Raw genomic sequence first — 55,566 nt, 5'->3', positions numbered from 1 at the left:
ACGGCGACCTGCGCGTCGGCCGTGACCGGCTTCTCGACGCCGTGCAGGTCCATCGTGCCGGTGAGCGTGACGTCCTGGGTGCTGCCGTCGAGCGCCTTCGAGACGTCGACCGGCTCCGTCAGCGCGAACGTCGCCGTCGGGTACCGGTCGGTCTGCAGGGCCTTGCTCCGGAAGTACTCGTCGCGCGCGGCCTCGGGTGTGGAGATCGTCGCGACCTGCACCGTGACGGTCGCCTTCGTGAGCGAGCCGCCGTCGACCGTCGCCGTGCCCTGCACGTCCTTCGTCCGACCGACCACGTCCACATCATTCCCCTGCAGGACCTCGTGCACGCGGTACCCGGCGTACGAACTGCTCGTGCTCGTCCAGGTGCCGTCGGCCTGCTGGGCATCGAGCGTCGCACCGGAGCCGGACGGAGCGGCGCTCAGCGAGGGGGCGGCGGCGGCCTGGCCGTTGACGGTGTTCGCGTAGATGACCGGGCCGGCGATGACGGCTGCGGCGCCGATGACGACGACACCGGTGGCGATGCCGATGACGACCTTCGTACGTGTGCGGAGTCCCATGCCCTGACGACGAGACAGCCAGCCGGATCGTTCACCCGGACGTGCCGAAGGCGCCGCTCCCGTGGTCGGGAGCGGCGCCTTCTCGTGGTGGTGCCGGTGCGGCGGGTGTGCCGCGGGTCGTTACTTGATCTGCGCGGTGATCGTGGCGGTGCCGACGAGCATGCCGCGCTTGACGGCGTCGGTGCTGAAGGTCTTGTTCAGCAGGCCAGCAGCGTCCTCGGAGATGTGGACGGTGGTGCCGGTCAGGACCGCGTTGTCACCCTCGAGCTGCAGCGGCTTGAGCGAACCACCCCAGAGCTCGAACAGGTAGGCGTTCGACGCGGCGACCTCGCCGTTGACGAGGACGTCACCGTAGAGCTTGGACGAGCCCGGGTTCACGACGAAGTTCTCGAGCGTGACCGTGGTGTCGCCGGCCTTGAGGGTCAGACCCGAACCGTTGTGGTTCAGCAGGCCCTGCACGTAGGGGCGGTAGTTGCCGTCCGGGCTCCAGTAGGTGACCGAGCCGGCGGTGATCGGGAACGACACGGCGCCGTCCTCGAGCTTCGCGTCGCCCGAGACGCCCGGGGTCAGACCCAGCGAGGTCAGCGCGTCGGTGAAGCTGCTGTCGAGCGCGACGGAGGTGTCGCCGCCGAGGACGTCCGGCACGGATGCGACCGGGGCGGGGATCTTCGAGGCCTCGGACGAGGACGAGACCGTCTGCACGTTCGGGGTCGCGGCGTTCGCCGAGCTGATGCCGAACGCGGCACCACCGAGGACGAGGGCGCCGGTGGTGGCGAGGGTGATCGAGGTCTTGAGGGACTTGCGCATGAGATGCGTTCCTTTCGTCGTCGCGCTCGGCGCGGACAGTGTGTGTGCGCCGAACACACCCCGGAAAGGGGTGGAGAACCAGCTACCTGCGGCTGGTGAGCGCTCCGGGTGTTTCCCGGTTGATGCAGGTGATTCGGGACCCTCCGCCGAAGGGTTTGGACGAGTTCTGAGTCGTTATCTCTCCGTTACAAACCCGGGGGACGCAGCGCCCGTACGGGTCGCATGAGCACCGCGCCCGAGTCGCCCCCCGGGGGACACTCCTGCCCGGACAGCGGTGGAGGCGCTCCCGCGTAGCGTGCCCCCCATGAGCGACCAGCAGCACGAGAACAGCCCGACCGACGGTTCCACGGACGCCCCCGAGAGCGAGTTCCAGCGCACCGAGGACCTGCCCGACGGTTCGTCCACCGGCAACGCGACCGAGGACCCCCAGCAGGACAGCGACGTCGACTCGGGCGGCGAGCCCGAGTCGCCGGACAACGAGCAGGTCTGACGACCGACAGCCCGGGCCCTCGCGCTCGGGCCGCTCCGACGCGCACCTGACAAGCTCAGGGCATGCAGCACCGCTCCCCCGTCGTCATCGCCGGCTGCGGCGACCTCGGTACCGAGGCCGGCCTGCGCTTCGCAGCGCTCGGCCACCCGGTCACCGGGCTCCGCCGTCGCGCCGAGCGCATCCCCGCGCCGATCACCGGCCGCAGCGTCGACCTCCGACACGAGGTCCCGACGATCGCTCCGGAGACGGGCGTGGTCGTCGTCGCCTTCGCCGCCGGCTCCCGTGCCGTGGACGAGTACCGCGCGACCTACGTCGACGGCCTGCGCAACGTGCTCGACGGCATCGACGCGTCCGGCGCCTCACCCCGGCTGCTCGTCGTGTCCTCGACCGCGGTGTACGACGTCGACGACGGCAGCGAGGTGACCGAGGAGACCCCGGCGCGAGCGAGCACCCCGACCGCCGGCGTCCTGCTCGAGGCCGAGGCGCTGCTGCGGGAGCGGGCACCCGAGGCCGTGCTCGTCCGGCTCTCGGGCATCTACGGACCCGGCCGCGAGCGACTGATCGACCAGGTGCGGTCCGGGCAGGCCCGGCTGTCGTCCGGCACGTCGCCCCACACGAACCGCATCCACCGGGACGACGCCGCCGCGGCACTCGTCCACCTGGCGGGGGTGGACGACCCCGCACCGACGTACCTCGGTACCGACGACGAACCGGTCCGACTCGACGACGTCCTGACGTTCCTGGCGTGCGAACTCGGCGTCGAGCAGCTGCCGAGCGCCGAGCCCGAGGGGCGGCAGGCTGGCGGCGACAAGCGGCTCGCGAACGCCCTGCTGCGCTCGACCGGCTGGGAGCCGCGGTACCCGACGTTCCGCGAGGGCTACCGGGCCGTGTTCGCCGGCGAGGGCACCCGGCACCCGTAGGCGCCGCTGCGCGGACGACGGCCGGGAGGCACGTGGCGGCTCCGCCACACCCCTCCCGGCCGCCGCCGGTCACGTCAGTGCCGCTCAGTGCTCGTCGTAGTGGTCCTCGTGACGGGCGTGCCGGTGGCCGTCGTGCACGAAGTCGACGTGGTCGCCGTGCTCGACGGTCTCGTGCTCGCCGCCGTCCTGCTCGTGGTCGTGGTCGGCGACGTCGTGCTCGGCGACGCGGTGCTCCTCGGCCTCGGCGGCGGGGGTGGTGTTCGGGTCCGACATGGTTCCTCCTTCGTGAGATCGGTTCTCACAAGGAGCCTACGTCGCAGCTCCGGTCCTGTCCGGGCTCAGTGCCAGCGGTGGTCCTGGATCGTCATCCGCGGGCCGAACGTCGGCTTCCGGAAGCCCGAGCCCCCGATCAGTCGCACGATGCGCTCGCGGTGCCCGCGCCAGGGCTCGAGGAGCTCGAGCATCCCGTCGTCGTCGACGGGGCCGCCCGTCAGTGCCCACCCGACGAGGGCCGGCACGTGGTAGTCGCCCACGCTCGGCGAGTCCGGGTCCCCGTGCGCCCGCTGCGCCGTCTCGGCAGCGGTCCACTGCCCGATGCCCGGGACCGACTGCAGCCGCTGCGACACGACCGCGCCACCACGACCGAGCCCCAGCGTCCGCTCGAGCGCGGGCGCGACCTTGACCGCCCGCATCACCGTCGCCGAGCGACCGGGCTCGATGCCCGCCCTGTGCCACTCCCAGCTCGGGATCCGCGCCCACTGCTCGGGGGCCGGCGGGACGAACATCTCCGCGGGCGCCGGACCGGGTGCCGGCTCGCCGAAGCGCCGGAGCAGGTACCGCCACGCGCGCCAGGCCTGTCGCGAGGTCACCTTCTGCTCCATGATCGCCGGCACCAGCATCGCCACGACGGTGTTCGTCCGGAGCAGCCGTAACCCCGGCTGACGGTGTCGCGCCTCGGCCAGGAAGGCGTGCGCGCTGACGTCGAGGTCGGACCAGTCGTCCCCGCGCCCGAGCAGGTCCGGTGCGTGCTCGACCGCCCAGGCGGCACCGGCACCCCACGCGGAGACCGCGACGGCATCGCTGCCCGCACGGCGCACGAGCACCGAGGCAGTCCCCGCCGGCGTGCGCAGCGCGAGCCACGTGTCGGACCCGACCACCTGGAAGGCGGGGTCACCGGAACCGCGCTGCAGGGGCCGGAGGGTCGCGCGGACGTCCACCGCGCCTCCAGGCCGGTACACGGTGTCGACCCGGACGGCCGCAGCGGAGGTCTGGCCGGACCCGACGCCCCGGCCGGACCCACCCGGCCGCCGACCGGGCGCTCCGGACGGACCGGAGGCGACGGAGGACGGCAGGGACACACGGGGATGGTAATGCCACACCACCGTCAGACATGATGGGGAGGTCCCCGCAACCCGACGACGTTGGAGTCTCCGTGCGCATCGGCATCCTCACCTCCGGAGGCGACTGCCCCGGCCTCAACGCGGTCATCCGCGCCATCGTGCTCAAGGGCATCGCGATCCACGGCCACGAGTTCGTCGGGTTCCGCGACGGCTGGCGGGGCGTCGTCGACGGGGACATCGTGCCCCTCGGTCGCAAGGACATCCAGGGCATCGCCAAGCAGGGCGGCACGATCCTCGGAACCAGCCGCACGAACCCCTTCGAGGGGCCGAACGGCGGCGTCGAGAACATCACGAAGACCCTCGGACGGCACGGCATCGACGCCATCGTGGCGATCGGCGGCGAGGGCACCCTGGCCGCGGCGAAGCGCCTCACCGACGCCGGCCTGCGGATCGTCGGCGTCCCGAAGACCGTCGACAACGACCTCGGTGCCACCGACTACACGTTCGGCTTCGACACCGCCGTCGCCATCGCGACCGAGGCCATGGACCGCCTCCGCACCACGGGCGAGTCCCACTCGCGCTGCATGGTCGCCGAGGTCATGGGCCGGCACGTGGGCTGGATCGCGCTGCACTCCGGCATGGCAGCGGGCGCGCACGCGATCCTCATCCCCGAGCAGAAGACGAGCATGGAGCAGATCGCTGCGTGGGTGCGTGCCGCCTACGACCGGGGACGGGCGCCGCTCGTGGTCGTCGCCGAGGGCTTCGTGCCGGACCACGAGGACAACGCGCACACGGAGCGCGGCCTCGACGCGTTCGGGCGGCCGCGGCTGGGCGGGATCGGCGAGCGGCTCGCGCCGATGATCGAGGAGATGACGGGGATCGAGACCCGCGCCACGACGCTCGGGCACATCCAGCGCGGTGGGACCCCGACCGCGTACGACCGGGTGCTGTCGACACGGCTCGGGCTCGCGGCGATCGACTCCGTGGTCGAGGGGCGGTGGGGCCGGATGGTCGCGCTCCAGGGCACGGAGATCGTGCACGTGTCGTTCGAGGACGCCCTGGGCGAGCTCAAGACGGTCCCGCAGGCGCGGTACGACGAGGCCGCCATCATGTTCGGCTGAGCGGCGCGGCGCGGCGCGGCGTGCGCGCCGGGGCCGGGGCCGGGGACTGGCTGCCGGCGCGCCGCGTCGATCCGGGCGTACCTGGTCGGAACGGGCGTACCTGGTCGGTCGGGGCCACCAGGTACGCCCGGTTGCGCCAGGTACCGCACCCGTTCTGGGAACGAACGGGCATCGGGCCGGGAGGCACGGGGTAGCGTCCGGTCCATGACGCGCGCAGTCCTCGTCTCCCGTTCCACCCCACCCGCGATCACGCAGGTCGACCTCCCCGACCCCACCGAGGGCGAGGCGTGCGTCGACGTCACGTACTCGAGCGTGAACTACAAGGACGGGCTCGCCCTGGCGGGCAACCCCGGCGTCGCCCGGATCGACCCGCTGGTCCCGGGCATCGACGTCGTCGGCACCGTGTCGGCGCTCGGCCCCGGGGTCCACGACGTCGCGATCGGTGACCGCGTGGTGTGCAACGGCGCCGGCCTGGGCGAGACGCGGTACGGCGGGTGGGCGGAGCACGCCATCGTGCCCAGCGGGTCCCTCGTCGTGCTGCCGGACACGGTCGAGGACTCGTTCGCGGCGGCGATCGGCACCGCCGGCTTCACCGCGATGCTCTCCGTCCTCGCCCTCGAGCGGACAGTCTCCCCCGAGGACGGGCCGGTCCTCGTGACGGGGGCGTCCGGCGGCGTCGGCACGGTGGCGATCGCCCTGCTCGCCGCCCGCGGGTACCGCGTGACCGCCTCGACCGGGCGGCGGGCGAACGAGGCCTCGCTCCGTGCCCTCGGCGCGTCGGACGTGGTCGACCGCGCGGCGATCGCTGAGCTCGGCAAGCCGCTGCAGCGCGCGACCTGGGCCGGCGCCGTGGACAGCGTCGGCGGCGCCACGCTCGCGAACGTGCTCGCCGCGACGAAGTGGGGTGGCGCGGTGACGGCGTGCGGCCTGGCGCAGGACGCCGCGCTGCCGACGTCGGTGATGCCGTTCATCCTGCGCGCGGTGTCGTTGCTCGGCATCAACTCGGTCGAGGCGCCCCTGCCCCTGCGACAGCGGGCGTGGGAGCGGCTCGCGACCGACCTCGACCCGGCACTGCTCGCCGACGTCACCCGCACGGTCGACCTCGAGCACGCCGTGGCGATCGGCGCCGAGGTGGTCGCCGGACGGGTGCACGGCCGGACGGTGGTCGACCTGCGACGCTGATGCTTTTCCCTCTCAGGTGATTTCCCGAACGCTTGCCAACTGACACGCTAGGTTTGGCACACGGAACACCCGAACCTGTGAGGAGCAGCCATGCCGGTACCCAAGTCGTCGGTGGAGTCGTCCCCCCGGAAGCTCCTGCGGGACGTCGTGCTCGAGAAGATGCTCGCCGCGATCCAGGACGGCACGCTGCAGGCCGGTGAACGCCTCAACGACGACGAGCTCGTCGCGTGGCTCGGCGTCAGTCGGACCCCGATCCGCGAGGCCATCGCGAAGCTCGTCGACTTCGGGCTCGTCGAGATGGAGGCGAACCGGTACACGCGCGTCGCGTCCCCGACCCGCGAGCAGTACGACGACGCGTTCCAGCTGCTCTTCGGGTTCGCCGAGCTCGCCGCCCGCTGGGCCGTGCCGAAGCTCGACGACGCCGCCGTGAAGCAGCTCGGCAAGCTCCTCGACCAGGCCCGCAAGCACGCCGACGCCGAGGACCGCGCCCTGAACGACGACGTCGACGCGCTCATCGCGTTCCTCGTCGCGCACTCGGGCAACGAGCTGCTCGGCAAGACCGCCGAGGGCATCGTCAACCGCGCGAAGTTCGTCCGCATCGGGCAGCCGGAGTTCGTCTTCTGGGACGTCAAGCACGGGCTCGACTCGTTCCGTGCGGCGGCGAAGGCCTGCGACGGCGAGGCCGCCGGTGCCGTCATCCGCAGCATGTCCCGCGCGATGGCCGAGCACATGGCGGAGATCCGCGCCGCGAACGCGCACGCCGACGCCGACGCGACCGCCTGAGACGGGCTGGCCGGGGCACCCGACCGGGCAGACTGGCCGGGTGACCGACGTCCTGCTCAGAACCGAAGCCCTCCGCGTCACCCGCTCCGGGCGGGACCTGCTGCACGACGTGGCCCTGACCGTCCGCAGCGGCGAGCACTGGGCGCTGCTCGGTCCGAACGGCGCGGGCAAGTCGACCCTGCTCGCCGTCCTCGGTGCGAACGGGCACCCGACCGCGGGCACCGTCGAGCTGCTCGGGCGTCGGCTCGGCCGCGTCGACGTGCGGGAGCTCCGCGAGCACATCGGGCACGTCGACCCGCGGCACCGCATGCTGTCGCCGCTGACGGTCACCGAGACCGTCCTGACCGGGCTGACCGGCACGACGGACCTCATGATGCGGTGGGAGCCGACGCCGGACCAGCTCGAGACCGCCCGACGGCACGTCGCGGACGTCGGCCTCGCGGCACGGGCCGACGCCCGGTGGCCGGTGCTGTCGCAGGGCGAACGCGGGCGGACCCTCATCGCCCGGGCATTGATGAGCGAACCGCGCCTGCTGCTGCTCGACGAGCCGGCCACCGGACTCGACGTCGCCGCGCGCGAGCACCTGCTCGAGACGGTCGACGCCCTGCGCCAGCGCCAGCCGGACCTCGGCAGCGTGATGGTGACCCACCACCTCGAGGACCTGCCCGCGTCGACCTCGCACGCGATGCTGCTGCGCGACGGTGCCGTGGTGGCCCAGGGCCCGGCCGACGAGGTCGTCACGTCCGAGGCGGTGTCGCACGCCTTCGCCTTCCCGCTGGCCATCGAGCGGACCGCTGGCCGCTGGCACGCGCGCCGCGCGGAGTAGCCGCACCGCGCCTCCCGTCCGGAACCACCTCTGGTCGGGGAACCGTGCGCCGCGTCGTCCGGACGGCGGGGTGCGCAACCGTCCGTCCGGACGGTGTGACATGTGGTGTTCCAGCGCTTCACTGTTCATGTCGACGGAGAGACCGCCGACACGACCGAACGGAGCACATCGTGAACACCATCAAGAAGACCATCCTCGCCACGTCGGCCGGGCTCGCCCTCGTGGGTGGGGTCGTCCTCGCGCCGCTCACGGCGCACGGGGAACCGGACCGGTCGGAGACCGGTCGGCCGACCACCTCGCAGCAGCAGACCGGCAACCAGGGACAGGACCGGAAGGACCCTCGGACGCCGGACACGAAGGGTTCCGGCGGGAAGTCGGGCTCGACCGGGTCCGGCGCGCGGGGGTCGGGCGGGAACGACGGATCGACCACGCCCGCGGAGAAGAAGAAGCAGCCGCAGTCCGAGCAGCAGCGCCAGCAGCAGCCGGCGGGTGACCGCTTCACCTGCACGAAGGGCACGAAGCCGACACCGGTGTACGGCAAGGACGGACACATCACGCCGGAGAGCGCTCGGCAGCTCCTCGCGGCCGGGTGCAGCGCGAACGACGGATCGGAGCTGGAGGAGGCGGCGAACCCTGACCGTCACTCGGGGAAGAGCACCCCCGGATCTGGTAGCTCGAAGCCGAAGGCCCCGGTCGGGAAGCAGGGCGTCACCCAGCCCCCGACCAAGCTCCCGCGCGTCGCGGGGTGATCCGGCTCGGGGCCGCGGCGCCACGTCGCCGCGGCCCCGCCGTCCCCCCACCGCTGATCCCCGGACCGTCGAAAGGACCGATCCATGACCCTCGACCGTCGTGCAGCGCTCCGTTGCCTCGGACTCACGGTGGGTGCTGCCCTCGTGGCCGGTGCGTCGGCGTGCAGCACCACCTCCACGGACCCGCGTCCGTCACACCCGACGTCGCCCGCGCAGGGCCAGTCCCCGCCGAGCCCCACACCGAGCCCGTCCCCGGAGGCGAGCACCGCACCGGCCGGTCCGCCCACCGAGGACCTGCCGGTCGCCGTGCACGACGCCGTCATCGGCGCACTCCTGCCCGGGCCCGACGCTGTGGCGGCACACGCCGGGCTCCTCGAACACGACCTGGTGCTGTACGCGGCCCGCGACGGAGAACCGGTCGCCGTGCTCCCCGGGCGCAACTTCCTGCGGGGACCGACCGTCGTCGCCGCGGTGACCACGACCGGCGACTGGACGCTCGTCCTGACGCCCGCCCGGCAGATGCTGCCCTCGACGGCGGGTGCGTCGGGGGCACCCGCGCAGACGGCGGCGTGGGCGCGGACCGACGAGCTGCCCGCGATGCAGCCAGCCACCGCCTCGGTCACGGTCCGCGTGGCGGAGCAGTCGATGACGATCACGACAGCGCAGGGATCGCACCGGCACGAGGTCGGAGTCGGACAGGACTCCACCCCGACGCCGACGGGTGTGAGCGGCTACCTCCAGGCCCGCTACGTGGACCCCGCGCAGGCGCTGGCGCCCGGGGCGATCCAGCTCACCTCGCTGCACGCGACCGCAGCCGACGAGCCGTACACCGGCACCGACGGCGGGCTCATCGCGATCCACGCCAACCCGGACCCCCGCGGCCGCGTGTCGCACGGGTGCATCCGGGTCCGACCGGATGCCGTCGCGCAGCTCGACGCACTGCCGCTGGGGACGCCGATCGTCGTCCTGCCCTGACGATCAGTCCCGGACCACCCCGCAGCGGAACGCCTCGATGACGATGTGCACGCGGTCACGGACCCCGAGCTTCCGCAGGATGCTCGCGACGTGGCTCTTCACGGTCGCCTCGGAGATGAAGAGGGACCGGGCCACCTCGGCGTTCGACGACCCGTCCGCCAGGGCCCGGACGACGTCGAGCTCCCGAGCACTGAGGGCGTCGAAGGGCGAGGCCGGAGCCTGCTGCGGGCGGGCCGTGAGCAACGCCGGCTTCACCGTCTCGACCAGGCGTCGGCACGCTCGAGGCGCCACGATCGCATCGCCCGCGGCCACCGTCCGGACCGCAGTGCAGAGCTCCGCGGCGGAACTCTCCTTGAGCAGGTAGCCGCTCGCGCCGGCGGCGAGGGCGCCGAACACGTGCTCGTCGAGGTCGAACTGCGTGAGCACGAGGACCCTGACGGCCGGGAAGCGCTCCGTGATCCGCCTGGTGGTCTCGATGCCGTCGATCCCCGGCATCCGGACGTCCGTCACGACGACGTCCGGCCGGAGGACACCGACCCGTTCCAGGGCCTGGAGCCCGTCCTGCGCCTCCCCCACGACGACGAGGTCGTCCGCCGTCCCGATCACCATCGCGGTCCCGGTGCGGAGCAGGTGCTGGTCGTCGACGACGAGGACGCGGATCACCGTGCCACCGCCGTCGAACGACGCTGGGCGGTCGCGAGGTCGCCGCCGGGCGGAGGGACGACCGCCTCCACGCACCAGGTGCCGTCCTCATGCCCGGGCCCGACTCGGAGGCTCCCCCCGAGCGTCGCCACGCGCTCGGCCATCCCACGCGTCCCGCGGCCGGCCCCGCGCACGGTGGCGACCACACCGTCGTTCAGGACCCGCAGGGAGACCCCGCCGTCCTGGTCGTGGTGGACCTCGAGGTCGACCCGTGCCGGACGTGCGTGGCGCAGCACGTTCGTCAGGGCCTCCTGCACCACCCGGTACACCGTCGCTGCGACCCGCTCGTCCCGCGGCTCCCCCGAGATCGTCGCCCTCAACGGGACGCCGACCGCCCGGACGCGCGCGATCATGGCGTGGACATCGCCGTCGACCGGGTCGCTCTCGGCGAGTCGGACGAACCGTCGGACCTCGGTCATGCCGTCCCGTGCGACGCGCGCGACGTCGTCCAGGAGGCGCATCGCCTCGGCGGGCTCGGTCGTGACACGGCTGCGCGCGACCTCGCTGAGTCGACTGACGACGGCGAGCGAGTTGGAGCAGACGTCGTGGACCTCGAGGGCCAGCGCCGCTCGCTCCTCGGCGCGCTGGGTCGTCCTGCGCTCGATGCGCGACTGTGCGAGGAGCCGGAGCACCCGCCATCGGGCGGCCTGTGCACGGCGCACCGCCAATCCCGCGACGATGCCGAACGTGTAGACGATCAGGCACGTCCAGAACCCTCGTGTCGTCCGGCCGATGAGCTGTGTCGACGCCACGAGCACGGTGAGCGCCACACCGCCCGCGACGAGGGTGTGGCGCCAGGGACGCTCGCTGGCGATGGCGAACAGCCCCATCGCGACACCGAAGGGCTCGCTCCCGATGGACTTCCAGCGGTCGTACCAGTCCACTGCGAGCAGCGCGGGGAGCACGACCCACGGCACGAACCGACGGATCCCGACCAGGGCGACGGTCACGGCGGGGATCGCCAGGTGCCAACCGGTCCAGGTCTGGACGACCCGGTCCCCCTTGTCGACCGACCCGTCGTACGTGAGCGAGTACGTCCAGATGACGCACGCGAAGGCGACGGTCACGGCCAGGTCGACGAGGAGTCGGCGAGCGCGCGCGGAGCGGAAGTACGAAGACAGCGTCGTGTTCAGCACACTGGAACACTACATGTCACTCGGTTTCCGCACCAGCGCGAGCTCGACCGCACCCCGACCTTCACAACGCAACGTCGGCGGTTCCGCGCAGCGGGATGTCGCTGCGCGGAACCGCCGACGTTGCGTCTTGCGAGGGGACTCCTACGCGGTCGCGGCAGCAGCCGCGCGAGCGGCCGCGGGGAGCGCGTCGAGCACGCGGCCGACGGCCTCGTCGTCGTGCGCCGCCGTGACGAACCACGCCTCGAACACGCTCGGCGGCAGGGTCACGCCCTGGTCGAGCATGCTGTGGAAGAACGGTGCGTAGCGGAAGGCCTCCTGCGCGCGGACGTCGTCGTAGTTCCGCGGTGCCTGCTCCACGAACGCGAACGAGAACAGGTTGCCGGCGTGCTGCACGGTGTGCGCGACCCCCTCGGCCGAGAGCGCGGCGCTCGTGGCGTCGGCGATCCTCGCCGCGGTGCGGTCCAGGTGCGCGTACACGTCGGGCGTCGCGGCCCGGAGCGTGGCGGTGCCGGCCGCGACCGCGAGCGGGTTCCCGGACAGCGTGCCCGCCTGGTAGACCGGCCCGAGCGGTGCGAGGAAGTCCATGACCTCCCGACGACCACCGAGCGCGGCGAGGGGCATGCCGCCGCCGATGACCTTGCCGAACGTGACGAGGTCGGGCTTCCACCCGGTGCCCTCCGGGACGGTGCCGTCGGCCTCGAGGCCCCACCAGCCGGCCGGGCCGACGCGGAAGCCGGTCAGGACCTCGTCGACGATGAGCAGCGCACCCTGCGCCCGCGTGATCTCCGCGAGCGCCCGGTTGAACCCGGGCTCCGGCGCGAGGACGCCCATGTTCGCGGCGGCGGACTCGACGATCACGGCGGCGATGCGCTCGGAGTGCTCGTCGAACGCGGCGCGGACGGCGTCGAGGTCGTTGTACGGCAGCACCAGGGTCTGCGCGGCGGTCTCGGCGGTGATGCCCGCACTGCCCGGGAGCGCGAGCGTCGCGACACCCGATCCGGCCTCGGCCAGCAGCGAGTCCGAGTGGCCGTGGTAGTGCCCGGCGAACTTCACGAGGAGGTCGCGGCCGGTGTACCCGCGGGCCAGGCGGATGGCGGTCATCGTCGCCTCGGTGCCGGTCGACACCATGCGGAGCTTCTCGATCGGCCCGTCGCCGTCGACCTGCACGCGCTGCTTCACGAGCTCGGCGAGCTCGGTCTCCCCCGGGGTCGACGCCCCGAAGGACAGGCCGCGGGATGCCGCCTGCTGCACGGCCTCGACCGTGCCGGCGTGCGCGTGCCCGAGGATCGCGGGGCCCCAGGACGCGACGAGGTCGACGTACTGCCGCCCCTCGGCGTCGGTGACGTAGGGGCCGTTCGCCGCGGTCAGGAACCGGGGCGTGCCGCCGACCGAGCCGTACGCGCGGACGGGCGAGTTCACCCCGCCGGGGATGCTGTCCTTCGCGCGGCCGAACAGCTCGTCGTTCGACACCGGAGCGGTGCCGGTGGAAGCGGTGGTGGTCATTCGGGGGCCTTCCCGGTCGAGGCGACGCCGGACACCGCCGCGGTGCTGCCGGACGTGCGCAGGCCGGCCTCCTGGTTGAGCTTCCGTGCGATGTCCACGGCGAAGTACGTCAGGATCGCGTCCGCGCCGGCGCGCTTGATGCCGACGAGTGCCTCCATCGCCGCGGCGTCGCGGTCGATCCACCCGTTCTGGGCGGCCGCCGTGATCATCGCGTACTCCCCGGAGATCTGGTACGCCCACACGGGGACCTCGGAGACGTCGGCGGTCCTGGCGAGGACGTCGAGGTAGCTCATCGCGGGCTTCACCATGACGATGTCGGCGCCCTCCTCGATGTCGAGCAGGACCTCGCGCAGGCCCTGGCGGCCGTCGGCGGCGTCGATCTGGTACGTCCGGCGGTCCCCGACGAGCGTCGAGGCGACGGCCTCGCGGAAGGGCCCGTAGAACGCCGAGGCGTACTTCGCCGAGTACGCCAGGAGCGCGGTGCCGCTGTGGCCGGCGGTGTCGAGGGCGTCGCGGGCGGCGGCGATCTGTCCGTCCATCATGCCGCTCATGCAGACGAGCTCGGCGCCGGCCTCGGCCTGGGCGACCGCCATGTCGCGGTAGCGCAGGAGCGTCGCGTCGTTGTCGACCGAGCCGTCCGCCGCCAGCACGCCGCAGTGGCCGTGGTCGGTGAACTCGTCGAGGCACAGGTCGGACTGCACGACGAGTGCGTCACCGACCTCCTCCTTCGCCACGCGGACCGCGACGTTCAGGATGCCGTCGGGGTCGGTCGCACCGGAGCCCTCGGCGTCCTTCGACGTCGGCACGCCGAACAGGTTCACACCGCCGACGCCCTGCGCCGCGGCCTCGTTCAGCGCCCGGCGGAACGAGTCGAGCGAGTGCTGCTGCACGCCCGGCATGCTCGAGATGTCGATCGCATCGGTGGCGCCCTCGCGGATGAACATCGGCAGCACGAGCTCGGCGGGGTGGATCCGCGTCTCGGCGACGAGTCGTCGCATGGCGGGGGTGGCCCGCAGTCGACGGGGGCGGACCTGGGGGAAGCGTCCGGTCACGATGACCTTCCTGTTCTGGGGTTCGGGTGGAGGGTCTCGACGACGGCGTCGAGCAGGGCTTCGGCGGACCGAGCGGCGGCGACCACGTGCACGGGGAGTCCCGCGGCACGGGCGGCGTCGGCGGTGGACGGTCCGATGCACGCGACGTGCGTGCTCGGGTCGAGCGGGGTCATCCGCGCTGCGACCTGTCGGGCGACGCTCCCGCTCGTCACGAGCACGGCGTCCGGTGGGGGGTCGAGGACGATCGGATCGTGGCCCGTCCCCACGGTACGGTACGCCACCACCTCCGACACGGCGATGCCGCGGGCGCGCAGTGCGTCGACCAGGGTGGTCGCGGCGATCTCGGATCGGGGGAACAGCACGGGTCCGGCGTCCGTCGGCAGGGCCGCGGCGAGCCCGGCGGCGGACTCCTCGTCCGGCACCAGGTCGACCGGCCACCCCGCCTGCCGGGCAGCACGCGCGGTCGCGTCGCCGACGCAGGCCACGCGGACGCCGGCCGGGAGGCGCGGCACGCGCCCGGCGACCACGCGCACGGCCGTCGCACTGGTCACGACGAGCCAGGGGGCTCCGGAGCCGGCTCCCCCGGGACGCGTGCCGACCGCGGGTGGTGTGTCGTGCCTCCCGGCCGGGGCGTCGACGACGGACGGTCCCGACGCGCGGTCGACGGACGGGGCGAGCGCGGCGTCTGCGAACCGGACGAGCGCCGCGTCGAGGTCCGCCGGGTCGGCGGGCGGAGCGTCCGTGATGAGCGGGACGACGACGGGCACGAGCCCGCGCTCCCGGGCCGCGGCGGCGACCGCGTCCCCCCACGCACCGCCGCGCGGGACGAGGACGACCGGGGGCCGTGCCTCGTCCGCGACGCGAGCGGTGTCGTCCGTGGTGACCGCCTAGGCCGTCGACGTGGAGCTGTCGTCCGCCGGCTGCTCGGCGGCGGGGGTGGCGAGACCGGGCCCGGCGGAGTGGTCGCCCTCGGCAGGGGCACCGGACACCGTCGACGCCAGGTCCGCCAGCTCGGCGGCACCGTTCTCGAGGAGCTCGGCGGCCACGCGACCGGCGACCTCGAGCGCCTCGTCGAGACGGTCCTGCGCGGACCCGTCGAGGTGTGCCGCGTGCGACGCCGTGCGGTACTCGGAACCGTCCGGGCGGTAGACCGTCGCGGACACGAGCAGCAGCTCGGCATCGACGACCGCCGTGGCACCGATCGGGGCGGAGCATCCGGCCTCGAGCTTCGCGAGGACCTCGCGCTCGGCCGTCACCGTGAGGCGCGTCGGGGCGTGGTCGAGCTTGCGGAGCGCAGCGAGCAGGCCCTTGTCGGTCTCGTCCGCCCGGACCTCGACCGCGAGTGCTCCCTGGCCGGGAGCGCTCGGCCAGAAGCCGAGGTCGAGGAGCTCGGTCGCCGCGTCCAGTCGGTCGATCCGGCCGAGGCCGGCGGCGGCCAGCACCACGGCGTCGAGGTCGTCGTCCACGCGGCCGAGCCGGGTGTCGATGTTCCCGCGGATGTCGACGACGTCGAGGTCGGGACGCTTCGCCCTGAGCTGCGCGACGCGGCGGGGTGAGCCCGTGCCGACCTTCGCGCCCTCGGGCAGGGTCTCCACCGTTGCGCCGTTCCGGGCGACCAGGACGTCACGGGCGTCCGCGCGTTTCGGGACCGACGCGATCGTGAGCCCCTCGTACGGAGCGGTCGGCAGGTCCTTCAGTGAGTGCACGAGCACGTCGACCTCGCCCGCGACCAGGGCCTCGCGCAGGGCGCTGGCGAAGACGCCCGTGCCGCCGAGGCTCGCCAGCGAGGCGCGGTTCGTGTCGCCCTCGCTCGTCACCGTGACGAGCTCGACCGGACGCCCCGCCGCCGTGGCGAGACGGTCGGCGACGTCCTGCGACTGCGCGACCGCGAGTCGGCTGGCACGGGTGCCGAGCCGGATCGGGGCCGGGCCGTCGGAAGGCGTCGCGCTGTCGGCGTCCGTCACGGGGCGACCCCGGCCGCGGCCGGCTTGAACCCGGCGCGCACGTTCTCGCAGCAGCCCGGACGGCACACGTCGTACCAGGGGCCGATGTCGGTCAGGTGCGGACGCTCGGTCGTCGGCGTGCCGTTGACGCGCTCGAGCACCAGGTCGACGAGGCCGGCGACGTACGCCGGGTCCACGCCGGGCGTCTGCGTGCGGAGCGACCAGAAGCCGAGCTCACCCGCGGTCTCGGTGGCCTCTTCGTCGAGGTCCCACATGACCTCCATGTGGTCGCTCACGAAGCCGAGCGGGACGATGAGCACCGCGCGGGTCTGGCCGCCCTTCAGCTCCTCGTTCATGTAGTCGTTGATGTCGGGCTCGAGCCACGGCTGCGTCGGGGGGCCCGACCGCGACTGGTAGACGAGCTTCCACGCGGGCTTCGACGTGCCCTGCAGGTGCGCGAACTCCGGCTGCTCGAGCAGCTCGTTCCAGGCCTGCTCGAGGACGACCTCGCCGACGGCGAGGTGCTGGGCCTCGTACGCGCCGTGCTCGTCGAAGCCCCGGTAATCGGGGCCGGACTTCGCCGCGTCGGTGGACGGGATCGAGTGCGTCGAGAAGAGGATGTGCAGCTCGGTCGCGACGTCGAGGCCCTCGTTCTCGCGGATCGCGCGGGCCATGCCGTCGCGCACGCCGTCGACGAACGGGCGCACGAAGCCCGGGTGGTCGAAGAACTGGCGGACCTTGTCGACCTGGATCGTGTCGATCAGGCCGGTCTCGGTGAGCACGCGGGCGTAGTCCTCGCGGTACTGGCGGCAGCTCGAGAACGACGAGTAGGCGCTCGTCGCGATGGCGATGAGCTTGGTGTAGCCCTTGTCGGCGGCCTCGGTGAAGGCCTCCTCGAGGTAGGGCGCCCAGTTCCGGTTGCCCCAGAGCACGGGCATGTCGATGCCGCGCTTCGCGAGTTCGCCCTCGAGCGCCGCCTTGAGCGCGCGGTTCTGCGCGTTGATCGGACTCACGCCGCCGAAGTGGCGGTAGTGGTGCGCCACCTCCTCCAGACGCTCGTCCGGGATCCCGCGGCCGCGGGTGACGTTGCGGAGGAAGGGGATGACGTCGTCCTGGCCCTCGGGGCCGCCGAAGCCGGCGAGCAGGATCGCGTCGTACGCGGTCGGGACCTCGACGTGCTCGGGGCCGTCCGCCGCGGCGGGGGTCGCGGCGAGGACCTTCCCGTTGGTGATCTGGCTGGTGTCGGTCACGACAGCACCTCCGGCAGTTCGGCGGTCGTCACCCGACGACCGGTGAAGAAGGGGACCTCCTCGCGCACGTGCAGGCGCGCCTCGGTGTAGCGCAGGTCGCGCATGAGGTCGACGAGGTCGACCAGCTCGGGGCTCTCGAGCGGCAGGATCCACTCGTAGTCGCTGAGGGCGAAGGTCGCGATCGTGTTGGTGAGCACGCGGCGGTACTTCGCGCCGGCGATGCCGTGGTCGCGGAGCATCTTCGAGCGCTCCTCCTCCGGCAGCAGGTACCACTCGAAGGACCGGACGAACGGGTACACCGTGATCCAGGCCTCGGGGTCCTTGCCGCGCAGGAACGCCGGGGTGTGGCGCTTGTTGAACTCGGCCTCGCGGTGCATGGCCATCGCGTGCCAGACCGGCTCGGCGTCCTGGAACAACGCCGTGCGACGGAGGTCGCGGAGCGCGGCCTGGATCGCCTGTGCGTCGTCGCCGTGCAGCCAGATCATGACGTCGGCGTCGGCCCGGAAGCCGGAGACGTCGTAGAAACCGCGGATCGTCACGCCCTGGTCGGCGGCGCGGGCGACCGCGGCGTCGAGCTCGGCGACGGCGTCGTCACCGACGCGGTGGATCGGCCCGAGCGGACGCCGGAACACGGCCCACAGCGCGTACGCCGTGAGGAGGTTCGGGTCGATCCCGCTCGCCGGGTCGGTCTCGTGCGCCGGGCTGCCGCCGTGCGCGGCGGCGTTGTCGGGGACGTTCTCGTGCGTGGCTGCGTGCACGTCGGAGCTCATGGTTCCTCGTCTTGTCGGTTGCCTGGGTCGTGGCTGCGCGCCGCGTCCGGGAGACCACCGATCAGAGGCGGTCTACCGCCGTCGGAGCACCGCTACGACGATACTCCCGACCACCGCCACACCGGCTGCGAGGCCGGCCAGGTACGGCACCGGCTTCTCGTCGATCCCCTGCTTGACCCTGGACGCCGCGATGCCGAGCTGCTTCGGGACGTTGAGCTTGTCCTCGATGGCGTCGAGGGTCTCGAACAGCTGCGTGCGGGTCGCCGCGACGCGGTTCGCCAGGTCGTCGTGCTGATCGGTCACAGGGGTCCTCCGGTGGGGGTGTCGGTCGTCCCGCTCAGGAGCGGGTGATCCGGTCGTGCTGGCCGGGCTTGTTGCCCATGCCCTTCACGGCGTTGATGTCGTCTTTGACGCTGTCGATCGTGCGCTTCGGGGTGAGGGGCAGGCCCTTCTTGAAGCGCTTCCAGCCGACGAAGCCGAGGATGCCGGCCACGATGAGCATGACGACGGCGAGCAGCAGGGCTGCGAGCCACGCCGGCATCACGGTCGCGAGGCCCATCACGGCAGCGGTCAGCAGCACGCCGATCGCGTACAGCACGATGACGAGCGCGCCGATGAGGAGCCCGGCGGCGAGGCCGAACACCTTCGCCTTGGCGATCATCTCGGCCTTCAGCAGGTCGATCTCGCCCTTGACGAGGTTCTTGACCAGCTTCGGGATGTCCCCGACCAGACCGAACAACGATCGCGACTTGCGGTCGCGGGTGTCGGTCATGAGGTGGTCGAGTCCTTCTTCTGGCTGACCTTGCGGACGACCTTCTTGGTCTGCTCACCGACGAACTCGGCGACGTCCGGGCCCTTGTCCTGGATGAACTCCTCGGCCTGGTGCACGCCCTTCTGGACGTTGCCGTTGTTCCAGATCTTGCCGCTGACGGTCTTGATCTGCTCGTACCGCGCCCGTCCGGCTCGCGATCCCAGGACGTACCCGAGTGCGGCGCCGGCGACGAACAGGAGCTTGCCTCGCATGTGCGATCCTCCGTTGTTGAGGGTGTGCGGTGGTCATGCGCCGAACGGAATACGTCCGGCGTTGGTCCACAGTAGCCCTCGGGTGCTCCTCGGTCCGCTCAGGATTCCAGGATGCGTGCAGCGGACGCCCGGGCCGCGGCGACGATGCCCGCCAGACCGCGGCCGGAGGAGGTCTCGCCGATGCCGACGACCCCCTCGGCCAAGCCGGCTGCGGTCAGGTCCGGCCCGTACCAGCGGACGCGGACGGCGCCCTGCACACGGTCCGCGGTCACGGGGACGCCCAGGAGCGCGGTCGCGTCCCGGACGGCGCGGGCGCCGACGGTGTCCTCCGGGTCGACCGGGAGGCTCGTCCCCACCCCGTCGTCACCGGTCACCGGATCGTGGGGTGCGGTCGCGTAGCTGAGCCGCAGGACGTGGCGGCCCGCGGCCGCCTCGGCCAGCCAGGGCCACTTCACCGTCGCGTGCGTCAGGGCCTTCGCCCCGACCCCGGCGGCCTCCGGGTGCACGAGCATCCCGGTCCCGCGCGGACCGGCGTCGAGCTCGGGCTGGTCGACGACCAGGGTGACGAGCTCGATGCCGGTGCGGTCGGCCGCCGCGGTCCGGCCCGGGTCGGCCGTCGACGCGAGGACGTGCTGTGCGGGCAGGCGCTCGCGGGTGCCGTCCGCTGCCACGGTCTCGACGGCGAAGCGCTCGACCGCGGTGGCGCGGGTGCCCGTCCGGACGTCGACGCGGTGGGTCTCGAGGTCGGCCACGAGCTCGTCCACGAGCCGGGCGATGCCACCGCGGATGCCCTGCACCGCCGAGCCCGCGGCGGACCGGGAGCGCAGGGCGAGCACGGCGCGGGCGAGGGAGCCCTCACGCTGCAGGGCCGCACGGAGCCCCGGGGCCACGCGGTCGGGGTCGAGCTGGTCGGGGTGCGTGGAGTACACGCCGCCCGCGACCGGGACGACCAGGTCGTCGAGCACGCGCTCCCCCATGCGCTTCCGCACGAGGGCACCGAGCGACTGTGCCCGGGCACCGACGGGCGAGGGCAGCAGCGAGTCCATCTGCGCGCGGAGGCCACCGCCCTGGCCGACCACCGCGAGGACGTCGGCGGCCATCGGGCTGCCCGGGATCCCGAGGAAGCCGGTCTGCGGGATCGGGGCCGTCCGGCCGTCGCGGGTCATCAGCCACGCACCGCGGGGGTCGGGCGACACGACGTCGTTCCCGAGGCCGAGCTCGATCGCGAGCCGCTCGACGGCGTCGGTGCGGGTCGCGAAGGACTCCGCGCCCATGTCGAGGTCGAGCCCGGCGACGGTGTGCCGGCGGATCATCCCGCCCAGGCGCTCCCCGGCCTCGACGAGCACGACGTGCGCGCCGCCCTCGGCCAGGTCACGGGCGGCGACCAGGCCGGCGACCCCACCGCCGACCACGACGACGTCGGTCACGCCGCGGCTCCGGTCCCGTCGCCCCGGCCGTCGCCCAGCCCGTGGATCAGTTCGACCACGCGGGTGAGCACGGTCGGGTCGGTCTCCGGCGGGACACCGTGGCCCAGGTTGACCACGTGCGCACGGGCAGCGCCGCCACGGCGGACGACGTCGCGCACGTGGGCCTCGAGCACCTCCCACGGGGCGGCGAGCATCGCGGGGTCGATGTTGCCCTGCACGGTGACGCCGGTGCCGACGCGACGGACGGCCTCGTCGAGCGGGACACGCCAGTCGACACCCACGGCGTCGACCGCGACGGCGTCCGACGGGTCGCCGAGCGTCGTCATCTCGTGCAGGACCTCGCCGCTGCCGACGCCGAAGTGGATGCGCGGGACACCGAGGTCCGCCACGTGCGACAGCGCCGTCGCCGAGTGCGGGGCCACCGAGGCGACGTAGTCCCGGCGGGAGAGCGAGCCGACCCACGAGTCGAAGAGCTGCGCGGCCGAGGCACCGGCTGTCACCTGCGCACGGAGGAAGGCGCCCGAGACGCCGGCGGCCCAGTCGAGCAGCCGTGCCCAGGTCTCCGGGTCGCTGTGCATGAGCGTGCGCGCGCGGATGTGGTCCTTCGAGGGGCCGCCCTCGACCAGGTAGGCGGCGAGCGTGAACGGTGCGCCCGCGAAGCCGATGAGCGGGGTGTCCCCGAGCTCGGCGACGGTGCGCTGCACGGCCTCGGTGATCGGCGCCAGGGCACCCGGGTCGAGCGGGGCGAGCGCGTCCACGTCGGCCGCCGTGCGGATCGGGGACCCGAGCACCGGGCCACGACCGGGGACGATCTCGACGTCCACGCCCGCGAGCTTGATCGGCACGACGATGTCGCTGAAGAAGATGCCGGCGTCGACCCCGTGCCGACGGACCGGCTGCAGGGTGATCTCGGACGCCAGCGCCGGGTCGAGGCAGGCGTCGAGCATCGCGGTGCCGACCCGCAGCTCCCGGTACTCCGGCAGCGACCGGCCGGCCTGCCGCATGAACCACACGGGCAGCGTCTCCGGACGGTCCCCACGGAGCGCCCGGACGAGCGGCGACCCCGAGGTCCTGCCGGTCACGAGCGGGTGGCTGTCGGGCAGGGCGGCGGGTGCGGCGGAGGTCACCCACTGATTGTCCCATCCGCGGCCGAGCACGACCCGCCCCGGACACGGGCGCCACCGCACAGTCTGCTGTGCACGCGGAGGGCGAACAGCCGGTGGCCCGAGCGCGAGTTACGATGGAAGACGTGCTCATCTGTCTCACGGCGTCGCACCGCAACGCCAGCTTCGACCTCCTGGAGCGACTGAGCATCGGCGCACCGACCGCCGCGAGCCGTCTGGTGACGGACTCCGACGTGCTCGACGGAGCCGTCGTCCTCGCCACCTGCAACCGCTTCGAGGCCTACCTCGACATCGCGGGCGACGATCGTGACTCCGCCGTGTCGGCCACCGTCGACGCCGTCGCCACCGCCAGCGACCTCGTTCCCGCCGAGGTCCTCGACTCCGTCAGCGTGCTCGGCGGCGGGGACGTCGTGCAGCACCTGTTCGCCGTGTCCAGCGGGCTCGAGTCCGTCGTCGTCGGCGAGACCGAGATCTCCGGCCAGGTCCGCCGGGCACTCGAGGACGCCCGCGCCAACGGCACCACGACGTCCGACCTCGAGCGCCTGTTCCAGGAGGCAGCGCACACCTCCCGCGGCGTGAAGACCCGCACCCGCATCGGTGCCGCCGGCCGGTCGCTGGTCCGTCTCGGGCTCGAGCTCGCCTCGTCGCGCATCACCGACTGGGCCCGGACCCGCGTGCTGCTCGTCGGCACCGGCAGCTACGCGGCCACCACCATCGCCGCGCTGCGCGACCGCGGCGCCGCCAACATCCAGGTCTTCTCGCCGTCCGGCCGCGCGCCCTGGTTCGCCGCGAAGCACGACCTGGTCGCCGCGACCGACCTGCGCCAGGCGATCGGCACGAGCGACGTCGTCATCACCTGCACCTCGAGCGAGGTCCCGGTCGTCGAACCGGCCGACCTCGCCGACGGCCAGCGCCGCATCGTCATCGACCTCGGGCTGCCCCGCAACGTCGACCCCGACGCGGCCCACGTCGAGGGCGTCGAGCTGCTCGACCTCGAGACGATCAGCATCCACGCGCCGATCGCCGAGCTGAACGCCGAGTCCGAGGCGCGTCAGATGGTCGACGACGCCGTGTCGCGCTTCCGTGCGCAGGCACTCGAGCAGTCGACCACGCCGGCGCTCGTGGCCTTCCGCAAGCACGTCTTCGACATCCTCGACGACGAGATCGACCGCGCGAAGCGTCGCGACGGCGACCCGGAGTCCGTCGAGCAGACCGAACGGGCGCTCCGGCACCTGGTCGGGGTCCTGCTGCACCGCCCCTCGGTGCGCGCGCGTGAGCTCGGTCGCGCCGGTCGCGGCGAGGAGTTCGTCGGGGCGCTCGACGCCCTGTTCGGCGTGCACCCCGAGCCCGAGGCGGAGCTGCCGTCGCCGATCGTGCCGCTCGCGGAGCGCACCGCGCCCGAGTGCCCCGTCTCGACGGACCGCACCGGCGAGGCGGACGCGAGCTGAGCCTCCCGGCAGTCCCCCGCACGCTGCGCGTCAGCGCGCTGCTGCTGGTCCGTGACCGGCAGGTCCTGATGGTGCGCGCCCGCGGACGCGACGTGCTCTACCTGCCCGGCGGCAAGGCGGAGCCGCACGAGACCGACGTCGAAGCCGCGATCCGCGAGGCGCGCGAGGAGACCGGGCTGCACCTGACCGAGGCGGACCTCGAGCCGTTCGGTACGGTGACCGAGGCCGCGCACGGCCAGGGCGAGGGGACGATGGTCGCCATGGCCCTGTTCCGGGTCCGGCCGGGAGGCACCGCCGATGGCGCCTCGCCCGTCGCCTCCGCAGAGGTGGACGAGGTGGAGTGGGTCACCTCGTCGGACGCGGACCGGTGCCCGCCGGCGGGCGTCGAGACGCTCCGCCGGCTGGTCGCCGCCGATCTGGTCGACTGAGGTCCTGACGCCTGAGGATCCGGTCAGCTCCGACCGGTGCCCCTCGGCGCCTCACTCGTCCTTGTCGACGTAGTGCCCGGCCTCGCCGTCCGGCGTGGGCTCGGCCTCGCCGGGGATGTCCGACTCGACGTACTCACCCTCGTCCGCGCCGCCCGCGCCCTGGGGCCGCGTCTCGCCGGGGATGTCGCTGGAGACGAACTCTCCCGCGGGCTCGTGCGACTCGACGTGCTGATCGCCCGGGATCTCGCTGTCGGTGAAGGCGCCGGCGCGGGAGTCGACGCCGTCCGCCCGACCGTCCTCGCCGCGTGCCTGCTCGTGCTTGCCTGCCATGTTCCGACCTCCGTCGCTCGTGTTCCTGGCTGTGACGCGAGTGTGCCCGTGACGACTGGACGCTCACCGAGTCCCGAGGACCGCGGCGGGTGTTGCGTCGAGGCATGCACCGCAGCACACGTTCCGCCATCGTCCTCGCGAGCACCGGGGCCGTGCTCGCGCTCGCGCTCTCCGGCTGTTCGTCGGGCGGCCCGGACCCGGCGCCGACGGCGACTCAGACCGTGACCGCGTCGGCCGGGGGCTCGTCGCCCTCCACCGCGACCTCGGCTCCGTCCTCGTCGTCGGCGGCGTCCTCGTCGTCGGCGTCGTCCTCGTCCTCGGGCGGCTCGGCGGGTGGCGGGTCCGGCGGCGACGGTGGCCGGTGCACCACCGGATCGCTGTCGGGCAGCGTCGAGTCCGGCAGCGGTGGGGCCGCCGGCAGCACGTACGTGCACCTCGCGCTCCGCAACACCGGCTCCACGACCTGCACGCTGCAGGGGTGGCCCGGGGTCTCCTTCGTCGGCGGCGGCTCGGGTGAGCAGATCGGCGCCCCGGCCACCCGTGACGAGGCATCGGCGCACCCGACCGTGACGCTGGCGCCCGGCGCGGTGGCCGTCGCACCGCTGAAGATCACCCAGGCGGAGAACTACCCGACGGCGACGTGCGACCCGGTGTCCGCGGACGGGTTCCGCGTGTACCCGCCCGGGTCGACCGAGTCACTGTTCGTGCGGGACTCCGGCATCACGGCGTGCCGGTCGACCGACGCGGGGCTGCTCAGCGTGCAGGGCCTGGTGCCCGAGGGGCAGGCGGCCGACTGAGCCGTCGCGCCCGCCGGCGCCCGTCGGCGCCCGCCCGTCCGTGCTCGTCCGTGCTGGTCAGCGGCGGGCGGGGGTGTGCACGGCCTCGAGCACCTCGGTGCCCATCGTGCGCAGGGCCTCGACGACCGCGAGCCGCCGCTGCAGTGTCGCGTCGTCGAAGGTCACCGTGACCGCGTAGCTCACCGACGAGCCGGGTCCCCGGAGGATGCCGGCCTCGGCGCGGACGCCGGTCGACGAGCCGGTGACGACCACGGCCTGCAACCCGTGGTCCAGCGCACGGTGCGCCAGGGGGTCGAGGCCGAACGAGCCCGCCACGAGCGTGGTGTCGCTCGCCAGGCTCAGCCAGCCGAGCACCCGGTTCGACACCGCCTCGTCGACGACCTCGCCGAGGGCCAGGCCGCGCATCAGCCAGGCGAGCTCGCCTGCCGGCGCCACGGAGGCGTCGGGGGCGTCGTCGGGACCGCGCCGGTCCCGCACGCGGTCGATGAGTGCCGTGCGGTCGATGCCGAGCGCCTCGGCCCGCTGCCGCACCGCGTCGATGCCGACCGTCGACAGCAGTGCGTTCATCGCCCACGCGTCCGCCGTCGCCCCGACCAGGGTCGCCAGGTCCGGCACCTGCATCGTCGGTTCCTGCAGGAACTGCCACAGCCCGGCACCGGTGGCGGTGTCCCGTGCCATCCGCTGGAGCCGGTCGCCGTGCAGCCGGCCGTCCTCGAGCTGCGCGGCGACCTCGATGAGCAGGAGCACGCGACCGAGGCTCGCGACCGGCTGCACCAGGGTGTCGTCGACGGCGAGCAGGGCCTTGCCGGTCGACGTGTCGATGATCGACGCGCTGACGGCGGCACCGTCACGGGCGATCGAACCGAGGGCGTCGACCGTCGCGCCGAACCGCTCGTCGGCCCCGCCACGGTGGCGTCCGCGCGCACGAGCGCCGTTCCCGCCGCCGACCTGGTGTCGGCGGCGGGGACGGCGGGAGGCACCGGTGTCGGCGCCCGGCGTCTCGCCCGGCGCAGCGCTGGGTGTCCCGCTGTGGTCAGCGCTCGGCTCGGACGACGGAGCCGCGTCCGGCTCGGTCATCACCAGATCGCGACGCGCTCGGCCGGGTCGAGGTACATCGTGTCCGACTCGGTGACGCCGAAGGCCTCGTAGAAGCCGTCGATGTTCCGCACGATCTGGTTGCAGCGGAACTCGTTCGGCGAGTGCGGGTCGATGCTCAGCAGACGCGCTGCCTCCTCCGGACGGATCGCCATCCGCCAGGCCTGTGCCCAGCTGAGGAAGAAGCGCTCGGCGCCGGACAGTCCGTCCACGACCGGGGGCTCCTGGCCGTCGAGGGACAGCAGGTACGCCTTCCACGCGATCGACAGCCCGCCGAGGTCACCGATGTTCTCGCCGATGGTCAGCGCGCCGTTGACGTGCCCGTCCGGCACCTCGGTCGGCACGAGCGCGTCGTACTGCGCGATGAGGGCCTTCGTGCGCTCCTCGAACGCCGTGCGGTCGGCCTCGGTCCACCAGTTCTGCAGTCGGCCGTCCCCGTCGTACTGCGAGCCCTGGTCGTCGAAGCCGTGGCCGATCTCGTGCCCGATGACGGCACCGATCGCGCCGTAGTTCGCGGCGGCGTCGCGCGACGCCTCGAAGAACGGGAACTGCAGGATCGCCGCCGGGAAGACGATCTCGTTGAACCCCGGGTTGTAGTACGCGTTGATCGTCTGCGGGGTCATGAACCACTCGTCGCGGTCGATCGGCTTCCCGATCTTGCCCAGCTCGCGGTCGACCGCGAAGCTCGCGACGGCCCGGACGTTGCCGATCAGGTCGTCGGGGCTGACCGACAGGGCCGAGTAGTCGCGCCACGTCACCGGGTAGCCGATCTTCGGCGTGAACTTGTCGAGCTTGTCGAGGGCACGGGCGCGGGTCTCGTCGGTCATCCAGTCGAGCGCGGTGATGCTCTGCCGGTACGCCTCGACCAGGTTGGCGACGAGGTCGTCCATCTCGGCCTTGGACGTCTCGTCGAAGTGCTCCTGCACGTAGATGCGACCGACGGCCTCGCCCATCGCGCCCTCGACCAGCGAGACGCCGCGCTTCCAGCGCTCGCGCTGCTTCGGCGCACCGGTGAGCGCCGTGCCGTAGAACGAGAAGTTCGTGGCGGACATCGCGCTCGTCAGGTACGCCGCGGAGCCGCGGATGACCTGCCAGCGCAGCCAGTCCTTCCACGCGTCGAGCGGCTGGGAGCGGAGGAGCTCGGCCAGGCCGGTGATGAACGACGGCTCGCGTACGACCACGGTGTCGAAGGCGCCGGCCGGGGCGCCGATCGCCTGCCACCACAGGTGCAGGTCGGCGCCGTTCGCGAGCGCGGCGACCTCGTCCCAGGTCATCTTGTTGTAGGTCTTCTGGCTGTCGCGGGTCGTCACGTTGTCCCAGTGCGCCGCGGCGAGCGCCGTCTCCAGCGCGATGACGGCCTCGGTGCTCCGTCCGGCGTCGGCGAAGCCCGCGAGCGGGAACATCGACGCGACGAACTCGCGGTACTTCGACCGGATGTCGGCGAAGCGCTCCTCGCGGTAGTACGACTCGTCGGGCAGGCCCAGGCCGGACTGCTCGAGGAAGACGACGTACGACTCCGGGTCACCCGGGTCGTTGTCGACGAAGAGCTGGACGAAGCCGGGCAGGCCCAGGCGCTCGAAGCGTCCGACCATCGCGATGACGTCGTCGGTGGTCTCGACGGCGTCGATCTCGCCGAGCAGCGGGTCGATCGGTCCGGTGCCGAGGGCCTCGAGCCGCTCCTCGTCGGTGAAGGACGTGTACAGGTCACCGACCTTGCGCTCCTCGGTGCCGGGTGCGGCCTGCTGGGAGCGCTCGACGATCTCGCGCACGGCGACCTCGGCGTCCTCGGCGAGCACGGTGAACGAGCCGTACCGCGCCTTGTCGTCGGGGATCGGCGTCTGCGCGATCCACGTCCCGTTCACGTGCCGGTAGAGGTCGTCCTGCGGGCGGACGGCCGGGTCGAGCTCGTCGGTGTGGATCCCTGAGGTGCGTGCGACGTCGGTCATGCGCTCCACGATAGCCATCGGGGCCGCGCCCGCGCGGAGCGAGCGCAGGGGCAACGACGCAACGCACAGACAGCAGTGCGGGGGCTGGCCGCTATGACGGATCGACGCTAGCTTGGCAATGGATGAAGGGGGCACCACCTATGAAGACCGGGCTCGACCGCGTGGACAGCTTCGGAGGTACCGACGCCGATGGCGATGCGCTCCTGAAGGACTGTTTCGAAGACCACCCTGCTTACCGCGCAGTCCGCTCACACCGCAAGAATCTTGTACGCGGTCGAAAGGGCGCCGGTAAAACGGCAATTTTTAAGCGGCTTGTTCGAGAATCAGGCAACGACGTTTCCGCGAGCGGGTACAGCTTCGAAGATTATCCCTGGTATCACCACTCGCTACAAGAAGAAGTAGGGGTTCCTGCGGAGCGACGGTATGTACACAGCTGGAAGTACTTGATTCTTCTTGGACTCACTCAGACAATCCTAGAAGCCGCGCGCAAAAGCTTCTGGTCAGAGAACGAGTCAGTGATGAGCGCGCTGGCCGCTTTAGAAGACTTCATGATCGACTCCTACGGTTCCATCCGTCCAGGCCTGAACCAGCTCTTCAATCCGCAGTACACCTTGCGATGGAAGGGCGGAGTCAATTTAGGTTTTGCAAATTTCGGTGCCGATCGGGTCTCAATGGAAAGCCTACCGATCCACATTCAAGCGGTGAACGCGCAAATTCAGCAAAATCTATTTGCAGCGATGAATCCGAATGTCGAGTATTTTGTTTGCTTTGATCAACTTGACCACGGATTCTCTACCTCAGATCCCCATTACCACGACCGCATCGCTGGGTTGCTGATCGCCGCTCGTGAGTTGTTCCACGCAGCCAAAGATGCGCAAATCCGCTGCAATCCGGTGGTTTTCCTCAGAGACGACATTTTCGAGTCCCTCTCCTTCGAGGATAGAAATCGCATCAGGGGTGATTCATATCTGTTGCAGTGGGAGCCTGACTCTGGAGTAGTGAATCTCAAGACTCTCATGGAGAGCAGGTTCGGAGAGGTGCTCGGTACCGAGAGTAAGCCCGAAGTGAGCTGGGAAGAGATATTCGACGAGGGTGAGAGAATGACGCGGCGTCAGACCAAGCTCGCGCATATCACGGATAGAACATACCTGCGTCCACGCGATATGATTCAATTCTGTAACGAGATATTGGATTCTCACAAACAAGGCGAACCAGTTAGCACTATGATTACCAACGCCGACATAACCGAAGCCCGTACAAACTACTCTCGCTACCTGCTTGATGAACTCGACGACGAGGTGAAGAAGCATATACCAGAGTATAAGGATTACTTGAAAGTCATTCAAGCAGTTGGAGCGGAGTCGTTCACGGCGGAAGAGTTCCGGACAGCTCTCGAGGAGCGAATTCCCGGAGCAAGCCCAGAAGTTGTTCTCGAGGGCCTATTTCGCTTCTCGGTGATCGGCTACCTCCGTCCAGGCGGTGCTGGAGGGGGCTCCCATTGGATATGGCAATACAAGGATCCGCGGGAAAAATTCGATTCTCGTTCTACGGAATTGAAGACGCACCGCGGCTTGAAGGAAGCGCTTGGGTTGGTTGGGTGATAGACAAGAGCGACGTAGTACAGATGGCGTGACTTGAATGAAAGCTTTGGTCTCGGGCGTGCCCGTCGCGAGTGGCTAGCGACCGCTGGGCGGTTGAAGAACGGGATTCGCAGTCCTGTTCGTATCAGGATCGCTGCAGACACCGACACCGGTCGCACACGCAGCGGCGATCGTGATCGGTAGCACCGTCGCGTTCATAATGCGTGCGGGCCGACGAGCTGCAGACCGGCGCGCGGGTCGGTTGCCCGACGCGGTGGCACGGGCACGCTCTCGGTCTGTTGCGGATGTCAACGGTGGTCGCCGGTTCTTGGTCGCGCCGAACCCCGTCGTCATCGTGATGGGTGGCGTCTTCCTCACGGTCGCGGTCGTGCAGCTCGTCGCGAGGGGGCTGTCCGCCGGCGCGGTCGCCGTGGCGGTCCTCCTCGCCGCCTCCGCCGTGTTCTTCGTGGTGCAGGGCATCGGGACCCTCGTCGTCCGGCGTCGCGAGGGGTCGCGGGGCGGGGACACCGGCGGGCACTAGCACCAGCGGGACCCGCGAGCCCGCACCGTGAGCCGCGCAGCCGCTACGGTGCTGCCATGGGACTCGGCTGGAAGCTGCACGGTGACGGCGCGACCGTCTCCTCCTCGACCATCGTGGCGCCGGACGAGCGCCTCTCCTGGGGTCGCACCATCGGGCTCGGCGTCCAGCACGTCGTCGCGATGTTCGGTGCCACCTTCCTCGTGCCGCTCATCACGGGCTTCCCGCCCTCGACGACCCTGCTCTTCAGCGGCGTCGGCACGATCCTCTTCCTGCTGATCACCGGCAACCGGCTGCCGAGCTACCTCGGCTCGTCGTTCGCCTTCCTCGCCCCGATCGGCGCCGCGACGAAGATCGGCGGCATCCCGCTCGCGCTGTCCGGGATCATCGTGGTCGGCGTGCTGCTCGCCCTGGTCGGCGCGATCGTGCACCTCGCCGGGGCCGGGTGGATCGACCGCCTCATGCCCCCGGTGGTGTCGGGAGCGATCGTCGCCCTGATCGGCTTCAACCTCGCGCCGGCCGCCCGCGACAACTTCGCGAAGGCCCCGGTCGTCGCGCTGATCACCCTCGCGGCGATCATCCTGGTCACGGTGCTGTTCAAGGGACTGCTCGGTCGCCTGTCCATCGTCATCGGCGTCCTCGTCGGCTACGTCGCCGCCCTGCTCTCCGGCCAGGTCGACCTGTCGACGGTCAGCGCGGCCCCGTGGATCGGCCTGCCGACCTTCACCGCCCCGGCCTTCGACCCGGGCCAGCTCGCGATCTACCTCGGCTTCGTGCCGGTCGTGCTCGCCCTGGTCGCCGAGAACGTCGGTCACGTCAAGGGCGTCGGACAGCTGACCGGCCGTGACCTCACCCCGCTGACGGGTCGCGCGCTCTTCGCCGACGGCGTCTCGACCGTGCTCGCCGGTGCCGGCGGCGGTTCCGCCACCACGACCTACGGCGAGAACATCGGCGTGATGGCCGCGACCCGCGTCTTCTCGACGGCCGCGTACTGGGTCGCCGCGATCGTCGCGATCCTGCTGGGGCTGTCGCCGAAGGTCGGCATGGTCATCTCCTCGGTGCCGGCCGGGGTGCTCGGCGGTGCGACCACCGCCCTGTACGGACTGATCGGCGTCATCGGCATCCGCATCTGGGTCGAGAACCGCGTCGACTTCGCCAAGCCGAAGAACCAGCTGACCGCCGGCATCGCGCTGATCATGGGCATCGCCGACTTCACGTTCTCGTTCGGCGGCGCGACCTTCGGCGGCATCATCGTCGGCACGGTCGCCGCGATCGTCGTCTACCACCTGATGGACCTGGTCGGACGGGCCCGAGGGACGGACCCGGCGACGCCCCGCGCGTCGGACGAGGCGCGCGCCGCTACCGGGGCGATCCCGGCAGAGCCGCGCGCGGACTGACGCCGGGACCACCGGACGGGAGACCCGTGGCGACCCCGCCACGGGCCTCCCGTCCGTTCCGTCCGCGGTCCGGTCCTGCGCGCACCCGCCCTGTCGGCCAGCGTCAGCGGAGACCGACCACGCCGACGGTGAGCTGGACCACCGCCAGGACGGCGAGCACCGCGACCAGTCCGACGGAGCCCCACCGGGCGATGCCCGCGCGCACCGCGGCGAGGGGACGGCGAGCGCGACGACCGGCCGCGAGCACGAGGACCACGGGCAGCACCGTCGTCGACGCGGCGACCACGACGAAGGCCGCGCCGGCGAGCAGTGCCTCGCCGAGCTCGGGCTCGGCGTCCCCGAACGCGAGCCCCGCGGTCAGGGCGAGCACGACCGCCTTCGGGTTGCAGAACAGCAGCATCCCGAGCCCGAAGCCGTGCACCGGACCGACCCGCTCGACCACGTCCGCCCAGCGGGTGCTCGACGGGGAGCCGTCCGGCAGCCGGCGGACCGTCCACTGCCAGACCGCGAGCGCGGCGAGCACCACCCCGGCGACCACGGCGACGATCGCCTGGACGGACGAGCCACCGGCCGTCTGCACGGGGAGCCGCTCCCCCACCGCGACCGCCAGGACGAGCGCCGCGGCGACGGCCACGGTCCAGCCGGCGGTGCAGGCGACGGCGGGGGCGGAGCCGCGACGGTGCCCGAGCAGGACGACCACGGACGCGACGGGCAGCGGGCTCAGGGCGATGCCGACGGCGCCGGGCGCGAGCGCGAGGAGGTCCACGCGCGCAGCGTACCGCCGGCGGGACGGACCGGTGCTGCTCCGACTCCGGCAGGATGGTCCGGTGCCACGACCGACCTCGCCCGCCGCGACGACCGAGCGTCGGTCGGTCGACCGGGACATCGTCCGGCTCGCGCTGCCGGCCCTCGGCGCGCTCGTCGTCGAGCCGCTCTTCCTGCTGACCGACACGGCGCTCGTCGGACACCTCGGGGCGACGGCGCTGGCTGCCGTGGGCCTCGCGAGCGTCGTGCTGCAGACGGTGACCGGACTGCTCGTCTTCCTGGCGTACTCGACGACCCCCGCGGTGGCCCGGGCGCTGGGCGGCGGCGACCGTCGCGGAGCGGTGCACGCCGGCATCGACGGCATGTGGCTCGCGCTCGGACTCGGTGTCGTGCTCGCACTCGTCGGCTGGCCGCTCGCCGGACCGCTCGTCGAGCTGTTCGGCGCCTCGGCGGAGGTCTCGACCGCGGCGACCGCGTACCTGACGGTGTCGCTGATCGGGCTCCCCGGGATCCTGGTCGTGACGGCCTCGACCGGACTGCTGCGGGGCCTGCAGGACACGCGGACACCCCTCGTCGTGGCGACGATCGGCTTCGTGGCGAACGGGCTGCTCAACGCCGTGCTCATCTACGGCGCCGGCTGGGGCGTCGAGGGGTCCGCCGCCGGCACCGTGATCGTGCAGTGGGCGATGGCCGCCGTGTACGTCGTGATCGCCGTGCGTGCGGCCCGGGCATCGGGTGCACCGCTGCGACCGGGCGCGTCCGGCGTCGTCCGGGCGCTCCGGTCCGGGGCGTGGCTGTTCCTGCGCACGGCGTCGTTGCGCGTGGCGATGCTCGCGACCGTGGCGACCGCCTCGGGCCTGGGCACGACCGGCCTGGCGACGACCCAGGTCGGTCTCACGGTGTTCTCGACCCTGGCCTTCGCACTCGACGCCCTGGCGATCGCCGGGCAGGCGCTCGTCGGCCACGGGCTCGGCGCGCGCGACCCCGACCGGGTGCGGCTGGTCACGAGCCGGCTCGTGCTGCTCGGCATCGTCGGCGGGGCACTGCTCGGGGTGCTGACCCTCGCGGTGAGCGGACTGCTCGGACCGGTCTTCTCCGACTCCGCCGCGGTGCGCTCGGCCCTGCCGCTCGTGCTCGTCCTCATCGCCGTCGGGATGCCCGTCGCCGGCTACGTGTTCGTGCTCGACGGCGTGCTCATCGGTGCTGGGGACGCGCGCTACCTCGCCGTCGCCGGGCTCGTGAACCTGGTCGTGTACCTGCCGCTGCTCTGGTGGGTCGGCGGGACGCTCGCCGGGCTCTGGGCGGCCTTCGCGCTCGGCTACATCGGCGTCCGGGCGGTGACCCTCGGGGTGCGGGCGCACCGTCGGGGCTGGGTCGAACAGGCGCTGGCGCGGTGAGCGGGCACACGGGCGGGCACGCGGACGGGCACGGGCGCGTCGCGTCGTCGGCGCTGCTCGCCACCGTCGGCATCGGCGTGCAGGGGCTCGCGAAGCTGCTCGTCACCGTCGTCGTCGGCCGGGTGTTCGGCACCGAGACCCTCGGGCAGACCACCGCCCTGCTCTCCCTGTCGGTCTTCACCGCGCTGCTCTGGCCGAACGCCGCGGGGAACACCGCGTCGAGGGTGCTGGCGATCGCACTGCGCGGTCGTCGCTCGGACGCCGCGGTGAACCGGCTGCTCGGGGCCTCGATGGCGGTGTCGAGCGCCGTGCTCGCCGCCGTGACCGTGCCGGTCGCGCTCGCCTGGGGAGCGAGCCCGGGCATGGTCGTCGGCGGGGTCGGGGTCGTGGTCGGGTACGGCCTGTACTGCTACGCCCGCGGAGCGCAACTCGGGTACGACCGGGCGCCACGCGTCGCACTGTGGGACACGGTCACGAGCCTGCTCGCCCTCGGATTGCTCGTCGCAGCGTGCGTCGCCCGGCTCGAGCCCCTCGTACTGCTGCCGCTGGCGGTCGGGTACACCGTGTTCGCCGTCGCCTGCTGGCCGCGAGGGAACCGTGCTCCCGGCGCACCGGAACCGACCGCAGGGGTGCTCGCCTTCGCGGCCTGGAACGTGCTCGCGGTCGTGACCTCGAACGGGCTGCTGCAGCTGACGATGATCTCGGCGCAGGTCTCCGTCTCGGCGCACGAGGCCGGTGTCTACGCGGCGGCGTTCACCCTGGCGACCCCGGCGTCGATGGTCGGCCAGGCGCTGGGCCAGGTCCTCGTGCCGGCGTTCGCCCACCGCTCGGACGGCGGGTCGCTGCGCGCACGCGGGGTGCTCCTGCTCGTCGGCGGCTTCACCGGCGGGACCGCCGTGGTGTTCGGGCTCGTGGCGTGGCTCGCCGGGTGGTTCCTGCCGCTCGTCTACCCCGCCGAGGGGGCCGAGGCCGTGTCGGACCTGCGGTACCTGATGGTCGGCGTGTGGGTGTTCACGGTCGGGCTCGTGCCCGCGGCGCTGCTGCTCGCGTCCGGGCGGTCGCGGCAGGTGGCGCTGGCGTCGGTCGCCGGGTTCGTCGTCGGGGTGGTGCTCATGGCGGTGCTCGCTCCGACGTGGGGCGTGGCCGGGGGCAGCACGGGGTTCCTGGTCGGGAGCGCGGTGAACCTCGTCGCCGTGGTGGTGCTCGGGCTGCGCGGGCCGCGGGCGGGAGGAGTGCGATAGATTGTTATGAAAGACGTCTTTCATAACAGATCATCGGAGGCCCATGCAGCCGAGCCCCTACACACCGGGTGAGATCGCCCGCGCCGTTCCCGGGCGCGCCCTCCAACTCGCCGATCTGGACGAGCGCCTGTCAGTCCTGGTCGACCTCCACCGTCTGGTGGGTCGGATCCGGGTGGACCACGCCGCGCGAGGCTTCGGGAAGACATCACTGCTCCGCGAGTACCAACGCCGGGCTTCTGCGCGCGGCGCGGCCACCGTGTGGGTGACGGCAGGTGAACCGCAAGGGCTCGTCGAGCAGATCCTCGACGAGTTGCGGCGGACCGTCGGGGCTGCCGGCGCCCCGCACGGCAGGGCTCTCCGCGAGAAGGTCGAGTCACTCCGGCTCTCGCTCGGGGTGCCGGGCATCGCCACCGCGACGGGGACCTTCCGCTCGACGGCTCCGGACGACGAGCGCGCTCGTGCGGGCGCCCGCGGCCTCGAGGACGTCATCCGCGCCGCCACGACGGAGCGGCCGCTCGTCATCTTCGTCGACGAGATCCAGTCAGCGGACGCGGCAGGCCTCCGCACGCTGGTCTACGCCTGGCAACACCTCCAGGCGGAGGGTACGGACGTCCCCGCCGCGGTCTTCGCCGCTGGACTGCCGAACGCGCCGGAGACCATCGCCGAGATCGTCACCTTCAGCGAACGCCTCGCGTACCGACCGCTCGGCCCCCTGCATCGTGATGCCGAGGAGATCGCACTGGTCGGACCGGCTCGCCTCCTCGGAGTGCAGTGGACGCCGGAAGCCGTCGACCGCGCGTTGTCGATCGCGCAGGGCTACCCGTACTCCGTCCAGCTCATCGCCGACTCCGCGTGGGCGGCTGCAGGGCGGCCCGATCCGGGAGCGGTGATCGACGTCGGTTCGGTCGAGACCGGACACCGTTCCATGCAGGCCGACCTGGAGGCGCTCTTCCGGGCGAGGTGGTCGGCGTGCTCGACCTCGGAACGGCGTCTGCTGACGGCGATGGCACGGCTCGGCGACGGTCCGACTTCGCGGGCGTCGATCGCGGAGGCGCTGGGGACCGGGACGAACCAGCTCTCCACGCCGCGGGCGCGGCTCATCGACAAGGGACTCGTGCAACCAGCCGACCGGGGGATGCTCCAGTTCACGATCCCCGGGTTCGCCGCCTTCATCCGTTCCGAGTACTCCTGAGGGACCGGCGGCCGGAGCCCTCGAGTGGCGAGCGAGCCGTCAGGACGCCGCGAGTCCCACGTGCGGCTCCAGCCACGCCATCCCGGCAGCGATGGCCGCGCGTGCCATCGCCCAGTCGTGCCCGCCTCCCGGCACGACCCACCGCGTCACGTGCATGCCCGCCGCAGCAGCGTGCGCGGCGACCACGGGCATCGCCGGACCGTAGTGCCGGTCCAGCTGCGCAGCGGTGAAGAACGCGGACGTACCCGTGTAGGGGCCGTGCTGGGCCATCACCGCGATCGGTTGCGCCGCACGCCAGGCCGCGACGCTGCCGCCGAACCCGTGCAGGGTCTCGGCGCGGGTCAGCTCGGTCGGGCCGAGCTCACCGGAGACGTCGATCACGTTGCCGAAGCGCTGTGGATCGCCCGCCCCGAGCTGGATCGCGCAGGTACCGCCCTGCGAGAATCCGCCGACGGTCCACGCCGTGGCCCCGGTCTGGACGCGCAGGTGACTCGTGATCCACGCGGGGACGTCCTGCTCGAGGTACGTCCGGCTGTTGCCGAGCGGCCCGTCGACGCACATCGGGTTGCCCGATCGCGGACCGAGCTGATCGGGCACGACGACGATCGGCGCGAGGCCGCGGTGCAGGCCGGCGATCGCATCCATGGTGTGTGCGATGTGCCCGCCGGTCTCGACGTCGTCGGGGCCGGCGCCCCGTGACTGCCCCGACATGAGGACGGTGACGGGGAGTGGCGGCGGATCGGCGACCAGTGCCGCCGGTGGGAGCCAGAGCAGGGCGTCCCGCGCGACGAAGTGCGACCGGGTGCCCGGGATGGCGACGTGCAGCAGGCGCCCCTGCTGCGGGAGGTCGGCGGGCGGGGTCCACGTCGTCGCGAGGTCGACGCTCGACGGTTCGTGCGACGTCGGGCGCTCCGTGGCGGGGATGCCGCGGGAACTCGTCGGCACACTGCGGGTGCGCTGCGGCGCGATCAGCGTCGCGCTCGGTGCCGGAGCAGCAGTCGCCTGGTCGGACGACCCCACCGATCGCACGACGACGACGGTGAGCGCGACCGAGACGAACACGACCACCAGGACCACGACGAGCCACACCAGGTCCCGGGAACGATCGATCGGCTGCACGTGACGGAGCGTAGGGAGCGCTCCTCGTGAGCAGTCGGTGGCAGGGGCCCGCGGCGCTGAGGAAACCCCCAACCGGCACCCAGCCTGGGGCGCGCCCTGCCATCAGCTACCGTTGGGGCACGCGACAGCGGACTCGACGAGGGGGAACCGATGAGTGACGACCAGTACCCGGGCCAGGGGAACCAGGGCCACCACCAGCCGCAGTACGCGCAGCAGCCGCAGCAGCCGCAGTACGCGCCGGCGCCGCAGTACGGGCAGCCGACGCACGTGACGGTCGGCTACCAGCCCGCTCCGCCGCGTGGTCTGAGCATCGCGAGCATGGTGCTCGGCCTGGTGTCGATCGTCCTGGGGTTCACCTTCCTCGTGCCGCTGGTCGGGTTCGTCCTCGGCATCGTCGGCCTCCGGAAGGAACCCGCCGGTCGCGGGATGGCGGTCACCGGTCTGATCCTGAACGGGCTCTTCGTCGTGGGGTGGGCGCTGCTCGTCATCTTCGTGATCGGCATCGGCGCAGCGGGCATCGCCACCAGCGGCACCTCGGGCGCCTAGCCCCCAGCGCTCCGGCAGGAGGCGCGCGGGTCGCGGACCCGGGCGCTCAGTCGCCGACCGCCCGGCGCACCGGCCCCGTCGTGTCGCCCACGCGCAGCTCCGACCGGAAGGCCGCCGGCTGCGGCTCGTCGCCCTCGAGCATCGCGAGCGCGGCGCGTGCGGCGGCCCGACCCTTCTGCTCGAACGGCTGCACCAGCGTCGTGAGCTGCCGGATCGGCGAGCGGTGGAGCAGGCTGTCGTCGACCGTGATGCCGTCGAAGCCGACGACGCTGACGTCCTCGGGCACCCGGAGTCCCGCGTCGAGCGCTGCCGAGACGACCCCGACGGCGAGCAGGTCGCTCTGCGCGATCACCGCGCTCGGGACCGGTCCGTCGCCGGTGAACAGTGACTGTCCGGCGATCCGGCCCTCCTCGACGGAGCTGGCGGCGGCCTCGACCGCGACGGCGTCGGGGTAGACGCCGCGCACACCACGGAGACGCTCCAGGGTGGTGTGGGCGACCCCCTCCGCCTCGCGCGCTGCGTCGACGGGGCCGCGGCGGCGCTCGGCGTCGAGCGGGAGGGTGACGACGGTGACCGCGGTGTGGCCGAGCTCGCGCAGGTAGTCGGCGGCACGACCGGAGGCCTCGCGGTTGTCGAGCTGGACGGGGACCGCGCCCTCGATGTCGTCGGCCTCGATCGCGACGACGGGGATCTGTCGTCGGCGGAGCACGGCGACCGCGGGGTCGATCCGCACGTTGCACCCGACCAGGACGACGGCGTCCATCGGGGCGTCGACGATCGGCCCGGCGCCGTGCTCGTCGTCGAGGGGGCTGCGCACGAGGAGCAGGGAGGCGCCCGCCTCGCCCGCGACCTCGGCGATGCCGTCGAGCGTCAGGACGTTGACCGGGTCGCGGAACGCATCGCTCAGCCGCTCGTCCATCACGACGCCGATCACCCCGGACCGGCCCCGGCGGAGCGAGCGCGCCCGCGGGTCCGGGCCCCCGTAGCCGAGCTCGGCAGCGGCGGCGAGCACCCGGGCCCTCGCGTCCTCGGACACCGGGCCGGCACCGCTGAAGGCGAGGGAGGCGGTCGACGGTGCGACCCCCGCTGCACGGGCGACCGCGGCGAGCGTCGGTCTGGGCCCACGGCGCACGGGACCGTCGGCGTGGTCGCGGGGGTTCGTCGCCCCGGACGCGCCGGGTGCTGTTGCCGGGTGGTCCATCGCCCGTTAGCGTAGTCACACGAACCGGTCGAATCGATTCGACCGGACAGCCGGAGGCGGACATCCGACCAGGAATCCCCCGAACGGCGACCGCCACGACCAGCACGAGACCGGAAGCTCCGCATGACGACGACGTCCACCCGATCCGCCCCGACGACCCGCACCTGGATCATCGCGGTCTTCGTGGCCTTCACGCTGTCCGGTCTGGCCATCGCCACCTGGCTCGGCCGCATCCCCAGCGTGCGCGACTCCCTCGGTGCCACCACCTTCGAGATGGGCCTGCTCGTGCTCGGCATGGCGGTCGGCTCGATCGGCGGCCTGACCTTCGCCGGCCACATCGTCGCAAAGGTCGGCGCCCGTCGGGGCGTGCAGGTGGCCTCGGTCTGCCTGGCGGTCGGCCTCGTCTTCGCGGGCGTCGCCGTCACCGCCGGCTGGGGCTTCGCCGCGATCTGGATCGGTCTCATCGCGTTCGGCTTCGGCAACGGCCTGGTCGACGTGTCGATGAACGTCTCCGGCGCCGCCGCCGAGAAGGCCGGTGGTCGCACGATCATGCCGCTCTTCCACGCCGCGTTCAGCGTCGGCACGCTCGCCGGTGCCGGGCTGGGCGCCCTGACCGAGGCGCTCGACGTCCCCGTCGTGCTGCACTTCGCGGTGCTCGGCGTCGTGGTCTGCCTGGTCATGCTCGCGGCGGCGTCGCGCTTCGGGGACGAGCACCGGTACGAGGAGCACGAGTCCACCGCGACCAGCCCGACCCCGGTGCAGCTCACGCGCTGGCAGGTCTGGGCACAGCCGTCGACGCTCCTCATCGGTGTGATCGTGCTCGGCATGGCGCTGGCCGAGGGCTCCGCCAACGACTGGCTGCCCCTCGCCATGATCGACGGGCACGGGCTCGACAACGCCGCCGGCTCCGCCGTGCTCACGGTGTTCCTCGCCGCGATGACCGCCGGACGCATCGCGGGCAGCCCGCTCATCGACCGGTTCGGCCGGGTGCCCGTGCTCCGCGTGAGCGCCGCCGTCGCCGTGGTCGGCCTCGGGCTGCTCATCTTCGTGGACGTGATCCCGATCGCGATCGTCGGTGTCGTCCTCTGGGGCCTCGGTGCGAGCCTCGGCTTCCCGATGGGCATGTCCGCCGCCGCCGACGACCCCCGCTCGGCAGCGCTCAAGGTCAGCGCCGTGGCGACGATCGGCTACGTGGCGTTCCTCGCCGGTCCGCCGCTGATCGGCTTCCTCGGCGAGCACATCGGCCTGCTCGGCGCGCTGCTCGTGGTGTTCGTGTTCATCATCGCCGCCGGCCTGGCATCGGGAGCGGCGCGCGAGACCGGCGCGGCGGCCGAGACGCTGCGGAAGCGGCGCGGACGCGACGACGGTGGCCACGGGGCGGCACGCGACCAGCAGCCGGACGCGGCGCAGCCCGGCGGGGGCGAGCCGCGCCTCCAGACCGACCGCACGCACCACGGGACGGACGACACGGTGGCGGACCCCGCCGCGTCCGGTGGGACGCGCGCCGACCGTTAGGATCGCCGGGTGCGTCTCGTCATCGCCCGCTGCTCCGTCGACTACGCCGGACGCCTGTCGGCCCACCTGCCGCTCGCGACCCGTCTGCTCATGCTCAAGGCGGACGGCTCGCTGCTCGTCCACTCGGACGGCGGCAGCTACAAGCCGCTGAACTGGATGAGCCCGCCGTGCTCGATCGAGATGACCGAGCCCGACGAGGAGCAGGCGAGCGCCGGCATCACCCAGGTCTGGACCGTCACGCAGAAGAAGACGCAGGACAAGCTCATCGTCAGCCTGTACGAGGTCGTCGCGGACGAGAGCCACGACCTCGGCGTCGACCCCGGTCTGGTGAAGGACGGCGTCGAGGCGCACCTGCAGCAGCTCCTCGCCGAGCAGATCGAGCTCCTCGGCGACGGGCACACGCTCGTCCGACGTGAGTACATGACGGCGATCGGTCCGGTCGACATCCTGGCGCGCGACGACGCGGGCGCGAGCGTCGCGGTCGAGATGAAGCGCAACGCCAACATCGACGCCGTCGAGCAGCTCACGCGGTACCTCGAGCTCATGAACCGCGACCCGCACCTGCGGCCGGTGCAGGGCGTCCTGGCCGCGCAGACGGTCGCACCGCAGGCACGCACGCTCGCCGAGGACCGCGGCATCCGCGTCCTCGTGCTCGACTACGACGCGATGCGCGGCATCGAGGGCGGGCACACCCGCCTGTTCTGACGGTCGCGTGGCGCGCTCGGCACGCGTTCTGCGACACCGCACCCGTCGATCGACGCGTGCGATGTCGCAGGACCGGCACCGAGCCGGGAGGCTCGCCCCACCGCCCTGCGCGCCCACCGGCCCGCCCCGTGGCCGGCCCCACCGCCGCGACTAGGCTGGTCAGGACATGACGCGCCCCTACTCCGCCATCCTGTTCGACCTCGACGGGACCATCAGCGACTCCGCCCCGGGGATCCTCGAGAGCATGACGCACACCTTCCGCACGGTCGGCGTGCCCGTGCCGGACCACGCGACGCTGATGTCGTTCGTCGGCCCGCCGATCATGGACACCTTCCGGACGGCGATGGGCATGGACGACGCCGGTGCGGAGCGGACGCTCGCCGTGTACCGCGAGCACTACCTGTCGCACGGGGCTCTCGACTCGGCGATGTTCACGGGCATGGACGTCGTGCTCCGCACCCTGCACGAGGCCGGACTGCCGCTGTCCACCGCGACGAGCAAGCCCGAGACACCGGCCACGGTGATCCTCGACCACTACGGCCTGACCGGGTACTTCGACTTCATCACCGGTGCGAGCGACGACGAGGTCCGGAGCGCGAAGGCCGACGTCGTCGCCGAGGCCCTGCGACGACTCGAGGCGGCCGGCCACGACGTCAGCCGCCCGGTGCTCGTCGGCGACCGGCTGCACGACGTCGAGGGCGCCCACGTGCACGGCGTGCCGGTCGTCTTCGCCGAGTGGGGCTACGGCTCCCCCGCCGAGGCCGAGGGCACCGTCGCCCGTGCCGCCACCCCGCTCGACCTGCTGCCGATCCTGCTGCCGGACGCGGCGGCGTGAGCAGGGACCGGTGAACACCGTCGCCCGTCGCGGACTCCGCGGTGCGGCCTGGCTGCTGCCGGCGGCGATCGTCCTCATCGCCCTCAACCTGCGCGGGCCGATCGTGGCCCCGGCGCCGGTCATCGGCGACCTGCGCGTGGACCTCGGGCTGACCGCGACGATCGCCGGGCTCCTGACGACGATCCCGGTCCTGTGCTTCTCGCTGGCGACACCGTTCGCCAGCTGGGTGATCGCGAAGGCCGACCCGGAGCGTGCGGTGTCGCTGGCGCTCGTGATCGTGCTCGCGGGCACGGTCGTCCGGTCGACCCCGTCGGCGGCGGCGCTCCTGGTCGGCACCGCGATCATCGGCATCGGCATCACGATCGGCAACGTCGTGATCCCGGTGGTCATCCGACGGGACACCTCGCCCGAGCGCGTCGGGCTGGTGACCGGTGTGTACACGTCGGCGCTCAACGTCGGGTCGATGATCACCTCGCTCGGCACCGCCCCGATCGCTGCCGCGTGGGGGTGGCCGGTCGCCATCGCCGTGTGGGCGGTGTTCGCCGTCGTCGCCGGGGCCGCGTGGACGTACGCGGTCGGGGCGCGCGCGGCGTGGCTCCGGCCGTCCCGGGTCGAGCCCGTGGTGGCGACGGGTCCGGTCGAGCTCCTGACCGAGACCGGGTCGATCCGCACGGTGCCGGCAGCGTCGGAGCCCGTCCGACCCGCACGCCGGCTGATCACGTGGGGGCTGACGCTGGCCTTCGGCGGGCAGGCGTTCTCGTACTACGCCCTGACCGCGTGGATCCCGACGCTGCTGCACGACGAGATCGGCTTCTCGGCGGAGTCCTCGGGCGCGAGTTCGTCCGTGTTCCAGATCCTGGCGGTGGTCGGCGCGCTCGGCGTCCCGGTGCTCGCGACCCGCTGGGCGCCCCGCGCGATCATCGCCCTCGTCGCCTTCCTCTGGCTCGCGATGCCCCTGGGGCTGCTGTTCGCGCCGCAGCTCTGGCTGCTCTGGTCGGTGCTCGGCGGAGCGGCGCAGGGCGGCGGGATCACGGTCGTCTTCATCATCGTCGTGCGGATCGTCACGAGCGACGACGACGCCCGGCGGATGTCCGCGTTCGTGCAGGGCGGCGGGTACCTGATCGGCTCGGCGGGACCCCTCGTCGCCGGGGCCCTGCACGGCGCGACCGGGAGCTGGACGGCCCCGCTGCTCGTCGTGCTCGTCGCGGTGCTGACGCTCGGCGTCGCGGGGACGCTCGCGGCCCGACGCGTGCGCTGACGCGGCGCAGCGGCGCAGCGCGGCGCAGCGGCGCGGCGCGCCGCGGCGGCGAAGCGCGGCGATCGGCCCGTACTCGAGGACGTGGTTCGACGCGCTCGCGAACAACCGACGGCACGTCGCACCACGGAAGGACGTGGTGCGACGTGCCTCCCGTCGTGCAGCAGCACCCGCAGCGCCGCTACCCGCAGCAGCGGCACCGGCACCCGCCGCAGCGCCCACCGCAGCACCTGCAGCAGTACCCGCGGCCGACACGGCGGACGCGCGCTGCGCCTCCCGGCCGGGTCAGTCCGACTGCAGCACCTCGCGCAGCGACAACGGCCGACGGCCGGTCACCCGCTCGACGTCCGTCGAGACGTGCGCCAGCGCACCCTCGGCGATCGCCGTGTAGGTGCTCACCCACGCGTCCGCCTGCCACGGTTCCGGGTTCCAGCGCGCACGCGAGGCGTACGCCTCCGCCACCGTCTCCGGCTGGTAGGTCACGGCGCGGCCGCGCACCTCGGACACGGTGGCGGCCGCCTGGGCGAGGGTGATCGCCTCCGGTCCGGTGAGCTCGTACGTCCGGTCGGCGTGGTCCGACGGGTGCAGCAGCACCTCGGTCGCGACGCGCGCGACGTCCGCCCGCGCGACCGCGGCCATCGCGCCGACACCGGCCGGTCCGCGGATCACGCCGTCCTCGCCGACCAGGTCCTCGACGAAGTCCAGGTAGAACGAGTCCCGCAGGAACGTGTGCCGCATCGAGGTCTCCTCGATCGCCCGCTCGGTCGCCCAGTGGTCGCGGCCGAGGGTGAAGGTGGCGTCCGGTGCCGCACCCACGAACGACGTGTAGACGACGTGGGCGACGCCCGCGTCCGCGGCCGCTGCCACGAAGGCGCGGTGCTGGTCGAGGCGGTCCTGCGCCTCGGCGCCGGAGACCATGAGCAGCAGGTCGACGCCCTCGAGCGCGGCGCGGGACGCGGTCGCGTCGGCGTACGAGGCGACCGCGACCTCCGCTCCCGGCAGCTCGGGTGCCCGGGCCGCGTCACGGACGAGCATGCGGATCGGCGTGCCCGCCCGGGCGAGCGCGCGGGCGACGGCCCCGCCGATGTTGCCGGTGGCTCCGGTGATGGCGATGGTCATGGTCGCTCCTGTCCTTCGGTGCTGCTGGTCGGGTGGCTCGGGTCGGGTCGCCCTGGTCGTCCGGCTCCGGTCAGGTCCGGACCGTCCGGGAGGCACGGGTCACCGTGGTCGCGACCCTCGCCGCGTTCACGCCGTCGACCTCGAGCGCCCAGGTCCGGGCCGCCTCGTGGTCGCGTCCGTGCCGCACGTGCCGGCCCACCAGACGGTCGACGCGGACACGATCGTCCACGACGCACGCCCACGTCTCGGTGAAGAGGTCGGGCAGCGCGGACCACGGCGCGTCGGTGTCGAGCAGGTAGTTGCCCTCGGAGACGACGAGCCGGGTGCTCCGCGGCACGGCGATGCTGCCGGCGACGGGCTCGTCGACGCGGCGGTCGAAGTCCGGCGCCCAGACGACGTCGTCGTCCGCGACGACCAGACGACGGACGAGGGCGACGTAGCCGGCCGCGTCGAAGGTGTCGATCGCGCCCTTGCGGTCGTGCCGGCCGAGGGCGTCGAGTGCCGCGTTCGCCAGGTGGAAGCCGTCCATCGGGACCTGCACCGCGGTGCCGGGCCCGTGCGCGGCGTCGACGGCGACGACGATCCGGCGTGCCAGCGTCGACTTGCCCGCCCCGGGCGCCCCTGCGATGCCGAGCACCGCGCGGCCGGGACCCGCGGCGAGCGCCACCGCCCGCTCGACGGCGGCGTCGACGGACAGCTCGGTCGGGGTCACCGTCCCATCCTGACAGGAGCGGTGGTTCACTGGCCGCATGGTCGATGCGACGACGGCGTTCAGCGGGTTCTCGGTGCGTGACCTCCCCGGGGCGCGGGCGTTCTACGAGGGCGTCCTCGGGCTGCCGGTGAGCGAGGACCACGGCATGCTCGTGCTGCACGTCGGCTCCGGCACCGGGGTGCTCGTCTACCCGAAGGGGCCCGCGCACGAGCCGGCGTCGTTCACGGTGCTGAACTTCCCGGTGCCGGACGTCGACGCAGCCGTGGACGAGCTGTCGGCGAAGGGCGTCACGTTCCTGCGCTACGAGGGCGTGACCGACGAGCACGGGGTGAACCGGCACGGCGGTCCGCTCATCGCGTGGTTCACCGACCCGTCGGGCAACGTGCTCAGCGTGCTCGAGGGCTGATCCGGTCCCACGCGTCGCGCACGGGGCCGGGTGGCAGCACCGCGGCGACCTCGGCGGTCAGGCTCGCCAGGGCTGTCAGGTGCTCGGGCAGGAGCAGGTCCCACGGCGGGGGTGCGACACGCTCGAGCGACCGGAGCGTGGCGGTGTCGGGACCGGTGCCCCACTGCTCGGCGAGGGCGTGCACGAGGACGTCCTGCTCCAGGCGCAGCTCGCGCAACCGGTCGAGGAGCCGGCGGACGCGGTCGGGGTCGGCCGCAGCGGTGACCAGGTCGCCGAGCAGCGCCCGCTCGTCCCAGAGCCGGGCGGACAGGTCGGTGGCCTCGCCGCTCACGGTCGTCGAGCCCAGCCGAGGGCGATCGGCACGAGCAGCCCGTGCCGTCGGTGGGGCAGCTCGGCGACCGGGACCCACGCGGCCTCGTCGGTCGAGCCGTCCGTCTCGCTGCGCAGCTCGCCGCCGGTGACGGTCACGCGGAACACGACCTGCACCGCCTTCATCGGCCGCCCGTTGTCGTGCATCCGGCGCTCCTTCGGCACGATGTGGTGCCGGACGCCGAGGAGCGGACCGCACGTCGCCTCGTACCCGGTCTCCTCGAGGACCTCGCGCACGACGGCCTGCTCGACGGTCTCGTCGAACTCGACCCCGCCGCCCGGCAGCGTCCACGTGCCGGCCTCGGGGACCCGCAGTCGGGCCAGGAGCACACGGTCGCCCTCGGTGATCACGCCGTAGGCGGCGAGCCGGGTGTCGTAGTCCGTGTACTCCATCCGCCGACCTTGCCAGGATCCCCTGGAGGGCACACCCAGACGCGCCGCCCGCCACCGTCCGGTGCGGGGACGGTGCGGTCCTCCGCACGGTCGACGGACCACCCGGGCCTGGCCGCTCGGACAGCTCCGGACCGTCGGCCGGCCACCCCCTGTGCAGGATCGCTCAGGATCAGCCGGGAGACCGCCGGGGACGGGCTCCCCGCTGCCGGTCCGGACACCTCGGCTCGCTACCGTCGCTGGACCACGCCGCTCCTGTCCCGTCACCCGCCGGGTGTCCGAGAGCGTCCCGACCGTCGGACCCGCCCGTGACCACCCTGCCGCTCCTGTCCGCCCACGTGCTGCTGCCCCTCTACGCCCTGACCCTGGTCGCCGCCGTCCTCGTCCTCACCGCCGTCCGCCGCTCCTGGCGCTGGGCAGCCGTCGCGATCGTCGCGGGAGCGCTGGTCGGGACCCTGCTCTCCTGGTTCCTCGGCGACGTCCTCGACGTGCTCGGCGTCCCGCCGACCTGGGTCGACCGGGTCTGGACGGGTGTGGTGTGCGCACTGCTCGGGGTCGCGGTCGTCGGACTCGTCCGCGGTGGCCGGGCACGGCGGGGCCGGGTGCTGACCCGGGTGGTCGCCGCGCTGCTGGTCCCCCTCGCCCTGGTGTCCGGCGGACTGGCGGTGAACCGGGACGCCGGGCTCTTCCCCACGATCGCCGACGCCCTGGGGCAGTCGCACGTGCCGCCCCTCCGCCTGCCGGACGACCCGGCCCCGGGATCGGCCCCGGTCGACGCCGCGAGCTGGCGACCCCCGCGCGACATGCCGGCCCACGGCCGCTACGGTTCGGTGCGGATCCCGGGCACCGTGTCGCACTTCCACGCCCGACCCGCGATCGTCTGGCTCCCCCCGGCCGCCCTCGTCGAGCACGCCCCGGAGCTGCCCGTCGTCGTGATGCTCTCCGGGCAGGGACCCGGCGCCGCTCCGGCGAACATCGTCGAGGCCGGCCGCATGGCGACCCGGCTCGACGCGATCGCCCACCGGCACCGCGGACTCGCGCCGATCGTCGTGATGCCAGACCAGCTCGCCCGGGCATCGAACAACCCGATGTGCGTCGACGGTCCGCTCGGGAACAGCGCCACCTACCTGACGCACGACGTCCCGACCTGGGTGCGCGAGCACCTGCACGCCGCTGCCGGCGGGGCGGACTGGGCCATCGCGGGTTTCTCGCAGGGAGGTACCTGCGCCCTGCAGCTCGGGGCCGGCCGACCCGACCGGTTCGGTTCGTGGATCGACGTCTCGGGACAGATCGGGCCGGTCCTGCAGGGTCGCGACGACACCGTCTCGAGGGGTTTCCGCGGTGACCGGGCGGCGTACGAGGCCGCGCAGCCGCTCCGAGTGCTCGCCGAACGGGCGCCGTACCGCGACTCCGCCGCGTTCGTCGCGGCCGGTGCGGACGACAGCCGGTACGGACCGGTCGTCCCGCGGGTCGTGGCGGCCGCACGTGCAGCCGGCGTCACGGTGACGGAGCGCATCATCGAGGACGGTGGCCACGACTGGCACACCGCCGGTGTCGCCCTGGCCGAGGGCGTCGAGTGGTTCGTGCACCGCACGCACCTGGCCCGATGACGAGGACGTGACCGTGCCCTTCACCGTCAGCCACGCGGTCGTCGCCCTGGCAGCACGTCGCCTGCCCGTGCCGGTCGCCGCCGTCGCGATCGGTTCGATGGCGCCGGACACGGTGCTGTTCGCGCCGTTCCTGCCGCCCTACGAGGACGCGCACTCGTGGTGGGGCGTCCCGACCATCGACCTCGCCGTCTCCCTCGTGGTGCTCGCCACGTGGTGGTTCCTCGTGCGGCCGGCATGGTCACCGGTCGTCCCGGGGCTGCGTCGGCGTCTGCCGCGGGGCTGGGGTCGCCGGCCGGCACTCGGTGCGGGCGACGTGCTGCCGGTGGTCGTGGGCTGCCTGCTCGGCAGCGTCACGCACGTCGTGTGGGACGGCTTCACCCACGAGCACGGCTTCGTGGTCCGGGCCTGGCCCGCACTGCGGGACGGCGCCGTCGGCGGGTACCCGCTGCCCTTCCTGCTGCAGGACCTGTCGAGCGTGCTCGGGCTGCTCGCCCTGCTCGTCGTCGCCGCGGTGTGGTGGCGACGCGCCGACGTCCGGCCGGTCGGGCCCCTGCGCCCCGTCGAGCGGTTCGTCCCGGTCGCAGCCCTGGCCGTGGTCGTCGTCCTGGCGCTGGCCGTCGGGGTGCGGTCGTTCCTCGCCGGCGGCGGGATCGGTGGCGTGGTCACCGCGCTGGCGTTCCGGGTGCCGGCACTCGTCGCGGTCGCCCTGGTCGTGGGTGCCGTCGTGCTGCTCGTCGGCCGTGGACTCCGCGGGCACGGGACACGCGGGTCCTAGGACCCGGCACCGGCAGGGCGCTGCGCGAACGTCCGGGTACCCGCGGGCCCCGGCAGGGCGCTGCGTGAACGTCCGGTACCCGCGCGGCCGGCTCCCCTCAGGCCGCGACGGCGGCGGCGGCCCAGCCGGCCCGCATGCGTGCGACCGCCCGGTCCCACCCGGCGAGCAGGTCGGCGTCGTCGCGGAGCATCGCCTGCAGCTGCAGCCCCTCGAAGAGCGCGACGAGCTGCTCGGCGGCGTGCCGCGGAGCAGCCCCGCGGGACTCACGACCGGCGACGACGTCCCGCACGAGGGCGAGGGTCACGTCCTCGAAGAGCATCGTGTACTGCTGCCGGAACCACCCCGACGCCGGGTGGCCCGGGGTCGAGGTCGCGCTGAGCAGCGCGACGCGGACCCGCACGACCGCGGGGTGCCGGTGCCCGCGGTCGAGCCGGGCTCGGAGGTACGCGACGGCCCCCTCCTGCTCGGCGACCCCGCGGAGCGCATCGCGGCCGTCCTTGGTCCACCGGTCGACGACGGCCACGACGAGCAGGTCCCACGACGGGAACACGCGGTGCACCTCGGCCACCGTGACGTCGGCGGCCCGGGCGACGTCGTCCGGGCCGACCGTGTGGAAGTCGCCGTCACGGAAGGCATCGGCAGCACCGGAGACGATGCGGGCGCGGAGGTCGGCGTCGGGCATGTGGTCGATCCTGCCCACGGAGCGGTGTGCGCGCGACCTCCCGTCCGGGGGCGAGCGACGTCGGGAGCAGCAGTGAGCGCTCGACCTCACGGATCGTCACCGTCGGACACAGTGCGACACAACCCTTCCGCGGCGGTCCCCTCGCTGCCACGGTCGTCGCCATGGCGTACATCTGCTTGGTGCTCTCCGGAGCGGCACTGCTCATCAACGGGCTCACCCTGCTCGGTCGGGTCCCCGGCCGTGACAGCGGTGTGTTCAACGTCCTGATCGGCGGGCTGCAGCTCGTGCTGTGCACGGCCGTCTCCGTCACGGCCGACGGGTCACTGCCCGTCCTGCTCTCGATCGCGGGGACGTTCCTCTTCGGCCTCACCTACCTGTACGTGGGGATCGACGCGCTCGCGGGGCTCGGCTCGACGGGGCTCGGCTGGTTCTGCGGCCTCGTCGCCGCGATCGCCGTCGTCTTCGCGGTCACGAACGTCACCGTCGACCCGGTCCTCGCCGTGCTGTGGGCGACCTGGGCCGGGCTCTGGACGCTCTTCTTCCTCCTGCTCGCCCTGGGTCGTGACCTCGGCCGGTACACCGCCTGGGCCCTCGTCCTCGCCAGCCAGACCACCACGACCGCGCCGGCGCTCCTCGGGCTCTCCGGTCGGTGGCCGGCCGGGGCCGCGTGGACCGTCGGCGCCGCCCTGGTCGCGCTCGTCGTCTTCGTCGGCGCGGCCGTGCTCTCCCGACGCGGGGGTCGCAGAGCACCGTCGACCCCCGCCCAGCCCCAGGTCGTCACACCGACGGCCACCGCCTGAACAGCACCCGCACACGCAACCCGGAAGGCACGACACCATGACCGACACCACGGCCGACCAGCTCGGCACCGCCCAGACCACCGCACCGGTCGACTACGAGACCCTTGCCGGTCGCTTCCGGCCGATCTTCGACCGCATCGCCGCCGGCGCCTCCGAGCGGGAGCAGGACCATCGGCTCCCCTTCGACGAGATCCGCGAACTCGCAGCCGCCGGGTTCGGCGCGGTCCGCGTCCCCGTCGCGTTCGGTGGCGCGGGCGCGACCCTCCCGCAGCTCTTCCGCCTGCTCACCGAGCTCGCCGCCGCGGACAGCAACATCCCGCAGGCCCTGCGCGGGCACTTCGCCCTCGTGGAGGACCGGCTCGTCGGGCGCTCCGGCGAACGCGATGCCTGGCTCGGACGCTTCGGTCGGGGCGAGATCGCCGGCAACTCCTGGACCGAGGTCGGGGCCGTGCAGGTCGGCGACGTCGTCACGAAGGTCACGCCGCAGGACGACGGCACCTTCCGCGTCAGCGGGCAGAAGTACTACTCGACGGGCAGCATCTTCGCGGACTGGATCGACACGTACGCGGAGCGCACCGACACCGGCGAGCGGGTCATCGCGATCGTCGACGCACACCAGCCGGGGGTCGCCCACTCGGACGACTGGGACGGCTTCGGCCAGCGGACCACGGGCTCGGGGACGAGCACGTTCACCGACGCCGTCGTGCAGGCCGACGCGGTCGTGCTGTTCGACGACCGGTTCAAGTACCAGACCGCGTTCTACCAGGCGGTGCTCCTCACCGTGCTCGCCGGCTCCGTCCTGGCCGCCGAGCGGGAGATCGCGCTGCAGGTCAGGAACCGCAACCGGGTGTTCTCGCACGGCAACGCCGACACCTTCGCCGCGGACCCGCAGATCCTGCAGGTCGTCGGCGAGGTGTCCGCGGCCGGATTCGCGGCGACCGCGATCGTCGACCGGGCAGCCGAGGCGCTGCAGGCCGCGTACGAGGGTGCTGCCCTCGACGAGGCAGAGGACGAGCGCCGCAACGACCGCGCCGAGCTCGCGACCGCACAGGCGCAGGTCTCGCTCACGTCCCTCGCGACCACGGCGACGTCACACCTGTTCGACGCCCTCGCGGCCTCGGGTGTGAGCACGACGAAGAACCTCGACCGGCACTGGCGGAACGCCCGCACCGCGGGGAGCCACAACCCGTGGGTGTTCAAGGCCCGGATCGTCGGCGACCACGCCGTCAACGGGGTCGAACCGCCCCGGGTCTGGGCGATCGGGGCGACGCGTCGCGGCTGAGCACCGCGACACCGCAGCACACCGTCGCAGGGGTCGGGGCCGAGTGCCCGGCCCCTCGCGGTGCAGCCGGTACGGGCCCGGTGGAGGTCACCCCCGGTCGAACACCAGCGTCTCGTCGTCCGCCGCCGTCACCCGTCCGGTCCGCGCGAACTCCGCCCAGACCGCCCGGAACGCCCGCCCGCGCCGTTCGACCTCCGGCCAGTCCCGCTCCGGCACGAAGCGACTGCCCACCCACGCCGACCGACCGCCGAGCAGCAACGGCAGGTCGCTCATGTGCACCGCACCGACCGGCGCCACGGACGGGTGCCGCAGCAACCGGTAGACCGTCGCCCGTCCACCGGTGGCCCGGTGACGATCGGCGAAGCGCCGCGCATCGCGGCCGTAGATCACCTCGGACAGGGGCCGCACGAGCAGCCAGCGCAGCAGGGGTCGGACCAGGCGGGACCGCGCGGCCGTCCGGAGCCCCGGGACGAGCGGCACGTACATGCCCGCCTCGTCCGAGCCGGACCCGATGAGCACGTCGACCTCCGGTGCGACCGACCGCCAGGCCCGGTCGGTGTCGCGCTCGGCGGGCAACGGTGCGAACCCGTACTGCGTGCCGAACGGCATGCCGCCGGCCAGGCCGTACCGGCCACCGGCCTTCGCCGCGAGGGCCTGCCGCTCGAGGACCTCGTCGAGCGACGTGTCCGCCGCGACCGACCCGACGGCCCGGACCATCGCCCGGTTCATCCGCGCCCGCCCGCGCGAGAGCCCGAGCGGCGCGCTCTGCACGATCGCGCGGCGGAACAGGCCGCGGGCGCCCTCGCTGATCATGAGGTGCGCGATCGCGTCGGCTCCGGCGGACTGCCCGGACGCGGTGACGGAGTCGGGGTCCCCGCCGAACGCCGCGATGTTCCGCTGCACCCACCGGAACGCCTCGACCAGGTCGAGCAGTCCGAGGTTGGCCGGCACCGTCTCGCCGTCACCGAGGAACCCGAGCACCCCGAGCCGGTAGGTCACCGTGACGACGACCACGCGCTGCTCGGTCACCAGGTCGTGGGCGTCGTGGATCGGCAGGTCACCGCCGCCGAGCACGTAGGACCCGCCGTGCACCCAGACCACCACGGGCAGGCGCTCGTCGGGTCGGACGTCCGAGGGCACCGTGATGCTGAGTCGCTGGCAGTGCTCGTCGACCTGCAGGTGGTCCATCGACGGCAGGAGCTGGTCGACGAACTGCGCGCTCGGCTGCGGTGGGACGGGCGCCGGGGTGTCCGCGCGGAACGGCCCGCTGAACGGCGGTTGCGGCGACGGCGGCGCGAAGCGCTCGGCCTGCGCGTAGGGGATCCCGAGGGCGCGGGTCACGTCGCCGTCGACGACCGCCTCGATCGTGCCGGCCGGGGAGTCGAAGGAACGGGTTTCGGTGGAGCGCACCGACCCACGGTAACGACGCGACCTGCGGACGGACGGCGGACGCCAGACGAACGGACCGGAGGCGCGGTGCCAGCTGGCACCGTCCTCCCTCGCAGGCTCGGTCGGCGCGCCCCGCACAACGCTTCGCGTTGCCGCTGAGCGGGGCGCGCCAGTCCGTCGGTGCGACGGGCGTCAGCGGACCCGCTTGATCGGGATGACCACCAGCGCACCGAGCAGGGCGACGATGCCGGCGGCCCAGCACATGAGCTCGTAGTTGTCCGGGTGGCTGCTGCCGATCTTCAGGAAGAAGAGCGAGATGGCGGGTGCGAGCGACTGCGGCAGCGCGTTCGCGATGTTGATCACACCGAGGTCCTTGCCCGGACGGTCGGCGTTCGGCAGCACGTCCACGACGAGCGCGGTGTCGATGGCCGAGTAGATGCCGTAGGCGAAGCCCATGACGACCTCGGCGACGTAGAAGCCCGTCACGGTGTCGGCGTGGGCGAGGATCACCAGGCCGACCGCGAACAGCGCCGTCGATCCGCCGACGAAGACCTTGCGGCGGCCGATCCGGTCCGACGCCCAGCCGGAGAGTGCCGCGCTGACGAGCAGGGCGAGCGTGTAGAGGAGCACGCCGAACGCGACGGCCTCGGTGGCCTCCTTCAGGTCCGCGATCCCGAGGTGCTCCTGCATGTAGAGCAGGCGGTAGGTCGTGAACATGAACGTCGCCAGGATGATCAGGAAGCGCGACCACCACGCGAACGCGAAGTCGGGGTTCTTGATCGGGTTCGTCCAGAACGACGAGATGAGGTTGATCCAGGTGAACGGCTTGAGCTTGTAGGTGGGCAGGTCGTCACGGGCGACCAGGGCGTACACGACGACCAGGACGATCGCCAGGATGCCGGGAGCGATGAACAGCACCGGCAGGTTCGCGACGAAGAACACCGACAGGTAGGTGCCGGCGAGCACGGCGATGTTCTGCGCCAGGGCGATGATGCTCGACGCCCGGCCGCGTTGGAGCTGCGGCACGTTGTCGGCGAAGCTCGCGAGCAGGGTGGCGAGCGTGGCGTTCGCGGCGAGCTGCGCGAGCAGCCAGCCGAGCGTCAGGTTGAGGACGTCGGGCGCGTAGGCGATCCAGGCGAGCGCGATCGCGAAGACGACGACACCGCCGAGCAGCCACGGGCGTCGGCGGCCCCAGCGCGTGCGGGTCCGGTCGGACAGCGCGCCGGCCAGCGGGTTCATGATGAGCGCACCGAACGCGCCGATCGGCAGCACGGAGCCGATGACGTTCGCCGCGTCGTCGCCGACCAGGGCCTGTGCCTTGATCTGCATGCTGACGTAGACCGGGGCCATGAGCGCCACGAACAGGCCGAACTGTCCGAGGAACAGGGCGACCTGGTAGCCGATCCCCACCTTGACGGTGCTGACGGGCTGGGTGATGCCCGCTTCCGGGTCCAGCAGTGCGGGGCTGCCGGGTTCGGGTGTGCTCATGACGCCTCCTTGAGTCGATCGGAAACCTTGTACTGCAAGGTTTTCCGTCGGCGAGCATACATCTCCCGAGGGGTGATCGACACGTGTCGTCCAGACGGCGCGCGAGTGCGGCACCGGCGACGCGCGACAAAAACTACACAGCGGGTGGTTTTTGGGGTAGCGTCGGTCTCGATCTCGCCGGGGAGCATCGATCCTCGACGGGCCCCGACAACCTGACAGGACCGAAGGAGCCCTCTGCCATGCCCACCACCTCTGTGCAGCTGTACTCGCTGCGCGACGCCATCGCCGAAGACCTCGACAAGGCCATCGCCCGGGTGCGCGAGATCGGCTACGAGAACGTCGAGCCGTACGCGTTCGTCGAGCGCGCCGCCGACCTCGAGAAGGCCTTCGCCGCCACGGGCCTGAAGGCCCCGTCCGGCCACGTCGCCGTGATCGACGCCGAGGACACCGCGCCGATCTGGGACGCCGCCCAGCGCCTCGGCATCCAGACCGTCATCGACCCGTTCATCCCGACCGACCGCTGGCAGACCGCTGACGACGTCGCGAAGATCGCCGAGCGCGTCAACGAGCTCACCGCCGAGGCCACCGCGCGCGGCCTGAAGTTCGGGTACCACAACCACCAGTGGGAGTTCACGAACAAGGTCGACGGCAAGACCGTCTACGAGCTCTTCGTGTCGCAGCTCTCGCCGGAGACCGTCCTCGAGGTCGACACCTTCTGGGCGACCGTCGGCGGCGCCGACGCCCCGGCCGTCCTGCAGTCGCTCGGCGACCGCGTCGTCGCCATCCACGTCAAGGACGGCAAGGTCGACGGTGACATCCTCACCGCGCTGCCCTCGTCCGAGAGCGCCCTCGTCGTGCCGGAGGCACTGCAGCGCGCCTTCGAGAACCAGACCCCGGCCGGCCAGGGCGACGTCGACGTGCGGGGCATCCTCGCCGCCGCACCGCAGGCCATCCGCGTCGTCGAGTTCGACGCGTACTCGGGCGACGTCTTCCAGGGCATCACCGAGTCGCTCGAGTGGCTGAAGGGCAACGACAAGTGAGCCGCGTCGGAGTCGGCATCATCGGTGCCGGCAACATCTCGGACCAGTACCTGACCAACCTGACGCAGTTCGCCGACGTCGAGGTCCTGATGGTCGCCGACCTCATCCTCGAGCGCGCGGCATCGCAGGCCGAGAAGTACGGCGTGCCGTCGTCGGGCACGGTCGAGGAGCTCCTCGCCCGCGACGACATCTCGATCGTCGTCAACATCACGATCCCGGCCGAGCACGCGAAGGTCGGCCAGCAGATCATCGCCGCCGGCAAGCACACCTGGAGCGAGAAGCCGGTCGCCACCACCGCCGAGGACGCCCAGGCGCTCCTGGCCGCCGCGTCGGCCGCCGGCGTGCGGTACGCGACCGCCCCCGACACCGTGCTCGGTGCCGGCATCCAGACCGCGATCCGCGCCATCGCCCGCGGTGACATCGGCACGCCGCTCACCGCGACGACGATGTTCCACGTGCCCGGCCCGGACCAGTGGCACCCGGACCCCGAG

At 72.6% G+C, this 55,566-nt stretch carries 59 protein-coding genes (2 of these 59 running past the window's edge); 29 read left to right on the top strand and 30 right to left on the bottom strand.

Annotation, left to right across the window (positions count from 1 at the left end; genetic code table 11):
- Together NI26_RS00565 and NI26_RS00560 are read right to left on the bottom strand one after the other, a co-directional pair.
- On the bottom strand, positions 1-560 hold the 5' portion of the coding sequence (locus NI26_RS00565) for a YceI family protein (protein ID WP_066651358.1). The gene continues 139 nt to the left of window position 1, outside the view; only the first 560 of its 699 coding nucleotides appear in the window; the start codon lies at positions 558-560; its stop codon lies off the left edge, out of view.
- Positions 561-680: 120 nt separating this feature from the next.
- Positions 681-1,367 (bottom strand): hypothetical protein, encoded by a 687-nt coding sequence (locus NI26_RS00560; RefSeq protein WP_066651357.1) that lies wholly within the window; start codon positions 1,365-1,367, stop codon positions 681-683.
- 304 nt (positions 1,368-1,671) lie between these two features.
- Here NI26_RS00560 and NI26_RS00555 point away from each other — a divergent pair, with 304 nt between their 5' ends.
- Both NI26_RS00555 and NI26_RS00550 read left to right on the top strand, forming a co-directional pair.
- Complete coding sequence (locus NI26_RS00555) at positions 1,672-1,857, top strand: hypothetical protein (protein ID WP_066651355.1); 186 nt, start codon at positions 1,672-1,674, stop codon at positions 1,855-1,857.
- A 62-nt stretch (positions 1,858-1,919) separates the two neighbouring features.
- Positions 1,920-2,777 carry an NAD-dependent epimerase/dehydratase family protein gene (locus NI26_RS00550; protein WP_066651353.1) on the top strand — a complete coding sequence of 286 codons (858 nt, stop codon included), beginning with the start codon at positions 1,920-1,922 and terminating at the stop codon, positions 2,775-2,777.
- A gap of 84 nt (positions 2,778-2,861) precedes the next feature.
- Here NI26_RS00550 and NI26_RS00545 read toward each other — a convergent pair whose 3' ends face one another.
- Both NI26_RS00545 and NI26_RS00540 read right to left on the bottom strand, forming a co-directional pair.
- Complete coding sequence (locus NI26_RS00545) at positions 2,862-3,050, bottom strand: hypothetical protein (protein ID WP_058750533.1); 189 nt, start codon at positions 3,048-3,050, stop codon at positions 2,862-2,864.
- A 65-nt stretch (positions 3,051-3,115) separates the two neighbouring features.
- Positions 3,116-4,015: a DNA-3-methyladenine glycosylase family protein gene (locus NI26_RS00540; RefSeq protein ID WP_066657588.1), complete on the bottom strand. Its 900-nt coding sequence runs from the start codon at positions 4,013-4,015 to the stop codon at positions 3,116-3,118.
- Between the two features lie 194 nt (positions 4,016-4,209).
- Between NI26_RS00540 and NI26_RS00535 the strand changes: the two genes are divergently transcribed.
- The 6 genes from NI26_RS00535 (at position 4,210) to NI26_RS16715 (ending at position 9,753) form a co-directional block, all read left to right on the top strand.
- The gene (locus NI26_RS00535) at positions 4,210-5,238 is read left to right on the top strand and encodes a 6-phosphofructokinase (protein WP_066651350.1); all 1,029 of its coding nucleotides are present in this window, start codon (positions 4,210-4,212) and stop codon (positions 5,236-5,238) included.
- A 204-nt stretch (positions 5,239-5,442) separates the two neighbouring features.
- The gene (locus NI26_RS00530; RefSeq protein WP_066651348.1) at positions 5,443-6,420 is read left to right on the top strand and encodes an MDR family oxidoreductase; all 978 of its coding nucleotides are present in this window, start codon (positions 5,443-5,445) and stop codon (positions 6,418-6,420) included.
- A gap of 90 nt (positions 6,421-6,510) precedes the next feature.
- On the top strand, positions 6,511-7,203 hold the full coding sequence (locus tag NI26_RS00525; RefSeq protein ID WP_066651346.1) for a GntR family transcriptional regulator: 693 nt from the start codon (positions 6,511-6,513) through the stop codon (positions 7,201-7,203).
- Between the two features lie 40 nt (positions 7,204-7,243).
- Positions 7,244-8,029, top strand: coding sequence for an ABC transporter ATP-binding protein (locus NI26_RS00520; RefSeq protein ID WP_066651344.1), 786 nt, complete (start codon positions 7,244-7,246; stop codon positions 8,027-8,029).
- A gap of 170 nt (positions 8,030-8,199) precedes the next feature.
- The gene (locus tag NI26_RS00515) at positions 8,200-8,778 is read left to right on the top strand and encodes a hypothetical protein (protein ID WP_066651342.1); all 579 of its coding nucleotides are present in this window, start codon (positions 8,200-8,202) and stop codon (positions 8,776-8,778) included.
- An 84-nt stretch (positions 8,779-8,862) separates the two neighbouring features.
- On the top strand, positions 8,863-9,753 hold the full coding sequence (locus NI26_RS16715) for a L,D-transpeptidase (RefSeq protein ID WP_066651339.1): 891 nt from the start codon (positions 8,863-8,865) through the stop codon (positions 9,751-9,753).
- A 3-nt stretch (positions 9,754-9,756) separates the two neighbouring features.
- Here NI26_RS16715 and NI26_RS00505 read toward each other — a convergent pair whose 3' ends face one another.
- From NI26_RS00505 to hemE, 13 genes are all read right to left on the bottom strand, one after another.
- Positions 9,757-10,416 (bottom strand): response regulator, encoded by a 660-nt coding sequence (locus NI26_RS00505; RefSeq protein WP_081984528.1) that lies wholly within the window; start codon positions 10,414-10,416, stop codon positions 9,757-9,759.
- On the bottom strand, positions 10,413-11,591 hold the full coding sequence (locus NI26_RS00500) for a sensor histidine kinase (protein WP_066651337.1): 1,179 nt from the start codon (positions 11,589-11,591) through the stop codon (positions 10,413-10,415). The genes NI26_RS00505 and NI26_RS00500 overlap by 4 nt, the downstream gene beginning before the upstream one ends.
- A gap of 141 nt (positions 11,592-11,732) precedes the next feature.
- On the bottom strand, positions 11,733-13,094 hold the full coding sequence (gene hemL / locus NI26_RS00495; protein ID WP_066651335.1) for a glutamate-1-semialdehyde 2,1-aminomutase: 1,362 nt from the start codon (positions 13,092-13,094) through the stop codon (positions 11,733-11,735).
- The gene (hemB, locus tag NI26_RS00490) at positions 13,091-14,146 is read right to left on the bottom strand and encodes a porphobilinogen synthase (RefSeq protein WP_268746766.1); all 1,056 of its coding nucleotides are present in this window, start codon (positions 14,144-14,146) and stop codon (positions 13,091-13,093) included. The genes hemL and hemB overlap by 4 nt, the downstream gene beginning before the upstream one ends.
- Complete coding sequence (locus NI26_RS00485) at positions 14,143-14,913, bottom strand: uroporphyrinogen-III synthase (protein WP_066651333.1); 771 nt, start codon at positions 14,911-14,913, stop codon at positions 14,143-14,145. Before NI26_RS00485 ends, hemB begins: the two co-directional genes overlap by 4 nt.
- 120 nt (positions 14,914-15,033) lie before the next feature.
- Entirely contained in the window at positions 15,034-16,110 is a 1,077-nt protein-coding gene (gene hemC, locus NI26_RS00480; RefSeq protein WP_066651331.1) for a hydroxymethylbilane synthase, read from the bottom strand.
- Complete coding sequence (locus NI26_RS00475; RefSeq protein ID WP_066651329.1) at positions 16,107-17,339, bottom strand: ferrochelatase; 1,233 nt, start codon at positions 17,337-17,339, stop codon at positions 16,107-16,109. The genes hemC and NI26_RS00475 overlap by 4 nt, the downstream gene beginning before the upstream one ends.
- Positions 17,336-18,109 (bottom strand): hydrogen peroxide-dependent heme synthase, encoded by a 774-nt coding sequence (gene hemQ / locus NI26_RS00470; protein ID WP_066651327.1) that lies wholly within the window; start codon positions 18,107-18,109, stop codon positions 17,336-17,338. The genes NI26_RS00475 and hemQ overlap by 4 nt, the downstream gene beginning before the upstream one ends.
- 72 nt (positions 18,110-18,181) lie before the next feature.
- Positions 18,182-18,412, bottom strand: a complete 231-nt coding sequence (locus tag NI26_RS00465) for a DUF3618 domain-containing protein (protein ID WP_066651325.1) — start codon at positions 18,410-18,412, stop codon at positions 18,182-18,184.
- Positions 18,413-18,446: 34 nt separating this feature from the next.
- Complete coding sequence (locus tag NI26_RS00460) at positions 18,447-18,881, bottom strand: phage holin family protein (RefSeq protein ID WP_066651323.1); 435 nt, start codon at positions 18,879-18,881, stop codon at positions 18,447-18,449.
- Positions 18,878-19,132 (bottom strand): hypothetical protein, encoded by a 255-nt coding sequence (locus NI26_RS00455; protein WP_066651317.1) that lies wholly within the window; start codon positions 19,130-19,132, stop codon positions 18,878-18,880. The genes NI26_RS00460 and NI26_RS00455 overlap by 4 nt, the downstream gene beginning before the upstream one ends.
- 98 nt (positions 19,133-19,230) lie before the next feature.
- On the bottom strand, positions 19,231-20,559 hold the full coding sequence (locus tag NI26_RS00450; protein WP_066651315.1) for a protoporphyrinogen/coproporphyrinogen oxidase: 1,329 nt from the start codon (positions 20,557-20,559) through the stop codon (positions 19,231-19,233).
- Positions 20,556-21,686: a uroporphyrinogen decarboxylase gene (hemE, locus tag NI26_RS00445; RefSeq protein ID WP_066651313.1), complete on the bottom strand. Its 1,131-nt coding sequence runs from the start codon at positions 21,684-21,686 to the stop codon at positions 20,556-20,558. The genes NI26_RS00450 and hemE overlap by 4 nt, the downstream gene beginning before the upstream one ends.
- A gap of 122 nt (positions 21,687-21,808) precedes the next feature.
- Between hemE and NI26_RS00440 the strand changes: the two genes are divergently transcribed.
- Both NI26_RS00440 and NI26_RS00435 read left to right on the top strand, forming a co-directional pair.
- On the top strand, positions 21,809-23,131 hold the full coding sequence (locus NI26_RS00440) for a glutamyl-tRNA reductase (protein ID WP_066657578.1): 1,323 nt from the start codon (positions 21,809-21,811) through the stop codon (positions 23,129-23,131).
- Positions 23,086-23,559 (top strand): NUDIX hydrolase, encoded by a 474-nt coding sequence (locus tag NI26_RS00435; RefSeq protein ID WP_235426408.1) that lies wholly within the window; start codon positions 23,086-23,088, stop codon positions 23,557-23,559. Before NI26_RS00440 ends, NI26_RS00435 begins: the two co-directional genes overlap by 46 nt.
- Positions 23,560-23,610: 51 nt before the next feature.
- Here the strand turns inward: NI26_RS00435 and NI26_RS00430 are convergent, their stop codons facing one another.
- A complete protein-coding gene (locus NI26_RS00430) occupies positions 23,611-23,889 on the bottom strand; it encodes a hypothetical protein (RefSeq protein WP_066651311.1) in 279 nt (92 codons plus the stop codon).
- A gap of 104 nt (positions 23,890-23,993) precedes the next feature.
- Here NI26_RS00430 and NI26_RS00425 point away from each other — a divergent pair, with 104 nt between their 5' ends.
- A complete protein-coding gene (locus NI26_RS00425) occupies positions 23,994-24,686 on the top strand; it encodes a DUF4232 domain-containing protein (protein ID WP_066651309.1) in 693 nt (230 codons plus the stop codon).
- 57 nt (positions 24,687-24,743) lie between these two features.
- On the opposite strand, the gene NI26_RS00420 is transcribed toward NI26_RS00425, so the two are convergent.
- Complete coding sequence (locus NI26_RS00420; protein WP_081984526.1) at positions 24,744-25,763, bottom strand: serine hydrolase; 1,020 nt, start codon at positions 25,761-25,763, stop codon at positions 24,744-24,746.
- A complete protein-coding gene (locus NI26_RS00415; protein ID WP_066651308.1) occupies positions 25,763-27,727 on the bottom strand; it encodes a M13 family metallopeptidase in 1,965 nt (654 codons plus the stop codon). Before NI26_RS00415 ends, NI26_RS00420 begins: the two co-directional genes overlap by 1 nt.
- Before the next feature lie 140 nt (positions 27,728-27,867).
- Here NI26_RS00415 and NI26_RS16340 point away from each other — a divergent pair, with 140 nt between their 5' ends.
- The 3 genes from NI26_RS16340 (at position 27,868) to NI26_RS00405 (ending at position 31,242) form a co-directional block, all read left to right on the top strand.
- On the top strand, positions 27,868-29,328 hold the full coding sequence (locus NI26_RS16340) for a P-loop ATPase, Sll1717 family (RefSeq protein WP_144411184.1): 1,461 nt from the start codon (positions 27,868-27,870) through the stop codon (positions 29,326-29,328).
- Positions 29,329-29,635: 307 nt separating this feature from the next.
- Positions 29,636-29,848, top strand: coding sequence for a hypothetical protein (locus tag NI26_RS00410; protein ID WP_066651307.1), 213 nt, complete (start codon positions 29,636-29,638; stop codon positions 29,846-29,848).
- A gap of 56 nt (positions 29,849-29,904) precedes the next feature.
- Complete coding sequence (locus NI26_RS00405; RefSeq protein ID WP_066651306.1) at positions 29,905-31,242, top strand: uracil-xanthine permease family protein; 1,338 nt, start codon at positions 29,905-29,907, stop codon at positions 31,240-31,242.
- A gap of 103 nt (positions 31,243-31,345) precedes the next feature.
- On the opposite strand, the gene NI26_RS00400 is transcribed toward NI26_RS00405, so the two are convergent.
- A complete protein-coding gene (locus tag NI26_RS00400) occupies positions 31,346-32,008 on the bottom strand; it encodes a GAP family protein (protein WP_158407716.1) in 663 nt (220 codons plus the stop codon).
- A 61-nt stretch (positions 32,009-32,069) separates the two neighbouring features.
- On the opposite strand from NI26_RS00400, the gene NI26_RS00395 reads away from it, so the two are divergent.
- The 3 genes from NI26_RS00395 to NI26_RS00385 are packed head-to-tail and all read left to right on the top strand — an operon-like array spanning position 32,070 to position 35,837.
- Positions 32,070-33,404, top strand: coding sequence for an MATE family efflux transporter (locus tag NI26_RS00395; protein WP_081984524.1), 1,335 nt, complete (start codon positions 32,070-32,072; stop codon positions 33,402-33,404).
- Positions 33,401-34,645 carry a lipopolysaccharide biosynthesis protein gene (locus NI26_RS00390; protein ID WP_066651304.1) on the top strand — a complete coding sequence of 415 codons (1,245 nt, stop codon included), beginning with the start codon at positions 33,401-33,403 and terminating at the stop codon, positions 34,643-34,645. The genes NI26_RS00395 and NI26_RS00390 overlap by 4 nt, the downstream gene beginning before the upstream one ends.
- 43 nt (positions 34,646-34,688) lie before the next feature.
- On the top strand, positions 34,689-35,837 hold the full coding sequence (locus NI26_RS00385; RefSeq protein ID WP_081984522.1) for an ATP-binding protein: 1,149 nt from the start codon (positions 34,689-34,691) through the stop codon (positions 35,835-35,837).
- A 39-nt stretch (positions 35,838-35,876) separates the two neighbouring features.
- Here NI26_RS00385 and NI26_RS00380 read toward each other — a convergent pair whose 3' ends face one another.
- Positions 35,877-36,956, bottom strand: coding sequence for an alpha/beta hydrolase (locus tag NI26_RS00380; protein WP_066651299.1), 1,080 nt, complete (start codon positions 36,954-36,956; stop codon positions 35,877-35,879).
- A gap of 150 nt (positions 36,957-37,106) precedes the next feature.
- Between NI26_RS00380 and NI26_RS00375 the strand changes: the two genes are divergently transcribed.
- Positions 37,107-37,502, top strand: a complete 396-nt coding sequence (locus NI26_RS00375; RefSeq protein ID WP_066651296.1) for a DUF4190 domain-containing protein — start codon at positions 37,107-37,109, stop codon at positions 37,500-37,502.
- A gap of 46 nt (positions 37,503-37,548) precedes the next feature.
- Here the strand turns inward: NI26_RS00375 and NI26_RS00370 are convergent, their stop codons facing one another.
- The gene (locus NI26_RS00370) at positions 37,549-38,703 is read right to left on the bottom strand and encodes a substrate-binding domain-containing protein (RefSeq protein WP_081984520.1); all 1,155 of its coding nucleotides are present in this window, start codon (positions 38,701-38,703) and stop codon (positions 37,549-37,551) included.
- A gap of 123 nt (positions 38,704-38,826) precedes the next feature.
- Here NI26_RS00370 and NI26_RS00365 point away from each other — a divergent pair, with 123 nt between their 5' ends.
- The 4 genes from NI26_RS00365 to NI26_RS00350 all read left to right on the top strand — a co-directional run bounded on the left by NI26_RS00365 (position 38,827) and on the right by NI26_RS00350 (position 43,016).
- A complete protein-coding gene (locus tag NI26_RS00365) occupies positions 38,827-40,218 on the top strand; it encodes an MFS transporter (protein ID WP_081984518.1) in 1,392 nt (463 codons plus the stop codon).
- A 9-nt stretch (positions 40,219-40,227) separates the two neighbouring features.
- The gene (gene nucS / locus NI26_RS00360) at positions 40,228-40,923 is read left to right on the top strand and encodes an endonuclease NucS (protein ID WP_066651293.1); all 696 of its coding nucleotides are present in this window, start codon (positions 40,228-40,230) and stop codon (positions 40,921-40,923) included.
- 166 nt (positions 40,924-41,089) lie between these two features.
- The gene (locus NI26_RS00355; RefSeq protein ID WP_066651287.1) at positions 41,090-41,758 is read left to right on the top strand and encodes an HAD hydrolase-like protein; all 669 of its coding nucleotides are present in this window, start codon (positions 41,090-41,092) and stop codon (positions 41,756-41,758) included.
- Positions 41,759-41,768: 10 nt separating this feature from the next.
- The gene (locus NI26_RS00350) at positions 41,769-43,016 is read left to right on the top strand and encodes an MFS transporter (protein WP_066651283.1); all 1,248 of its coding nucleotides are present in this window, start codon (positions 41,769-41,771) and stop codon (positions 43,014-43,016) included.
- Between the two features lie 282 nt (positions 43,017-43,298).
- Here the strand turns inward: NI26_RS00350 and NI26_RS00345 are convergent, their stop codons facing one another.
- Together NI26_RS00345 and NI26_RS00340 are read right to left on the bottom strand one after the other, a co-directional pair.
- Complete coding sequence (locus NI26_RS00345; RefSeq protein ID WP_066651280.1) at positions 43,299-44,132, bottom strand: NmrA family NAD(P)-binding protein; 834 nt, start codon at positions 44,130-44,132, stop codon at positions 43,299-43,301.
- Positions 44,133-44,202: 70 nt separating this feature from the next.
- Positions 44,203-44,844 carry a nucleoside/nucleotide kinase family protein gene (locus tag NI26_RS00340; protein ID WP_081984515.1) on the bottom strand — a complete coding sequence of 214 codons (642 nt, stop codon included), beginning with the start codon at positions 44,842-44,844 and terminating at the stop codon, positions 44,203-44,205.
- 37 nt (positions 44,845-44,881) lie between these two features.
- Between NI26_RS00340 and NI26_RS00335 the strand changes: the two genes are divergently transcribed.
- The gene (locus NI26_RS00335; protein WP_066651275.1) at positions 44,882-45,250 is read left to right on the top strand and encodes a VOC family protein; all 369 of its coding nucleotides are present in this window, start codon (positions 44,882-44,884) and stop codon (positions 45,248-45,250) included.
- Here NI26_RS00335 and NI26_RS00330 read toward each other — a convergent pair.
- On the bottom strand, positions 45,231-45,581 hold the full coding sequence (locus tag NI26_RS00330; RefSeq protein WP_066651271.1) for a hypothetical protein: 351 nt from the start codon (positions 45,579-45,581) through the stop codon (positions 45,231-45,233). The genes NI26_RS00335 and NI26_RS00330 overlap by 20 nt on opposite strands.
- Positions 45,578-46,012: an NUDIX hydrolase gene (locus NI26_RS00325; protein ID WP_066651264.1), complete on the bottom strand. Its 435-nt coding sequence runs from the start codon at positions 46,010-46,012 to the stop codon at positions 45,578-45,580. The genes NI26_RS00330 and NI26_RS00325 overlap by 4 nt, the downstream gene beginning before the upstream one ends.
- Before the next feature lie 305 nt (positions 46,013-46,317).
- On the opposite strand from NI26_RS00325, the gene NI26_RS00320 reads away from it, so the two are divergent.
- Both NI26_RS00320 and NI26_RS00315 read left to right on the top strand, forming a co-directional pair.
- On the top strand, positions 46,318-47,619 hold the full coding sequence (locus tag NI26_RS00320; protein ID WP_066651262.1) for an alpha/beta hydrolase: 1,302 nt from the start codon (positions 46,318-46,320) through the stop codon (positions 47,617-47,619).
- Positions 47,620-47,632: 13 nt separating this feature from the next.
- Positions 47,633-48,394: a DUF4184 family protein gene (locus tag NI26_RS00315; protein WP_158407715.1), complete on the top strand. Its 762-nt coding sequence runs from the start codon at positions 47,633-47,635 to the stop codon at positions 48,392-48,394.
- A gap of 97 nt (positions 48,395-48,491) precedes the next feature.
- On the opposite strand, the gene NI26_RS00310 is transcribed toward NI26_RS00315, so the two are convergent.
- Positions 48,492-49,076 (bottom strand): TetR/AcrR family transcriptional regulator, encoded by a 585-nt coding sequence (locus NI26_RS00310; protein ID WP_066651253.1) that lies wholly within the window; start codon positions 49,074-49,076, stop codon positions 48,492-48,494.
- Positions 49,077-49,237: 161 nt separating this feature from the next.
- On the opposite strand from NI26_RS00310, the gene NI26_RS00305 reads away from it, so the two are divergent.
- A complete protein-coding gene (locus NI26_RS00305; protein ID WP_066657566.1) occupies positions 49,238-49,876 on the top strand; it encodes an AmiS/UreI family transporter in 639 nt (212 codons plus the stop codon).
- A gap of 37 nt (positions 49,877-49,913) precedes the next feature.
- The gene (locus NI26_RS00300; RefSeq protein WP_066651251.1) at positions 49,914-51,158 is read left to right on the top strand and encodes an acyl-CoA dehydrogenase family protein; all 1,245 of its coding nucleotides are present in this window, start codon (positions 49,914-49,916) and stop codon (positions 51,156-51,158) included.
- A gap of 87 nt (positions 51,159-51,245) precedes the next feature.
- On the opposite strand, the gene NI26_RS00295 is transcribed toward NI26_RS00300, so the two are convergent.
- Together NI26_RS00295 and NI26_RS00290 are read right to left on the bottom strand one after the other, a co-directional pair.
- Entirely contained in the window at positions 51,246-52,568 is a 1,323-nt protein-coding gene (locus NI26_RS00295) for a carboxylesterase family protein (protein ID WP_066657563.1), read from the bottom strand.
- 171 nt (positions 52,569-52,739) lie between these two features.
- Positions 52,740-54,035 carry an MFS transporter gene (locus NI26_RS00290; protein ID WP_066651247.1) on the bottom strand — a complete coding sequence of 432 codons (1,296 nt, stop codon included), beginning with the start codon at positions 54,033-54,035 and terminating at the stop codon, positions 52,740-52,742.
- 239 nt (positions 54,036-54,274) lie between these two features.
- Between NI26_RS00290 and NI26_RS00285 the strand changes: the two genes are divergently transcribed.
- A complete protein-coding gene (locus NI26_RS00285; protein ID WP_200884124.1) occupies positions 54,275-55,075 on the top strand; it encodes a sugar phosphate isomerase/epimerase family protein in 801 nt (266 codons plus the stop codon).
- Positions 55,072-55,566 carry the 5' portion of a Gfo/Idh/MocA family protein gene (locus NI26_RS00280; protein WP_066651242.1) on the top strand. 621 nt of this gene lie beyond the right edge of the window, so the window shows 495 of its 1,116 coding nt (coding positions 1-495); the start codon lies at positions 55,072-55,074; its stop codon lies off the right edge, out of view. The genes NI26_RS00285 and NI26_RS00280 overlap by 4 nt, the downstream gene beginning before the upstream one ends.

It is taken from the genome of Curtobacterium sp. MR_MD2014 (assembly GCF_000772085.1).
Classification (GTDB): Bacteria; Actinomycetota; Actinomycetes; order Actinomycetales; family Microbacteriaceae; genus Curtobacterium.
Note: the sequence above shows the minus strand (reverse complement) of the source record. Positions and strands in the feature narration are given on the sequence as shown.

Excerpts from the sequence above, each read along its gene's own strand:
- NI26_RS00385 (WP_081984522.1), top strand. The coding sequence starts at position 34,689 with ATGCAGCCGAGCCCCTACACACCGGGTGAGATCGCCCGCGCCGTTCCC.
- NI26_RS00455 (WP_066651317.1), bottom strand. The coding sequence starts at position 19,132 with ATGCGAGGCAAGCTCCTGTTCGTCGCCGGCGCCGCACTCGGGTACGTC.
- NI26_RS00310 (WP_066651253.1), bottom strand. The coding sequence starts at position 49,076 with ATGCCCGACGCCGACCTCCGCGCCCGCATCGTCTCCGGTGCTGCCGAT.
- NI26_RS00545 (WP_058750533.1), bottom strand. The coding sequence starts at position 3,050 with ATGTCGGACCCGAACACCACCCCCGCCGCCGAGGCCGAGGAGCACCGC.
- NI26_RS00430 (WP_066651311.1), bottom strand. The coding sequence starts at position 23,889 with ATGGCAGGCAAGCACGAGCAGGCACGCGGCGAGGACGGTCGGGCGGAC.
- NI26_RS00345 (WP_066651280.1), bottom strand. The coding sequence starts at position 44,132 with ATGACCATCGCCATCACCGGAGCCACCGGCAACATCGGCGGGGCCGTC.
- NI26_RS00335 (WP_066651275.1), top strand. The coding sequence starts at position 44,882 with ATGGTCGATGCGACGACGGCGTTCAGCGGGTTCTCGGTGCGTGACCTC.
- hemQ (WP_066651327.1), bottom strand. The coding sequence starts at position 18,109 with ATGAGCTCCGACGTGCACGCAGCCACGCACGAGAACGTCCCCGACAAC.
- NI26_RS00370 (WP_081984520.1), bottom strand. The coding sequence starts at position 38,703 with ATGGACCACCCGGCAACAGCACCCGGCGCGTCCGGGGCGACGAACCCC.
- NI26_RS00325 (WP_066651264.1), bottom strand. The coding sequence starts at position 46,012 with ATGGAGTACACGGACTACGACACCCGGCTCGCCGCCTACGGCGTGATC.
- NI26_RS00525 (WP_066651346.1), top strand. The coding sequence starts at position 6,511 with ATGCCGGTACCCAAGTCGTCGGTGGAGTCGTCCCCCCGGAAGCTCCTG.
- NI26_RS00425 (WP_066651309.1), top strand. The coding sequence starts at position 23,994 with ATGCACCGCAGCACACGTTCCGCCATCGTCCTCGCGAGCACCGGGGCC.
- NI26_RS00420 (WP_081984526.1), bottom strand. The coding sequence starts at position 25,763 with ATGACCGAGCCGGACGCGGCTCCGTCGTCCGAGCCGAGCGCTGACCAC.
- NI26_RS00355 (WP_066651287.1), top strand. The coding sequence starts at position 41,090 with ATGACGCGCCCCTACTCCGCCATCCTGTTCGACCTCGACGGGACCATC.
- NI26_RS00550 (WP_066651353.1), top strand. The coding sequence starts at position 1,920 with ATGCAGCACCGCTCCCCCGTCGTCATCGCCGGCTGCGGCGACCTCGGT.
- NI26_RS16715 (WP_066651339.1), top strand. The coding sequence starts at position 8,863 with ATGACCCTCGACCGTCGTGCAGCGCTCCGTTGCCTCGGACTCACGGTG.
- NI26_RS00365 (WP_081984518.1), top strand. The coding sequence starts at position 38,827 with ATGACGACGACGTCCACCCGATCCGCCCCGACGACCCGCACCTGGATC.
- NI26_RS00555 (WP_066651355.1), top strand. The coding sequence starts at position 1,672 with ATGAGCGACCAGCAGCACGAGAACAGCCCGACCGACGGTTCCACGGAC.
- NI26_RS00300 (WP_066651251.1), top strand. The coding sequence starts at position 49,914 with ATGACCGACACCACGGCCGACCAGCTCGGCACCGCCCAGACCACCGCA.
- NI26_RS00560 (WP_066651357.1), bottom strand. The coding sequence starts at position 1,367 with ATGCGCAAGTCCCTCAAGACCTCGATCACCCTCGCCACCACCGGCGCC.
- NI26_RS00415 (WP_066651308.1), bottom strand. The coding sequence starts at position 27,727 with ATGACCGACGTCGCACGCACCTCAGGGATCCACACCGACGAGCTCGAC.
- NI26_RS00460 (WP_066651323.1), bottom strand. The coding sequence starts at position 18,881 with ATGACCGACACCCGCGACCGCAAGTCGCGATCGTTGTTCGGTCTGGTC.
- NI26_RS00405 (WP_066651306.1), top strand. The coding sequence starts at position 29,905 with ATGGGACTCGGCTGGAAGCTGCACGGTGACGGCGCGACCGTCTCCTCC.
- NI26_RS00530 (WP_066651348.1), top strand. The coding sequence starts at position 5,443 with ATGACGCGCGCAGTCCTCGTCTCCCGTTCCACCCCACCCGCGATCACG.
- hemL (WP_066651335.1), bottom strand. The coding sequence starts at position 13,094 with ATGACCACCACCGCTTCCACCGGCACCGCTCCGGTGTCGAACGACGAG.
- NI26_RS00305 (WP_066657566.1), top strand. The coding sequence starts at position 49,238 with ATGGCGTACATCTGCTTGGTGCTCTCCGGAGCGGCACTGCTCATCAAC.
- NI26_RS16340 (WP_144411184.1), top strand. The coding sequence starts at position 27,868 with ATGAAGACCGGGCTCGACCGCGTGGACAGCTTCGGAGGTACCGACGCC.
- NI26_RS00285 (WP_200884124.1), top strand. The coding sequence starts at position 54,275 with ATGCCCACCACCTCTGTGCAGCTGTACTCGCTGCGCGACGCCATCGCC.
- NI26_RS00375 (WP_066651296.1), top strand. The coding sequence starts at position 37,107 with ATGAGTGACGACCAGTACCCGGGCCAGGGGAACCAGGGCCACCACCAG.
- NI26_RS00290 (WP_066651247.1), bottom strand. The coding sequence starts at position 54,035 with ATGAGCACACCCGAACCCGGCAGCCCCGCACTGCTGGACCCGGAAGCG.